Annotated in this window: 58 protein-coding genes, 1 tRNA gene and 1 pseudogene (1 of these 60 cut by a window edge); 29 read left to right on the forward strand and 31 right to left on the reverse strand. The window is 55.7% G+C overall.

Annotated elements, in window-relative coordinates; all coding sequences use genetic code 11:
- A protein-coding gene (locus BXY66_RS17980; RefSeq protein ID WP_243694430.1) for a choice-of-anchor L domain-containing protein crosses the window boundary here: on the reverse strand, positions 1-1,367 show its 5' portion. The gene continues 202 nt to the left of window position 1, outside the view; 1,367 of the gene's 1,569 nt are visible here — the first part of the coding sequence; the start codon lies at positions 1,365-1,367; the stop codon falls past the left edge of the window.
- Between the two features lie 302 nt (positions 1,368-1,669).
- Between BXY66_RS17980 and dapE the strand changes: the two genes are divergently transcribed.
- Both dapE and BXY66_RS17990 read left to right on the forward strand, forming a co-directional pair.
- Complete coding sequence (gene dapE / locus BXY66_RS17985; protein ID WP_132861785.1) at positions 1,670-2,815, forward strand: succinyl-diaminopimelate desuccinylase; 1,146 nt, start codon at positions 1,670-1,672, stop codon at positions 2,813-2,815.
- Between the two features lie 34 nt (positions 2,816-2,849).
- On the forward strand, positions 2,850-3,410 hold the full coding sequence (locus BXY66_RS17990) for a TIGR04282 family arsenosugar biosynthesis glycosyltransferase (protein ID WP_132861858.1): 561 nt from the start codon (positions 2,850-2,852) through the stop codon (positions 3,408-3,410).
- Positions 3,411-3,417: 7 nt separating this feature from the next.
- Here BXY66_RS17990 and BXY66_RS17995 read toward each other — a convergent pair whose 3' ends face one another.
- The 3 genes from BXY66_RS17995 to BXY66_RS18005 form a co-directional block, all read right to left on the reverse strand.
- The gene (locus tag BXY66_RS17995; RefSeq protein WP_132861786.1) at positions 3,418-3,960 is read right to left on the reverse strand and encodes an NADPH-dependent FMN reductase; all 543 of its coding nucleotides are present in this window, start codon (positions 3,958-3,960) and stop codon (positions 3,418-3,420) included.
- 92 nt (positions 3,961-4,052) lie between these two features.
- On the reverse strand, positions 4,053-4,700 hold the full coding sequence (locus BXY66_RS18000; protein ID WP_132861787.1) for a YiaD family glycine zipper/OmpA-like lipoprotein: 648 nt from the start codon (positions 4,698-4,700) through the stop codon (positions 4,053-4,055).
- A 123-nt stretch (positions 4,701-4,823) separates the two neighbouring features.
- The gene (locus BXY66_RS18005) at positions 4,824-5,681 is read right to left on the reverse strand and encodes a bifunctional helix-turn-helix domain-containing protein/methylated-DNA--[protein]-cysteine S-methyltransferase (protein WP_132861788.1); all 858 of its coding nucleotides are present in this window, start codon (positions 5,679-5,681) and stop codon (positions 4,824-4,826) included.
- Between the two features lie 140 nt (positions 5,682-5,821).
- Here BXY66_RS18005 and BXY66_RS18010 point away from each other — a divergent pair, with 140 nt between their 5' ends.
- The 5 genes from BXY66_RS18010 (at position 5,822) to BXY66_RS18030 (ending at position 9,784) form a co-directional block, all read left to right on the forward strand.
- Complete coding sequence (locus tag BXY66_RS18010) at positions 5,822-6,367, forward strand: TetR/AcrR family transcriptional regulator (RefSeq protein ID WP_132861789.1); 546 nt, start codon at positions 5,822-5,824, stop codon at positions 6,365-6,367.
- Positions 6,364-7,212 carry a sterol desaturase family protein gene (locus BXY66_RS18015; RefSeq protein WP_132861790.1) on the forward strand — a complete coding sequence of 283 codons (849 nt, stop codon included), beginning with the start codon at positions 6,364-6,366 and terminating at the stop codon, positions 7,210-7,212. The genes BXY66_RS18010 and BXY66_RS18015 overlap by 4 nt, the downstream gene beginning before the upstream one ends.
- Before the next feature lie 100 nt (positions 7,213-7,312).
- Positions 7,313-8,089 carry an ion transporter gene (locus BXY66_RS18020; RefSeq protein ID WP_132861791.1) on the forward strand — a complete coding sequence of 259 codons (777 nt, stop codon included), beginning with the start codon at positions 7,313-7,315 and terminating at the stop codon, positions 8,087-8,089.
- A gap of 67 nt (positions 8,090-8,156) precedes the next feature.
- On the forward strand, positions 8,157-8,801 hold the full coding sequence (nth, locus tag BXY66_RS18025) for an endonuclease III (protein ID WP_132861792.1): 645 nt from the start codon (positions 8,157-8,159) through the stop codon (positions 8,799-8,801).
- Complete coding sequence (locus tag BXY66_RS18030; protein ID WP_132861793.1) at positions 8,798-9,784, forward strand: adenosine kinase; 987 nt, start codon at positions 8,798-8,800, stop codon at positions 9,782-9,784. Before nth ends, BXY66_RS18030 begins: the two co-directional genes overlap by 4 nt.
- Before the next feature lie 67 nt (positions 9,785-9,851).
- Here BXY66_RS18030 and BXY66_RS18035 read toward each other — a convergent pair whose 3' ends face one another.
- Positions 9,852-11,429 carry a DUF5928 domain-containing protein gene (locus BXY66_RS18035; protein WP_132861794.1) on the reverse strand — a complete coding sequence of 526 codons (1,578 nt, stop codon included), beginning with the start codon at positions 11,427-11,429 and terminating at the stop codon, positions 9,852-9,854.
- 148 nt (positions 11,430-11,577) lie between these two features.
- On the opposite strand from BXY66_RS18035, the gene BXY66_RS18040 reads away from it, so the two are divergent.
- From BXY66_RS18040 to BXY66_RS18050, 3 genes are all read left to right on the forward strand, one after another.
- Positions 11,578-12,396: a sulfotransferase family protein gene (locus tag BXY66_RS18040; RefSeq protein ID WP_132861795.1), complete on the forward strand. Its 819-nt coding sequence runs from the start codon at positions 11,578-11,580 to the stop codon at positions 12,394-12,396.
- A gap of 110 nt (positions 12,397-12,506) precedes the next feature.
- Complete coding sequence (locus tag BXY66_RS18045) at positions 12,507-13,235, forward strand: SDR family NAD(P)-dependent oxidoreductase (protein WP_132861796.1); 729 nt, start codon at positions 12,507-12,509, stop codon at positions 13,233-13,235.
- A complete protein-coding gene (locus BXY66_RS18050; RefSeq protein WP_132861797.1) occupies positions 13,232-13,966 on the forward strand; it encodes an SDR family NAD(P)-dependent oxidoreductase in 735 nt (244 codons plus the stop codon). The genes BXY66_RS18045 and BXY66_RS18050 overlap by 4 nt, the downstream gene beginning before the upstream one ends.
- Positions 13,967-14,051: 85 nt before the next feature.
- On the opposite strand, the gene BXY66_RS18055 is transcribed toward BXY66_RS18050, so the two are convergent.
- The 8 genes from BXY66_RS18055 to BXY66_RS18090 all read right to left on the reverse strand — a co-directional run bounded on the left by BXY66_RS18055 (position 14,052) and on the right by BXY66_RS18090 (position 23,124).
- On the reverse strand, positions 14,052-15,206 hold the full coding sequence (locus BXY66_RS18055) for an ABC transporter substrate-binding protein (RefSeq protein ID WP_132861798.1): 1,155 nt from the start codon (positions 15,204-15,206) through the stop codon (positions 14,052-14,054).
- Between the two features lie 47 nt (positions 15,207-15,253).
- Positions 15,254-17,137: an AMP-dependent synthetase/ligase gene (locus tag BXY66_RS18060; RefSeq protein ID WP_132861799.1), complete on the reverse strand. Its 1,884-nt coding sequence runs from the start codon at positions 17,135-17,137 to the stop codon at positions 15,254-15,256.
- A gap of 22 nt (positions 17,138-17,159) precedes the next feature.
- Positions 17,160-17,933: an ABC transporter ATP-binding protein gene (locus tag BXY66_RS18065; RefSeq protein WP_132861800.1), complete on the reverse strand. Its 774-nt coding sequence runs from the start codon at positions 17,931-17,933 to the stop codon at positions 17,160-17,162.
- Complete coding sequence (locus BXY66_RS18070) at positions 17,933-18,703, reverse strand: ABC transporter ATP-binding protein (protein ID WP_132861801.1); 771 nt, start codon at positions 18,701-18,703, stop codon at positions 17,933-17,935. The genes BXY66_RS18065 and BXY66_RS18070 overlap by 1 nt, the downstream gene beginning before the upstream one ends.
- On the reverse strand, positions 18,700-19,785 hold the full coding sequence (locus BXY66_RS18075) for a branched-chain amino acid ABC transporter permease (protein ID WP_132861802.1): 1,086 nt from the start codon (positions 19,783-19,785) through the stop codon (positions 18,700-18,702). The genes BXY66_RS18070 and BXY66_RS18075 overlap by 4 nt, the downstream gene beginning before the upstream one ends.
- 5 nt (positions 19,786-19,790) lie before the next feature.
- A complete protein-coding gene (locus BXY66_RS18080) occupies positions 19,791-20,666 on the reverse strand; it encodes a branched-chain amino acid ABC transporter permease (RefSeq protein ID WP_132861803.1) in 876 nt (291 codons plus the stop codon).
- A gap of 150 nt (positions 20,667-20,816) precedes the next feature.
- Positions 20,817-21,932: an acyl-CoA dehydrogenase family protein gene (locus tag BXY66_RS18085; RefSeq protein ID WP_132861804.1), complete on the reverse strand. Its 1,116-nt coding sequence runs from the start codon at positions 21,930-21,932 to the stop codon at positions 20,817-20,819.
- A gap of 10 nt (positions 21,933-21,942) precedes the next feature.
- Positions 21,943-23,124 carry an acyl-CoA dehydrogenase family protein gene (locus tag BXY66_RS18090; protein ID WP_132861805.1) on the reverse strand — a complete coding sequence of 394 codons (1,182 nt, stop codon included), beginning with the start codon at positions 23,122-23,124 and terminating at the stop codon, positions 21,943-21,945.
- Between the two features lie 195 nt (positions 23,125-23,319).
- Here BXY66_RS18090 and BXY66_RS18095 point away from each other — a divergent pair, with 195 nt between their 5' ends.
- A complete protein-coding gene (locus BXY66_RS18095; RefSeq protein WP_165929239.1) occupies positions 23,320-23,916 on the forward strand; it encodes a TetR/AcrR family transcriptional regulator in 597 nt (198 codons plus the stop codon).
- Positions 23,917-23,993: 77 nt separating this feature from the next.
- Positions 23,994-24,467 (forward strand): DUF1203 domain-containing protein, encoded by a 474-nt coding sequence (locus BXY66_RS18100; RefSeq protein ID WP_132861807.1) that lies wholly within the window; start codon positions 23,994-23,996, stop codon positions 24,465-24,467.
- Between the two features lie 13 nt (positions 24,468-24,480).
- Here BXY66_RS18100 and BXY66_RS18105 read toward each other — a convergent pair whose 3' ends face one another.
- The gene (locus BXY66_RS18105) at positions 24,481-25,413 is read right to left on the reverse strand and encodes an ABC transporter ATP-binding protein (protein ID WP_132861808.1); all 933 of its coding nucleotides are present in this window, start codon (positions 25,411-25,413) and stop codon (positions 24,481-24,483) included.
- Positions 25,414-25,519: 106 nt separating this feature from the next.
- On the opposite strand from BXY66_RS18105, the gene BXY66_RS18110 reads away from it, so the two are divergent.
- Positions 25,520-25,702: a zinc-finger domain-containing protein gene (locus BXY66_RS18110; RefSeq protein WP_132861809.1), complete on the forward strand. Its 183-nt coding sequence runs from the start codon at positions 25,520-25,522 to the stop codon at positions 25,700-25,702.
- 15 nt (positions 25,703-25,717) lie between these two features.
- Here the strand turns inward: BXY66_RS18110 and BXY66_RS18115 are convergent, their stop codons facing one another.
- Both BXY66_RS18115 and BXY66_RS18120 read right to left on the reverse strand, forming a co-directional pair.
- Positions 25,718-26,944 carry a tetratricopeptide repeat protein gene (locus BXY66_RS18115; RefSeq protein WP_132861810.1) on the reverse strand — a complete coding sequence of 409 codons (1,227 nt, stop codon included), beginning with the start codon at positions 26,942-26,944 and terminating at the stop codon, positions 25,718-25,720.
- A gap of 97 nt (positions 26,945-27,041) precedes the next feature.
- Positions 27,042-27,701, reverse strand: coding sequence for a histidine phosphatase family protein (locus tag BXY66_RS18120; protein WP_132861811.1), 660 nt, complete (start codon positions 27,699-27,701; stop codon positions 27,042-27,044).
- Between the two features lie 176 nt (positions 27,702-27,877).
- Between BXY66_RS18120 and BXY66_RS18125 the strand changes: the two genes are divergently transcribed.
- Positions 27,878-29,077, forward strand: a complete 1,200-nt coding sequence (locus BXY66_RS18125; protein ID WP_165929240.1) for a hydantoinase/carbamoylase family amidase — start codon at positions 27,878-27,880, stop codon at positions 29,075-29,077.
- Here BXY66_RS18125 and BXY66_RS18130 read toward each other — a convergent pair.
- Together BXY66_RS18130 and BXY66_RS18135 are read right to left on the reverse strand one after the other, a co-directional pair.
- Positions 29,074-29,301 carry a WGR domain-containing protein gene (locus BXY66_RS18130; protein WP_132861813.1) on the reverse strand — a complete coding sequence of 76 codons (228 nt, stop codon included), beginning with the start codon at positions 29,299-29,301 and terminating at the stop codon, positions 29,074-29,076. The genes BXY66_RS18125 and BXY66_RS18130 overlap by 4 nt on opposite strands.
- Before the next feature lie 72 nt (positions 29,302-29,373).
- The gene (locus BXY66_RS18135; protein ID WP_132861814.1) at positions 29,374-29,655 is read right to left on the reverse strand and encodes a DUF1330 domain-containing protein; all 282 of its coding nucleotides are present in this window, start codon (positions 29,653-29,655) and stop codon (positions 29,374-29,376) included.
- Positions 29,656-29,751: 96 nt separating this feature from the next.
- On the opposite strand from BXY66_RS18135, the gene BXY66_RS18140 reads away from it, so the two are divergent.
- On the forward strand, positions 29,752-30,624 hold the full coding sequence (locus BXY66_RS18140) for a LysR family transcriptional regulator (RefSeq protein WP_243694431.1): 873 nt from the start codon (positions 29,752-29,754) through the stop codon (positions 30,622-30,624).
- A gap of 3 nt (positions 30,625-30,627) precedes the next feature.
- Here BXY66_RS18140 and BXY66_RS18145 read toward each other — a convergent pair whose 3' ends face one another.
- The 4 genes from BXY66_RS18145 to BXY66_RS18160 form a co-directional block, all read right to left on the reverse strand.
- A complete protein-coding gene (locus BXY66_RS18145; protein WP_132861815.1) occupies positions 30,628-30,984 on the reverse strand; it encodes a nuclear transport factor 2 family protein in 357 nt (118 codons plus the stop codon).
- A 78-nt stretch (positions 30,985-31,062) separates the two neighbouring features.
- Positions 31,063-31,461 (reverse strand): MAPEG family protein, encoded by a 399-nt coding sequence (locus BXY66_RS18150; RefSeq protein ID WP_132861816.1) that lies wholly within the window; start codon positions 31,459-31,461, stop codon positions 31,063-31,065.
- Positions 31,462-31,595: 134 nt separating this feature from the next.
- The gene (locus tag BXY66_RS18155; RefSeq protein ID WP_132861817.1) at positions 31,596-32,306 is read right to left on the reverse strand and encodes a response regulator transcription factor; all 711 of its coding nucleotides are present in this window, start codon (positions 32,304-32,306) and stop codon (positions 31,596-31,598) included.
- 7 nt (positions 32,307-32,313) lie between these two features.
- Positions 32,314-34,227, reverse strand: coding sequence for a hybrid sensor histidine kinase/response regulator (locus BXY66_RS18160; protein ID WP_132861818.1), 1,914 nt, complete (start codon positions 34,225-34,227; stop codon positions 32,314-32,316).
- 197 nt (positions 34,228-34,424) lie between these two features.
- Here BXY66_RS18160 and BXY66_RS18165 point away from each other — a divergent pair, with 197 nt between their 5' ends.
- The 9 genes from BXY66_RS18165 to BXY66_RS18205 all read left to right on the forward strand — a co-directional run bounded on the left by BXY66_RS18165 (position 34,425) and on the right by BXY66_RS18205 (position 43,637).
- Positions 34,425-36,395, forward strand: coding sequence for an AMP-binding protein (locus BXY66_RS18165; protein ID WP_132861819.1), 1,971 nt, complete (start codon positions 34,425-34,427; stop codon positions 36,393-36,395).
- Entirely contained in the window at positions 36,392-37,207 is an 816-nt protein-coding gene (locus BXY66_RS18170; RefSeq protein WP_132861820.1) for an ABC transporter ATP-binding protein, read from the forward strand. Before BXY66_RS18165 ends, BXY66_RS18170 begins: the two co-directional genes overlap by 4 nt.
- Before the next feature lie 41 nt (positions 37,208-37,248).
- Positions 37,249-38,253, forward strand: coding sequence for a branched-chain amino acid ABC transporter permease (locus BXY66_RS18175; RefSeq protein ID WP_132861821.1), 1,005 nt, complete (start codon positions 37,249-37,251; stop codon positions 38,251-38,253).
- Between the two features lie 5 nt (positions 38,254-38,258).
- Complete coding sequence (locus BXY66_RS18180; RefSeq protein WP_132861822.1) at positions 38,259-38,516, forward strand: hypothetical protein; 258 nt, start codon at positions 38,259-38,261, stop codon at positions 38,514-38,516.
- Positions 38,516-39,592 carry a branched-chain amino acid ABC transporter permease gene (locus BXY66_RS18185; protein ID WP_132861823.1) on the forward strand — a complete coding sequence of 359 codons (1,077 nt, stop codon included), beginning with the start codon at positions 38,516-38,518 and terminating at the stop codon, positions 39,590-39,592. The genes BXY66_RS18180 and BXY66_RS18185 overlap by 1 nt, the downstream gene beginning before the upstream one ends.
- Positions 39,593-39,671: 79 nt before the next feature.
- Positions 39,672-40,955, forward strand: coding sequence for an ABC transporter substrate-binding protein (locus tag BXY66_RS18190; RefSeq protein WP_132861824.1), 1,284 nt, complete (start codon positions 39,672-39,674; stop codon positions 40,953-40,955).
- A 75-nt stretch (positions 40,956-41,030) separates the two neighbouring features.
- Positions 41,031-41,846 carry an ABC transporter ATP-binding protein gene (locus BXY66_RS18195; RefSeq protein WP_132861825.1) on the forward strand — a complete coding sequence of 272 codons (816 nt, stop codon included), beginning with the start codon at positions 41,031-41,033 and terminating at the stop codon, positions 41,844-41,846.
- A 137-nt stretch (positions 41,847-41,983) separates the two neighbouring features.
- Complete coding sequence (locus tag BXY66_RS18200; protein WP_132861826.1) at positions 41,984-43,204, forward strand: phenylacetate--CoA ligase family protein; 1,221 nt, start codon at positions 41,984-41,986, stop codon at positions 43,202-43,204.
- A 139-nt stretch (positions 43,205-43,343) separates the two neighbouring features.
- The gene (locus BXY66_RS18205; protein WP_132861827.1) at positions 43,344-43,637 is read left to right on the forward strand and encodes a hypothetical protein; all 294 of its coding nucleotides are present in this window, start codon (positions 43,344-43,346) and stop codon (positions 43,635-43,637) included.
- Positions 43,638-43,648: 11 nt separating this feature from the next.
- Here the strand turns inward: BXY66_RS18205 and BXY66_RS20765 are convergent.
- The 3 genes and pseudogenes from BXY66_RS20765 to BXY66_RS20530 all read right to left on the reverse strand — a co-directional run bounded on the left by BXY66_RS20765 (position 43,649) and on the right by BXY66_RS20530 (position 45,431).
- Positions 43,649-44,730 (reverse strand): annotated as a pseudogene (locus BXY66_RS20765) (GSCFA domain-containing protein).
- Positions 44,727-45,221: a hypothetical protein gene (locus BXY66_RS18220; RefSeq protein ID WP_132861829.1), complete on the reverse strand. Its 495-nt coding sequence runs from the start codon at positions 45,219-45,221 to the stop codon at positions 44,727-44,729. Before BXY66_RS18220 ends, BXY66_RS20765 begins: the two are co-directional and overlap by 4 nt.
- 48 nt (positions 45,222-45,269) lie before the next feature.
- Positions 45,270-45,431: a hypothetical protein gene (locus BXY66_RS20530; RefSeq protein ID WP_165929242.1), complete on the reverse strand. Its 162-nt coding sequence runs from the start codon at positions 45,429-45,431 to the stop codon at positions 45,270-45,272.
- A gap of 190 nt (positions 45,432-45,621) precedes the next feature.
- Between BXY66_RS20530 and BXY66_RS18225 the strand changes: the two genes are divergently transcribed.
- Complete coding sequence (locus BXY66_RS18225; RefSeq protein ID WP_132861830.1) at positions 45,622-45,921, forward strand: hypothetical protein; 300 nt, start codon at positions 45,622-45,624, stop codon at positions 45,919-45,921.
- A gap of 372 nt (positions 45,922-46,293) precedes the next feature.
- Here the strand turns inward: BXY66_RS18225 and ykgO are convergent, their stop codons facing one another.
- Together ykgO and BXY66_RS18235 are read right to left on the reverse strand one after the other, a co-directional pair.
- A complete protein-coding gene (ykgO, locus tag BXY66_RS18230; protein WP_054004448.1) occupies positions 46,294-46,419 on the reverse strand; it encodes a type B 50S ribosomal protein L36 in 126 nt (41 codons plus the stop codon).
- Between the two features lie 79 nt (positions 46,420-46,498).
- Positions 46,499-46,573 (reverse strand) — tRNA-Val (locus BXY66_RS18235).
- 148 nt (positions 46,574-46,721) lie between these two features.
- Between BXY66_RS18235 and BXY66_RS18240 the strand changes: the two genes are divergently transcribed.
- Together BXY66_RS18240 and BXY66_RS18245 are read left to right on the forward strand one after the other, a co-directional pair.
- Positions 46,722-47,585: an N-formylglutamate amidohydrolase gene (locus BXY66_RS18240; protein WP_132861831.1), complete on the forward strand. Its 864-nt coding sequence runs from the start codon at positions 46,722-46,724 to the stop codon at positions 47,583-47,585.
- Positions 47,586-47,667: 82 nt separating this feature from the next.
- The gene (locus BXY66_RS18245) at positions 47,668-48,618 is read left to right on the forward strand and encodes a cation efflux transmembrane domain-containing protein (protein ID WP_132861832.1); all 951 of its coding nucleotides are present in this window, start codon (positions 47,668-47,670) and stop codon (positions 48,616-48,618) included.
- A 13-nt stretch (positions 48,619-48,631) separates the two neighbouring features.
- Here BXY66_RS18245 and BXY66_RS18250 read toward each other — a convergent pair whose 3' ends face one another.
- Positions 48,632-49,885, reverse strand: coding sequence for a DNA polymerase IV (locus BXY66_RS18250; RefSeq protein ID WP_132861833.1), 1,254 nt, complete (start codon positions 49,883-49,885; stop codon positions 48,632-48,634).
- A 25-nt stretch (positions 49,886-49,910) separates the two neighbouring features.
- Here BXY66_RS18250 and BXY66_RS18255 point away from each other — a divergent pair, with 25 nt between their 5' ends.
- Positions 49,911-50,339, forward strand: a complete 429-nt coding sequence (locus tag BXY66_RS18255) for an NUDIX hydrolase (RefSeq protein WP_132861834.1) — start codon at positions 49,911-49,913, stop codon at positions 50,337-50,339.
- On the opposite strand, the gene pyrF is transcribed toward BXY66_RS18255, so the two are convergent.
- From pyrF to BXY66_RS18270, 3 genes are all read right to left on the reverse strand, one after another.
- Entirely contained in the window at positions 50,340-51,059 is a 720-nt protein-coding gene (pyrF, locus tag BXY66_RS18260; protein WP_132861835.1) for an orotidine-5'-phosphate decarboxylase, read from the reverse strand. It abuts the gene before it with no gap.
- Positions 51,060-51,130: 71 nt separating this feature from the next.
- Positions 51,131-51,832: a methyltransferase gene (locus BXY66_RS18265; RefSeq protein ID WP_132861836.1), complete on the reverse strand. Its 702-nt coding sequence runs from the start codon at positions 51,830-51,832 to the stop codon at positions 51,131-51,133.
- Between the two features lie 43 nt (positions 51,833-51,875).
- On the reverse strand, positions 51,876-52,139 hold the full coding sequence (locus BXY66_RS18270) for a hypothetical protein (RefSeq protein ID WP_132861837.1): 264 nt from the start codon (positions 52,137-52,139) through the stop codon (positions 51,876-51,878).
- A 254-nt stretch (positions 52,140-52,393) separates the two neighbouring features.
- Between BXY66_RS18270 and clpB the strand changes: the two genes are divergently transcribed.
- Positions 52,394-55,009: an ATP-dependent chaperone ClpB gene (clpB, locus tag BXY66_RS18275; protein ID WP_132861838.1), complete on the forward strand. Its 2,616-nt coding sequence runs from the start codon at positions 52,394-52,396 to the stop codon at positions 55,007-55,009.
- Positions 55,010-55,309 lie beyond the last annotated feature (300 nt).

Below are 55,309 nucleotides of genomic sequence, written 5' to 3' on the forward strand. Positions count from 1 at the left end.
ACGATCTGGTGGTCGTCAAAAAGCAAGTGATGGTATTCCACTGTACCACCTTCGAGTTGGCGGATCGTTTTGCCGTTCACGAGGTCTCGGGCTTTGATCAGCACTTCTTCTTCGCCGAACAGTAACTCGGACCATGCGCCGCTGATGAGGACGCGGTGTAGTGGTGACAGAGTCAGGGCCCGGTGATCGCCAAAAGTGCCTTCGTCAATCAGGATCGGAGCGAACTTGCCTCGGGCATCAACCGTGCGCGACCCGTGCCAGCGCACAGGCTGAGGGCCATTGTCCATCGTTTCGACGAGGTCATCTACGGCGATATGTTCGACTGGCACTTCGCCAAATGGCGTCAGGATGAAGGTTCCTGCTGCAAAACAGGGTGCCTGGTTGATCGTGATAAAGCCGGTGTCGGTCGTGCCAGTCGAGCTTTCGACCTGATAGGTGAGGTTGACGGTTTCTTCATCGCTGTCGCCTTCGACGGTCACGGTGCCGTCGGAGTTCAGTGTGATGATCTGGCCGCTGCCAAGCGTGATCGGAACCCCAACCACAGCTGTCTGTCCGGCGATGTGGGTTATTGTGAGGGTGCCGCCGGTGGTATTGGTGTCGTTTGCCAGTAGGTTGACGGTTTTGGTTCCGTCAGGAGCAACGTTCACCGTATCGGTGTTGGCGATCAGGCTGGTTTGCAAAGAGTCCGCTGCAATCAGCAGGCTACTGTCGTAGCTGCTGTCAGACACGTCGGCGATTATGATTTGCAGGGTGTTTATGTCGTTGGCGTTGACCGGAATGGTCAACGTCATGGTCATGGTGAAGCCGTCCATTTCGGTGTTGTAGGCATCACCGGTGTTGTCGATGAACAGGCTTTCGTTTTCGCCGCCGTTAATGTTTCCGGGGTCAACATCTCCGTTGCCGATTTCCATCGGCACAAAGACCCCATTGATCGAAACTGCCACAAAATCCTGATAGATCGAGTTCACGTATTCCGGGTATTCTTCGGATGCGAACACGAACTGCATGGTGAGCGTATCACCTGTCGGAATGAACTCCACCTCGAGCATCGCAGCGTCATAGGTATTCGCACCGGCAAGCGCGTTCAGGGTCGGGTCGTTGTCGACTCCGTTCATGTTTGAGGACTGGTTGGTGTCCTGGTTGTATTCCCCGTTACGGTTGGTGAAATTGCGCGCGTTGCCGGTCGATAGAATTACGCCGCTGTCTCCCGGCGTGACACCGGGCGAGATCGTATCGCCATTGGTATAAACGCCGGACGCATTATTGTCGCCGGTGTAAGTGGCGCTTTCGATACTTACACCTTCGCCAAAGATGGTTTGTGCCATCTCTTCCGCGGTCGCGCCGCGGTCAACTGGTAGTCTAGGCATACCGCTCTGCCCTTGATCTCTGCCTCGTCGAGGACAGGACCAAACAGCGCGCGCATCACTTTGCGTGATACGACTCCAATACATCGCGCACCGTTTTCGGCGTCTTAGATGCGGGCCCTTGGGGCGGGAACTGCTGGTGACCTGCCTCGGTCATTTGTTATTGCGACCAATAAACATCAAATTTTTCGGTCTGTTAAGGGGTTTATCGGGTTGCGGTAAGTCTTGCTGATGCTTTTGTGGCTTTCAGGCCCACTCTGCCTGTGCGAAACCCTGTTTAGCCAATTTTTCGACAAGAGGATGCTATGTCCGAAACCGATGCCGCCCAACTCACCGCCGATTTGATCCGTTGCCCATCGGTGACACCGACCGAAGGTGGTGCACTGGTCCTTCTGGAGAACTTGTTGTCTGACGCTGGATTTGAATGCACGCGTGTCGATCGCGGGGAAGTTTCCAACCTTTTTGCCCGCTGGGGTACCAAGGGCCACGACAGGACTTTCGGCTTCAACGGCCACACCGATGTGGTGCCTGTTGGTGACGAAGCAGCATGGTCGGCTGACCCGTTTGGCGCCGAAGTGCGGGACGGGATCATGTTTGGACGAGGTGCAACGGATATGAAGTCTGGTGTCGCGGCCTTTGCGGCAGCTGCCGTTGACTTTGTGACCAACACCCCTCCGGACGGCGCCATCGTTCTGACCATTACTGGTGACGAAGAGGGCGATGCGATCGACGGTACTACCGCTTTGCTGGACTACCTGGATTCCGAAGGCGAGAAGATGTCCGTTTGTCTGGTCGGTGAACCGACTTGCCCGAACGAGATGGGTGAAATGATGAAGATCGGCCGTCGTGGTTCGCTTACGGCCTATTTCAAATTTTCGGGGAAACAGGGGCATTCGGCCTATCCACATCGCGCCAACAACCCATTGCCGGCTATGGCACGTTTGATGGATGTAATGTCATCCCACACATTGGACGAAGGTACCGAGCACTTTGATGCCTCCACGCTTGCTGTTGTGACAATGGACACGGGCAATCCAGCGACAAATGTGATTCCGGCTGAGTGCAAAGCCACCCTGAACATCCGGTACAACGACACGCATTCAGGTGCTTCATTGACTGCATGGATGCAGGGATTGGTCGACGCAGTCGCGGCGGACACAGGTATCACGATTGATATGGACGTGAAGATCTCTGGAGAGAGCTTCATAACACCGCCCGGCCCGTTGTCCGAGTTGGTTGCCGCCGCTGTCTATGCAGAAACAGGTCGAACTCCTGAGCTGTCAACATCTGGCGGAACATCCGACGCGCGCTTCGTTCAGCATCATTGTCCTGTGGTTGAATTCGGGCTTGTGGGCAAAACAATGCACCAGGTTGATGAAAACGTTCCTGTGGCGCAGATTCACCAGCTCAAAGGCATCTACACACGGATTTTGCGTGACTATTTCGCCTGAACTTGATCCGCGCTGGCGACGTCGGCTCGTCGTAATGGTCAAGGAACCGCATCCGGGGCGGGTCAAGACCCGCCTTGGGCGCGACATCGGTTTGACAGCAGCCGCGTGGTGGTTCCGACACCAATCTGCGAGCCTTATTCGGCGACTTCGAGATCCGAGATGGGAATTAACACTGGCGGTATCGCCGGATGTCGAGGGACTAGAGTCCCGCGTTTGGCCGCAGGATGTGCCACGTGTGCCGCAAGGAACCGGCAACCTGGGGGATCGCATGGGCCGTATTTTGCGCCACATGCCCGTTGGGCCGGTGTGTATTATCGGCGCTGATATTCCCGGCATCACGCGAGGGCACATCGCCGCCGCATTTCAGAGTCTTGGTGACAACGAGGCGACGTTTGGCCCCGCGCCTGATGGTGGTTATTGGCTCGTTGGCCTGAAGCGCGTGAACCCACCTCCGCCCTCGTTGTTCGCGGGGGTTCGATGGTCCACCAAGCATGCGCTTTCGGATTCGCGTGCAACCTTGAAGGGATATCGAGTGGCGACTCTGGCTGCGCTGGCTGATGTAGACACCGCGACGGACTTGCCGCCGCGAGGCTAGGACAAAATCACTCGGCGGAAACGTCTGCTTTCAATGCGTCCATCAGGTTGGAAACTGAAGACGCATAGCGTTCGCTAACAAAGTGCCCGTTTTCGTCAAAAGCGTTCCCACTGTCGGCAATACCGACTTCCGGAGCCAGCGCGATGCGGGGCCGGAATGCTACAAGACAGGTGCGCAGCATGGTTTGTGCGCGGACACCACCAGCGCGGCCTGCCGCGGCACTCATGAGCGCAACCGGCTTTCCGACCATCGGTTTTTCGGAGTGCCTGCTGATCCAATCCAGAGCGTTTTTCAAAACACCAGTTATCGCGCCGTTATACTCCGGGGTGGAAATAAGAACCGCATCTGCGGCAGCGATTTGCGACACTAGTGTGTCTACAGCGGGTGGAATTCCGTCTTCATCCTCAAAATCACCGTCATACAGCGGCAGGTTCAGGTCGGCTTCAACAAAGCGATCAGCGCCGTAAAGCCGCGCAGCCTCACGCAGGAGGGCAGAGTTTGTGGAGCCAGCGCGCAGAGCGCCGGAGATGCCAAGTAGAGTATGGGGCATGAGTTGTCCTGTTCGTCGCTTTGTCAGTGATAGGTAATGAAAAAGGCGCCGCTGACAAGCGACGCCTTCCTAAATTTCCGATCCGGAGCGGGTTATGCCGCATTTGGCAGGATCACGATCTCCACGCGCCGGTTCTGATGTCGGCCAGCTTCGTCGAGGTTCGACGCAATTGGCTGGTCCTCGCCGCGGCCAATGGATTCGATGCGACCAAAAGGCACGCCGCCGGTCATCAACACATCCGCGACCGCATTGGCGCGGCGTTGCGAGAGGCCTTGGTTGTGCGCGGCAGTTCCGGTGTTGTCGGTGTGGCCAAGGACCTGCACGGTGGTGTCCGGGTAATCGTTCAGGCTGCTTGCAACCTTATAGAGGTCGTCCTCAAGGCTGGCGCTTACCGTGGCGCTGTCAACGTCAAACAGGATGTCCTGTGGCATCGTCAGGATCAGGCGGTCGCCGGTGTTTTCGATACGAACGTCGCTGTCGAGTTGTTTGCGCAGTTCGGCTTCCTGCTTGGCCAAACTGTTGCCGATCAATGCACCAGCGCCTGCGCCAACTGCTGCGCCGATCAGCGGGTCGTTTTTAGTGGCGGCAGAAAGGCCGGCTCCGAGGATGCCACCGATGATGGCACCACTTGCGGCCTTGTTGGTGGTGTTTCCGTCGCCGGAGGTGACGTACGCCGGATCTGTACATGCGGTCAGGGCCACAAGTGAAACGGAACACAGAGTCAGAGTGATTTTCTTCATGTCGATGCCTCAAAAATTGAGCCGGTATGCTCCGGCTTTGTCATATTTATAAGGCAACGTGCGCGTGGCCCCAAGCGTTCCGAGCATCAGATCGGCGAAAAAGTGCCGAATTTTTCTGTCAATTCACGCACCCGCGCGCGCAGATTCATAGGCAAGCAGCGCGCGTTTAACAGGGAGTCCCCAATGGTAGCCACCTAGACCTCCTGATTTGCGCATTGCGCGGTGGCAGGGGATCAACCAGCTTACTGGATTTCGACCAACGGCTGTTCCAACTGCGCGTACGGCGCGGGGATTGCCAATTGCGCGGGCGATTTCGGAATAGGTCGTGACTTCGCCAGAAGGAATACGCATTAGCGCCTCCCAGACCTTGATCTGCAAGCTGGTGCCGATCATGTAAACCGGCACCTTATCAAGGTCACCGGACTCTGCCTGAAATGCAGCCAAGACCCACGGGCGCAGAAACATCGGGTCTTCGACAAAATTTGCCCTCGGCCAACGCGAGGCCAAATCTTCCATGGTCGCCTCTTCTCCGAGTTCTGAAGCAAAGCCGATGGCGCAAAGACCTTTGTCCGTTCCCATCACCAGTGCGAGACCAAAGGGGCTGTCAAACCATCCCCAGAAGATCGTCAACCCGTCTCCCTGCCGGGCGTATTCTCCGGGGCTCATAGACTCCCACCGCAAGAACAGGTCATGAAGCCGGCCCGATCCGGAAAGACCCACGGATCCGGCAGTTTCGAGCGTGGTGAAGTGTTCTCGAAGAAGCGCTTTGGCATGCCCGAGCGTGAGATACTGTTGGAATTTCTTCGGACTTACACCGCTCCATTTTGTGAAAAGCCGCTGGAAGTGCGCTGGACTCATGCCCATTTGAGCCGCCAGATCGTCCAGCGACAATACTTCGCCGCCTTTGGCGCTGTGCGCATCTATCAGTTCGATTGCGCGGCGCATGACGTTGTAGTGATAGCCTTCGCTCATGTCGTTCATGGCACGTCTCCTTTGGTAGCAAACTACGCCGAGGCCTTGCGTCTATCGACCCGAAACGTGCGGAATTTTCAGAATATACATTGAAGTCTCAAATGAGACACCTATGTCTCATTCGGTGAGAAACCTGATTGGAGGGTTTGATGATTGAAAAGACGATAGAGGCCATTCTAGAGGCCGCGTTTTCTGTTTTTGAGGAAACGCCCACAGCAACTTTGGCAGATGTTGCCGCGAGAGCTGGTGTGGGTCGAGCAACTCTGCACCGTCATTTCAGCGGTCGCGAGGAGCTGATGTCGGCCTTGGCTGTTCAGGCAATGCGCGATCTGGACAAGGTTTTTGAGGAGGCCACGACAGAAGCGGAATCCTATACGGATGCCTTGCGCCTTGGGTTGGCAGCGATGATCCCGCTGGCCAGCCGGGCGCACTTTCTGGAAGACTGGACGTCGGCTGAAACCCCGGAACTGATCGCCGAGGCTGACCGGCAGAAAGCTGAAATGATCCATGCGATTGATCAAGCCAAATCCGAAGGAGGGTTTGCGCCCGAAGTTCCCAGCGCATGGATCGCTGAAAGTTTTGACGCTCTTCTTTACGCTGCCTGGGAGATGGTCAAAGCAGATGAAGCGACAGCAAAACAGGCCGCCGATTTGGCGTGGCGCACACTGACAAACGGAGTAGGAGGCACAAAATGAATCCGGAAGCATTCATCGGACTTGCAGAAGAAATCGATGGCGTTTTCTTTCTGATTGGTGCCGCCATTCTACTGATCGAAATCGCAGAAGCTTGGTTCAAAGGTTCTCTCAAGGGCAAAACACTTCTTGAGATGATCGCTAGTGCGAGCACACAAATTCCCTACCTCTTGCTTGAAGTGACGCTGATGACCGCAGCTTACGCAGCGCTTTATGTGGTTAGCTTCGAACTTGTGCCCTGGTCGATTCCCACGGCCTGGCCTTGGTTGCTGGTAGCGCTGTTGGTGGCGGATTTCACTTATTACTGGGAACATAGGATCGCCCATCAGGTGCGGCTCCTTTGGACCCAGCATGCAGTGCATCACTCAAGTCGCGACTACAATATCGTGACGGCAGTCCGGTTCGGGCCTCTGGAAAGCGTTTGGTCGCTCATCATGCATGTACCGATGGTGCTGGTCGGTTTCAGTCCGGATGTGGTGCTTGGCTCGATTATTGTGGTGCTTGCCTATCAGACTTGGCTCCACACCGAACTGATCGGCAAATTGGGTCCAGTGGAGTGGATTCTGAATACGCCAAGCCATCATCGTGTTCATCACGGATGTGACGCAAAGTACTTGGACAAGAACTATGCTGGCATCCTCATCATCTGGGACCGCATGTTCGGCAGTTTTCAGGTTGAGGAAGAGCGCCCGCGCTATGGATTGACCACAGATTTCGATAGTCAAAATCCGGTCAAGGTCTGGTTCAGTGAAATACCGGGTCTGGTGCGTGACATTCGGAACGCCAAAGATGGCAAAGAACTGCGGGGGCGTTTGTTTGGCCCTCCCGGGTGGAAGCCGGACGCCTGAGTATTCACAAAATCCTCAGGGGGCGCGTCTTGCGAACAGGCGCGCCCTTTTTATATGAAAGCGCACGGAACAGTGCATGTCGCAGCAACAGGAAAAATTCATGAGCCTACGGGACAAACTAGGGGCGTTCATTGATCGCCCTGCATTTCGCAATGCCATCCTTGGCGTGATCCTGTTCAACGCGATTATTCTGGGACTGGAAACTTCGAAGCCTCTGATGGCTTCCATAGGACCAGTTCTGATTTTTCTCGACACACTGTGTCTCGCAATTTTTGTACTCGAAATCTTAGCCAAGCTTTTTGTGCAGCGCGCGAGGTTTTTCCGTGACGGCTGGAACCTGTTCGATTTTGTGATCGTTGGCATCGCTCTGGTGCCGGCAGCTCAGGGGCTTGCAGTATTGCGTGCGCTGAGAATTCTTCGCCTATTGCGGGTGGTTTCAGTTGCACCCTCTTTGCGACGTGTGATCGAAGGTCTTTTGAACGCGTTGCCCGGCATGGGGTCCGTGTTTCTGTTGATGGCCCTCGTTTTCTACATCGGTGCTGTCATGGCCACGAAGCTGTTTGGAACAGCGTTCCCCGACTGGTTTGGTACGCTGGGCAAGTCCGGCTATTCGCTCTTCCAGATCATGACGTTGGAAAGCTGGTCAATGGGTATCGTGCGCCCGGTCATGGAAGTCTTCCCGTTTGCCTGGATGTTCTTTGTGCCGTTTATCTTGCTGACGACATTCGTCGTTCTGAATCTTGTTGTCGGTCTTGTCGTTAACTCGATGCAAGATGCCCACCATGTCGAAGCGGAAGAAGAGACCGGCAATTATCGTGACGAGGTACTTACGCGCCTCGATAAGATTGAGGGAATGCTCAAAGACCAGAGCAAATAACGGTCCTCGCCTTTGGTCATGGGAACCATTGGTTGCGTGAAGGGGCTGCGCGTGGTTAGAACCTGCCATGGCAAAGCAACTTGATTACCACACGATCCGGGAAATTTTCACCCGGTTTGAGGCAGCAGAAGCCGAACCAAAGGGCGAACTGGACCATGTCAACGTTTACACGTTGGTGGTGGCCGTTGCCTTGTCGGCACAAGCGACGGATGCGGGCGTAAACCGAGCCACCAAAGACCTTTTCAAGGTTGCCGACACGCCGCAGAAGATGCTGGACCTTGGCGAAGAGCAGTTGATCGAGCACATCAAAACGATTGGGCTGTTCAGAAACAAAGCCAAAAACGTGATGAAGCTTTCGAAAATCCTAGTGGACCAATACGGCGGTGAGGTTCCGAACTCCCGTGCGGCCCTCGAAAGTTTACCTGGAGTAGGCCGCAAAACAGCCAACGTTGTATTGAATATGTGGTGGCGCTATCCAGCGCAGGCCGTCGACACCCATATCTATCGGTTTGGAAACCGCTCGGGTGTTTGCCCTGGCAAGGATGTTGTCGCTGTAGAACGCGCGATTGAAGACAACATTCCGGTAGACTTCCAGTTGCACGCGCATCATTGGATGATTTTGCACGGCCGCTATGTATGTAAGGCGCGCAAGCCGATGTGCGGTAACTGCCTAATTCGCGATCTCTGTCAGTTCGAGGACAAGAACCTATGAAACAATATCAGGTTGTCGGTATCGGCAACGCAATCGTCGACGTAATCAGCCAATCTGATGACAGCTTTCTGGATCTGATGGGGATTCAGAAAGGCATCATGCAGCTTGTCGAAAAAGAACGCGGCGAAATGCTCTACGGTGCCATGACCAACCGCACGCAGGCGCCGGGTGGCTCCGTGGCAAACACATTGGCGGGTCTTGGGGCGCTCGGATTGACCACGGCTTTTATCGGTCGGGTACATGATGATGCTCTCGGCCAGTTTTACGCAAATGAAATGCAGGCGGACGGCACGGATTTCGTGAACCCTCCGGTGGCAGGAGGCGATCTCCCGACGTCGCGTTCCATGATTTTCGTCAGCCCGGACGGAGAGCGTTCCATGAACACCTATCTCGGGATTTCCTCCGAGGTTGGGCCTGACGATGTTTCGGACGACGTTGCCGGACAGGCACAACTGCTGTTCCTTGAAGGGTATCTCTATGACAAGCCCAAGGGCAAAGAGGCCTTTGAGCGCGCCGCCAAACTGTGCCGAGATGGGGGTGGTAAGGCCGGCATCGCGCTTTCGGACCCTTTCTGTGTAGAGCGGCACCGAGACGACTTCCGCCGATTGGTCAAGGAACTCGACTTTGTGATCGGCAACGAACATGAGTGGTCTTCACTCTATCAGACTGACCTCAGCTCTGCCCTTGAGCAAGCTGCGCAGGACGCTGGAATGGTGGTTTGCACGCGATCGGGCAAGGACGTCGTATTGCTTTCCGGTGATGAAGAGGCAACCGTTGCCGTGAACGAAATTGTTCCGGTAGATGCGACGGGCGCGGGCGATCAGTTCGCTTGCGGGTTCCTTTATGGCGTTGCGACTGGCCAAAGCTTGGAAGTTTCTGGCCGGATGGGCTGCATTGCTGCTGCAGAGGTGATCAGCCACTACGGCGCGCGCCCCGAGATCGACGTCAAAGAACTTTTCCGCAAGGAAGGTCTATTGGGCTGACCGGAAATCCGGCACCCCCACCTTAAGGGGGTGCCGATTTTCTTCTGGGGCTGACGGATCTGACGGATCAGTCAGCGAACAGGTAATCCGTCCGTGCGATCCGTTCGGCCACGTCTTCAGGCACGTGCAGGAATTGTGCGATGGCGGGTACATAGTCTTCAATCTCGTCCGACTGTCGCATGATGTTCAGGTTTTCGAATTCCGCATCACGGATACGGTCGCTTTCGTTCACAATGTCACGCCGAATAGTCGGAAGCAGTCGCTCGAGCGTGTCTTGTGGGGTCTGCTCCCCTGCAAGACCGATCCGCATGGAGTGTCCAGTCAGATATTCGTCGGTGAATTCGCACTGAATTTCGAGCATTCTGGTGGTCGACCGATCGCCAAAGAAATCCTGCATAAGGTCCATTGCTGATGGGTCAAGGCACACAACCAAACGGTTTGTGTCATAATAATCAAACAGCATCCGCATCAAAGCTCTGCGGTGGCGCGTACGTTTGCCCAATGTCGATTGGATGCCCCCGAGATCGGGGAGGGGTGTGCCTTCTTCGTTGAAAAGATAGGCAATTGTCGGGATGTCGGTTTCCTGACCGATTTTTTCCAGCAAACGCTTGGCTACGTGCCACTTCTTGCACACAAGAAGCATCAATTCGCGATCCCGACCCAAGGAGCTTTCAGTCTCCCAGAAACGGCTCGCAAACCGCTTTCCAACGCGGCCACGCCCGGTGAGGAATTTGAACAGGCTTGGACCTTCTGCCGAGATCTGAAAGTCCACACCCGTTTCGGCATAGAGCGCTCCGAGCCGTTCTTTGAGTTCTATAGCCTCAGGACTGATCTTTCGCGCGAACAGGTAGTCCTGCGTCAGCAACAGATCGTAGTGGTCGTTGTAAAAGGTGAGCGGCATACCATAGTCACTGAACATCAGAAAAGTCAGGGTGCGCGTACGGATTTCTGTTGCGGGCACCAAATGGCGGACGATCGTCTGGAAGAAGGTTTCGTCCGGAATCCATGTTGTTCGGAAGAACCGCATGACGTCTTTGCGCTGTTTGGTGAAGTGCAGAACGGCTTCAATCGTCTGGCGGCGCAAGCACCACCACTGGCTGCCGATCATAACTTGAATGTCGGCGGGAATTTCGCGGGTCAATCCAAGCCGGCGTTGCAGCTTGAAGGATGTGTAGAACCGCCACTTTTGTGTCCGCTCATTGAAGAAATGGCGGTAAATCAGCCGCTCTCCCTTCATGCCCGTCTTGATCCAGTCGCTTTCGAAGTAGTCGAAGCTCTCGATGAAATCGACGTCGTTGTCGTCCAGAAACTTATGAATGTATTCCGACGACTTGATCACCATGCAGTCGCCGGAGACCATGTAAAAATGGGTCGCGCGAGGAAATTTCTCGACGGCGGTTTCCACCGCATACAGCGTGGCTTCGACCAGCGACCATTCTCCCCAGCCGCATTTGATGCGTTTGTGGGCGAAGGCGACGTTGGGGTTTTTCCCAAGTGCAGTGGTGATCTGCTTGTAGTGTTCCGGATTGGCGCGGGCGTCGAAGTGGATCGAGATATAGTCGCCTGTTGCGGTCAGGCTTTCGGCCTGCTTGATGATCGCCTCAGGGTCCTTGTGGCACAGCAAAATATACGCAATTCGTGCCATAAACCTACGTGATCCCCACTTTGACGATAGTGTTTTATCCATTTAAAGATAAAGAAGCTTTGAATAAACAGGCTTTGTTGGGATTTTTTTTAGTTCTGACAGTCAACTACCGACGGTAAGAACCGCGGCATGGCAGGAGGCGAGTGATATGGGTTTTCCGGGAACTTGGATGACAGAGAGCGAGAGCGTGGTCTATCGCGTGGTGCCAAAATGCGCCTGTTCAACCATCGGCCAGATCATGTTCTATTCGGATCATGGCCAGTTCTTTGACGGCGATATCCATGACGCTAAAGGGGGTATGCACAAGTGGGCGCTGGAAGATAGCCACCAGCCGATCATCGACAACGTGCGTGATCACAAATCCTACGCGTTCACCTGTGTCCGTAACCCCTACACCCGTATTTTGTCGTCCTTCTTTGACAAGATTTGCGGTATCCAGCGGAACGGCAAGCGTTACCGGGGCAACCTCGTCCCGATGTTGATTCAGAAATACGGGATCGAAGTGGGCGGTGATGATGGCAAACAGGATTTCGACCAGATCCAGAGTTTCCGTCGGTTTCTTCTGTTCGCGCGGGATACCATTCGGTGGCGCCGCCCTATGGACCCGGACATCCATTGGTCGGCCATGTCAGGCCACATTTCCACGTTCATCGTGAACGGTGGTCATTACGACCGGATTTTCTGGACCGAGCAATTCAACGAAGGCATGCAGGGTGTGCTGGACAACATCGAAACGCCTCATGCGGTCGATCTCACCTCGATCCCGCGGTTCAATGAAAGCGAAGGGCACGGCCCCAAGCGGGCTCACCCTGTCGAGGACTATTTCGACGATCTTTCGATGCATCTCGTTTACGAAATCTACAAACGGGATTTTCAGTTGTTCAAATACGATTTTGAAAACCCTGGAAACAAGATGCCAATCGGCGAGATTGATCTGGATGAAGTGCACGCCAAGCTCGGCGACTAACTAACAGGGCCGTTCTGTCTGGACTGTCGTGAAACGGCTTTTCCGGCGTCGATTTCTGCACAGTTGATCCTGACATCACGGCTAAGCTTCTCCTGAAGGGAGAGGCTATTATGGCGAGTTTTCGAGGAAAAACAGCGCTGGTAACCGGCGCGGCAGGAGGGATCGGCCGCTCTATCGTGGCGCGACTTCAGGCAGAAGGCACGACTGTCATGGGGGTCGACCTCAGCGCGGCTGAAGCGGATCATAATGTAACTGGCGATTTGATGTGTGGCGACTTTTGCAATGGCCTACCTGAACACGCCGTCACCACGATGGGACGCCTTGATTTTCTTGTGAACAACGCGGGTATCATCACACGTGGGAAGATCACCGAGGCGACGGATGAGGATTTCGCACGCTCGATGGCGATCAATGTTGAGGCACCCTTTCGACTTTGTCGCGCAGCAATACCTTTGATGGCTGATGCAGGTGGGGGAGCAATTGTGAATGTCGCATCGTGCTGGGGCGTGCATCCTGGCCCCAATCACCCGATTTACGTGAGTTCCAAGGCAGCAGTGGCCTCTTTGACTCAATGCCTTGGTATGGATCATGCGCATCAAGGCATCAGAGTGAATGCGGTTTGCCCGAATGAGGTTAACACGCCAATGATCCGCACCGGGTTTGCGACTCGCGGCCTCGATCCGGAAAAAGCCATAGAAGACCTCAACGCCTCGGTGCCTTTAGGAAGGATCGCAGAGCCCGATGACATTGCGGATGTCGTCCTGTTTCTGGTCAGCGATCAGGCAAGGTATATGTGTGGTGCTTTGCTCGAGGTGAACGGAGGAAAGCCGGTTCAATGACGCGTTGGAAGGACAAGGTAGCTCTGGTCACTGGCGGGCGCAGCGGAATTGGCGCGGCGATTGCGGCTTGTTTGGCGGAAAAGGGTGTTCGGGTTTTTACCGCACAGCGTGGAAAAGACGCCGTGAACGAAGCGATTGAGGCGGATTTTCTACGTCCTCAGGAGCCTGAGCACGTGATCGGCGAAGTCATACGGCGGGCAGGGCGTTTGGACATGCTCGTAAACAACGCCGGTTTGATGCGCGAAGGCACAGCGTTGGAGACGTCGGTGGAGGATTGGACCGACACTCTTCAGCTCAATCTGACTGCGCCCTTTATGCTTATCAAACATGCCTTGCCGCATTTGATCGAGGCCAAAGGCGGGATCGTGAATATCGGTTCGATCGAAGGTCTGGGATCTAATCCCCGGCATCCCGCGTACTGTGCGTCCAAAGGCGGCATCCATGCTCTGACCCGCGCAATTGCAGTGGATCACGGGGCAGACGATGTGCGGTGCAATGCCATTGCTCCGGGATGGATCGACACCGAACTCAACACAGCGTTCGTTGAAAGCCTTGGGGATCCTGCCGCGTTTCGAGCCGAGATAGGGTCCCTTCATCCGGTTGGTCGCACAGGAAAACCGGAAGAAATCGGGGCGCTTGCGCGCTGGCTGTTGTCGGATGAGGCCGCCTTTGTCACAGGGCAGGTCTGGACTGTTGATGGTGGGCGAATGAGCAAACTGAGTTTGCCATAGGAAAACTCAAATTTCCGAGAGTAGGCATAACAAGAAAGGCGGGCTCGAGAGCCCGCCTTATGGATAGATAGTTGCAATGCGAAGCTTACTGGCGCGACACCAGTTTCCAGCCGCCGTTTTCCACAACGGAGATTGTCACTTCGTCCACACCCTGGTGGTCGCCGGGGCCATATTTGACCTGTGCATCGGACAGCTCGTCATAGTAGTCGAGCGTTTCCATTGCCGCCTGGAAGCTTTCATGGGTCAGATCGGGACCCGCTGCTTCAAGAGCGCGTACGACGGTGTCGGCTGCGGAATACCCCAGCATTGCAAAGCCGGAGGCAGGCTGGTCGTACTTGGCTTTGTAGTCCGCGATGAACTTGCCCGGAACTGGGTCACCTGCGCGGGAGTAGAGGTCTACCCAGCCAGCAGATGCATAAAGACCATCGGTCACACCGCCCGGAACCATTGCAACCGGCTCAAGGAAGCCTGCAGAGGTGTTCAGGAACTTCACATCTGTCCAGCCAAGCTTCTTGGCGGTGCCAACTACTGTGATACCCTGACGGACACCCAGCGCCATCGTGATCACGTCACAACCAGCAGACTTCAGCTTGGTCAAGGAACCGACAAAGTCCAGTTCGTCCGGCTTGTGTGTGGTCTCGCCACCAAGGGTCAGACCCAGAGAAGCGGTGACATCTTTGGTCGACTCGGCGATTTCCTTGCCGAAGTCGGACGGGATGTACATTGTGCAGATCTCTTTCGCGTCGAACTCGCTTGCGAGATACTTCACGCCAACCTGAACCTGATCCCAGTAGCTAGAGAAACCGATGAACTTGTTGTCGATCGGATCTTGCAGCATCTGGCGCGCAGCAGACAGCGGGCCAATGTTCGGGATGCCTTTTGGATCCAGCAGTTTGAAGCCTGCGATGTTCATCGGTGTGCCAAGCGACAGAACCATGCCAAATACTTTGTCGCGGTTCAGCAATTTGTTGTAGCCCTGCATGGCGCGCGGGATCTGGTAGCCGTTGTCCTCCACAACGAACTTGATCTGGCGGCCGTGCACGCCACCTGCGGCGTTCACTTCGTCAAAGCGCATGTTGGCACCGTTCACGGCGGGCACACCCACCGCGGCAAAGATGCCGGACAGATCGTTCACCGAGCCGAACACCACCTCGGTGTCGGTCACACCTTGCGTTTCCGCAAAGGCCTGAGACGAAAGCGCCATGGCGCCTGCCGCAACTGCGGTCGTCAGTTTTTTCATGTTTTCCTCCCGTTGGTTAAGTGGTCTTGAGCCACAATAAATTCAGCTTAGTACATTTCCTCGATAAGTCCCGCGTGTTTCTTCTCCACGAAGCTACGTTTCAGCTTCATGGTCGCGGTAAGTTCTTCGTCTTCCGCCGTCAGCAGAACGTTAATCAGGCGGAAATCCTTGATCTGTTCCACACGGGCAAAGTCTTTGTTGACCTCATCAACCTCCTTTTTGATGAGATCGACCACCTCCTGCGCTGCACAGAGCGAAGCGAAGTCGGAGAAGGGCACTTTGAGGTCCTGCGCATATTTCTCAACGTTTTCCTGATCAATCATGATCAGACAGGTGAGGTATTTACGCGCGTCACCAATCACCACAGCGTCAGAGATGTAGTGACTGAACTTCAAACGGCTTTCGATTTCCGCCGGAGTAATGTTTTTACCGCCGGCGGTGATGATGATGTCCTTGAGGCGGCCGGTAATCGAGACAAAGCCGTCTGTGTCAACCTTGCCGACGTCGCCAGTCCGAAGCCAGCCATCATCGGTGAAGGTTTCGGCGGTCTTTTCGTTGTTGCGCCAGTAGCCTTGAAAATTGTTCAGGCCAAAGGTCTGGATTTCACCATCTTCGGCAATCCGCACCTGAAAACCGGGTACAGCTTTTCCTACCGTGCCGATCTTGTTGTCATCTGGCAGGTTAATCGAGGCCAAACCCGCGTTTTCAGTCATGCCATAGCCTTCGAGAAGCTGGACACCAATGGCCCAATACCACCGGATCAGATCCGGCGAAATCGGGGCTGCGCCGGTACCGCCACGGCGCATCTTATCCATACCAAGCATGCGTCGAAGGTTGCGCAGAACAAGGAAATCCCAGATCGCAAAGTTGATCTTGGTCCCCATCGGCACGGGCTTGCGTTCCAGCAGATAGTCGGCGCGCTTGAGGCCCGCTTTGACAGCAAGTTTGAAACAAAGACGCCCAATCGGAGTGGCTTCTTGTGACAGGACCAGAACACGGGAATAAATCTTTTCCCAAACGCGAGGCACAGCGGTGAAGTGTGCCGGCGAGACTTCCTGCAAGTTGTCAAAGACGGTTTCGGTGCTCTCCGCGAAGTTCACGGTCGCCTTGCCGGCGATCGGAAAATAGGCCGACACATTGCGCTCAAGAATGTGACACAGCGGCAGAAAGCAGAGCTGTTCGTCATCATCGAAAGTAGGCAAGGCATGTGCGCCGGACACACAGCCGGAAATCACGTTTTCTTGGCTCAGCATCGCGCCTTTCGGCATTCCTGTGGTGCCGGACGTGTAGATTAATAGGCCCGTGTCGCCCGGCTCTGCCTTTGCAATTTCTTCCTCGAAGAAACCATGGTTCTCGGCTTCGAAAGCTTTGCCAGTGTCATAGAGTTCGTCGATGAACACGCATTTCTCGTGACGCAGGTCATGCAGACCGTCTTCATCGAGAATAATGACCTTTACGACATGCTCTGCCTGGTCTTCAATTTCGAGAAACTTGTCGAGCTGCTCGTCATTCTCAACGAACAGGAAACGGCTGCCACTATCGCGTAGCAGGTATTCCAACTGGCTGGCTGAGTCGGTTGTGTAAACACCGGAGGCGATCCCGCCAACGCATTGGATGCCCATATCGGCGTAAAGCCATTCCTTCCGGTCCTCAGACAGGATTGAGACGACCTCGCCTCGCTCCATGCCCAAAGCTCGAAGGCCAAGGCCAATCCACTTCGCGTGGTTCCAATAGTCTTTCCACGTATAGCTTTGCCAGATGCCAAGATCTTTTTCGCGATGCGCGGTGCGCTCGCCCAACTGTTCGCAGCGTTTCTGAAAGAGCGAAACCATTGTATCGCAACCATCAACCAGCGCAGGGCGTTGGCCCGGCGTGGCTGAAACGACAACGCCGTTGATCTCGATCTGGTCGGTATTTGTGTGCACGTTCATTGCATCTCCTCCCTGCGTCCGATCAACGCCAAGTCTTCTTGCGTTTCCAGCGGCGCTCGCCGCGCGCGCCTTCTTCCTGATGACCAAGATAGAAGGACTTAATATCCTCACTTTCCATCAGGCGATCAGCCGTATCGTCCATTACGATACGGCCGACTTCCATCACGTAGCCGACATCGGCGAGTTCCAACGCCACCTTGGCATTCTGCTCCACCAACATCATGGTCACGCCTTCATCTTTGTTAAGGCGTTTGAGGATCGCGAAGATCTCCTGAACAAGAAGTGGGGATAGGCCAAGGGACGGTTCATCGAGCAGCATGATCTTCGGGCGCAACATCAGGCCACGACCAATCGCGAGCATCTGCTGCTGACCACCTGACAGCGTGCCGGCCTCCTGATTGCGGCGCTCGGCCAAAATCGGGAAGTAGTCGAACACCATCTCCCGGTCTTTCTCGATTTCGGCTTTGTCGGACCGTGTGTATGCCCCCAACGACAGGTTTTCATCTACTGTCAGAAGTGGAAAGACCTCGCGGCCTTCGGGCACATGAACGATTCCCTCGCCAACGACCCTGTGCGGTTCCATCCCCTGAATTTCGCGACCTTCAAAAATCACCTGACCTTTTTCCGGATCCATAATGCCAGAGATGGTTTTTAGGAGTGTGGACTTTCCGGCGCCATTGGCTCCGAGCACAGTCACCACCTGGCCCTTTTCAACCTTCAAAGACACGCCACGGATTGCCATGATAGGTCCGTAGAAGCTTTCGATGTTTTTGATATCAAGTACGGTTTCGGCCATTATGCTGCTCCCGCACCAAGATAGGCTTCGATCACGGCAGGATCGGATTGAACCTGTGCCGGCGTACCTTCGGCCAGTTTGGCCCCGTCTGCGAGTGCAAGCACGCGGTCGGAAACGCCGCTTACCAGCCCCATATCATGTTCCACCATCAATACGGTGATCCCCATCTGTTTGCGGATGTCGTCAATCCACCACCGCATGTCTTGTGTTTCTTCTACCGAAAGTCCGGAAGCCGGTTCGTCCAGCAACAGCAGGCGCGGACCAGAGGCCAGCGCGCGGCCAAGTTCGACAACTTTGCGCACACCGTAAGGCAAGCCCGCGATCATTTTGTCGCGATAGGGTTGCAAGTCGAGGAAATCGATGACTTCTTCGACCGCTTCTCGGTGATGCTTCTCTTCGCGCCGCGCTTTGGAGGTGAACAGCATTTCCTGCAACAAGTTGGTCTGGCGATGGCGATGCCGGCCGACCAGAAGGTTTTGCAGCACCGTCGCATGGTCAAACAGCTCGATGTTCTGGAAGGTACGGGCAATTCCGAGATCGGCCACCGAGTCCGCCTTTAGGTCCAGTAGGTTGTTGCCGTCGAACGAAATCGAGCCGGCATAAGGATCGTAGAACCGTGAGATCAGGTTGAACACGGTGGATTTGCCTGCCCCGTTCGGTCCGACGATGGCGTAAACTTCGCCTTCCTCCACCGAAAAAGTCAGGTCATTTACGGCCACGACGCCACCAAACTTGAGCGTCGCGTTTTTGATTTCCAGCAGGTTGCTCATCTCAGGCGCTCCGTCTTCAAGTAGCTCTTCTGGCGCTTAAACATGTCCTTGCGCGCAAAGGGGAACAGTTCGAACCAAATGCGGATTTTCATCCAGCGGCCGTAAATGCCCATTGGTTCAAACAGGATGAAGAGGATCAGGATCATACCGAACACGCCGGTTTCCAGACCGGGAATGGCGACGCCGCCGCCAATGACGGTTTCTTTGGCGATCGATAGGAACTGCGGCAGGAAGGCCACCACCACTGCGCCGAAGAACGCGCCGTGGATGGAGCCAAGGCCGCCGATTACAATCATCATCAGAAGTGTGATGGAGATAACGATGTTGAACGTTTCGTTGTTGAACGCGCCCGAATAGAAGCCCATCAAAGCGCCTGCCAAACCGGTAATGGCGCAGGAAATGCCAAACGAGATTGCCTTGGTCTTAGCGATGTGAACACCCATTGCTGTGGCTGAGACTTCACTGTCACGGACGGCAGCGAAAGCTCGTCCAAGTGGCGAGCGCAGTATGTTGCGATAGGCCAGCGTGCAGAGGATCGTCACGGCCAGCACCAGCCAATAGAAACGATCCGGTGTCGTCCAGCGTTCGATCTCGATGCCGAAGATGTTGATCATGGGGGCAAACTTGCCTGAAACGCCGTCAGTAATCGGCTCCATAAGGACGATGATGTCATCCGCGAGGATCGACAGGGCAATTGTCGCAATTGCCAAGTAGATGCCGTGCAGACGTATTGCGGGGATGGCAATGATGGTACCCACAACACCGGTCAAGAAACCTGCAGCGGGGAAAGCGATCAGGAAGGGCCATCCTTGCTCCATGAAGATTACGCAAGAGTAACATCCAAGCGCCAGGAAAGCCGCATGACCAAGAGAGGCTTGCCCAGTTTGGCCGGTTAGCATCATCAGGCCAAGACCTGCGATTGCCCAGATCAGGACGTTTGTGACCTCACCCAGATAAAAATCATCAATCAGCCAAGGCAACACGACCGCGATAAAAATCAGGCTCGCGTAGACGAAGAAGCTCCACCAGTCCGGAAACAACCGGATGTCGTGCTCATAAGATGTTTTGAAGTGTATACGCATGAGCCTCAGACCTTCTTGGTGCGGACCTGGCTGAACAGGCCGTGCGGACGGAAGACAAGCACGAAGAGCAAGAGCGCGTAGGGTGCGATCTGGCTGTATCCGGCAGGGAAATAGTAGGAGGCGAAAGGTTCGATTACTCCAACGATCAGGCCGCCCATAAGTGCGCCCGGGAGCGATCCGAAGCCACCGATCACCGCAGCTGCAAAGGCCTTGATGCCAAGAAGACCAGCGTTCGGATCAATCGCACCCTTGGAAGCAAAGAGGATGCCGGCAACAGCAGCAACTGCGCCAGACAGACCCCAGATCATGCCCTGCACCCGCTTTACCGGGATGCCCATAAAATAAGCCGCCATCTGGTTCTGCGACGCCGCTTGCATCGCAAGACCCAGTTTTGTGCGTTGGAAGAACTGGTAGAGGAAGAAGGTCAGCAGAACGGTCACGACGATAACTGCAACATCCGCGCGGCCAAGCACCAGGCCACCAATGTTGATGTCCCCGATGGCCAGCGGGCTTTCCAGCGTTTGCGGCTCGTGCGTCCAGATTAGACCTGCAACGAAGCGGATCACAAAGCCCAGCGCGATGGTCAGGATCACCACTGCGGTTTGGCTTTGACCAAACAGATGACGCAGAACAAAGAAATCCAGCAGGTAGCCCAGCACCGCCATAATGGCGATTGCAAGCGGAGCTGCGACCCAGAACGGCAGTCCCATGTAGTGAGCATTCGTTAGGCCCAAAGTGATAAAGGCGCCAAGCATCATAAAGTCGCCTTGGGCGAAATTCACTTGCTCAGTCGCCTTGTAAATCAGCACGAAGCCAAGCGCGATCAGGCCATAAACACAGCCGTTCGCAAGCCCGCTGACGAGCAGTTGCAAAACTTCCAATTTTTCCTCCCATTGCCGGTTTTCCGGCATTTATTGACGGTCAGTGTTCCGACCTGCCCCCCTTGCGTCAAGCGCGGCGGCCCCTCCATTGGCCGTCGCGCCGTTACGTCACGTGATATTGCCGTTTACGTTTCCGTAAACGGCAATTTGTCAGAGTCCGCGGTGCCTCAGCAGCCACTCAGTATGATGTCCTGCATCGCCCAAGAATTCAGCAAGTGCCCGATCGCGCTTCATAAACAGTCCAAGATCCATTTCGTCTGTCATGCCAATTCCGCCGTGCATCTGCACGCCTTCCTCGGTTGCCTGACGCCCAACACGAGCAGCCTTTGCCTTGGCGGCGCGGGTCAATGCGTCCGCGTCTTCGCGACCTTGGTCCAGTGCGACAAGCGCCTCAGCCACGAGCGACGACGTTTGCTCGAGTTCGCAATAGAGGTCCGCAGCGCGATGCTGCAACGTCTGGAACATGCCAATCAACACTCCGAATTGTTTGCGTGTCCGCAGGTACTCGAATGTCTGTTCCGCTGCGGCTTTGGCCACACCAAGCTGTTCCGCAGCCGCGACCGCCCGACCCGCTTGAAGGGCTGCGTTCAGTGCTTCTTCTGCTGACTCGCCTTCAGCGATTACCGACTCCAGCGGAACTTTCACGTCGTCCAGAGAGACAACCGCGGCATTGCGGTGATCCAGCATGACTTGAGACGTCACCGACACGCCCGCAATTTGCGGATCAACCAGGGCCAAGACCAGTGAATCTCCGTCTTTGGCAACGACGATCAGGCGGTCAGCTTCGACACCGTCCACCACAAAAGACTTGCGACCATTCAACGTAAAGCCATCTGCCCCTTTCGAGGCCGTTGTCGCGATGCTCTTCGGGCGATGCTTGGCGCCTTCCTCCAGGGCCAAAGCAATCACGGCTTCGCCACCCGCGATGCGCGGTCCCCATTGTGCAAGCGCCTCACCGCCAGCATGACGGAGAAGGGTCGCCGACAGTACAGCCGTTGAAATGAAAGGACCCGCGGTCAGGTTCTTGCCCATTTCCTCGGCGATCAGTCCTGCCGCGCGAAAGCCAAAATCGGCGCCTTCTACCTCTTCAGGCAGGACAATTCCCATCCAACCCATTTCTGCCATCTCACCCAGGATCGCTTTGTCGTATCCGAGAGTAGATCCGCTATCCCGCAGCGCTCGAAAGGTCGTAATTGGGTGTGATTTTGCGAGCAAACCGGAGGCGCTTTCGGCCACCATGCCCATATCTTCGTTCAGAATTTCCATGACGCTTCCTTCACCCGGGCATCTTGAGAATGGCTTTGGACAGGATCGACAACATCACTTCGGATGTGCCGCCTTCGATGCTGTTGGCTTTGGAGCGCAACCAGTCTTTCGCAGCCTGACCTGCGTCGTTGGATGCGCCTTCCCAGACCAGATCGTTGGCTCCACCGGCGCCGACGCGTAGCGATTGGCGACGCTTGTTGAGCTCTGTTCCAAGATATTTTAGTTCAGCCGACCGCGCACCCAGTTCGTTGCCGGCGCGCATGTAGGCGCGCGTCATCGCGACATGGGCATCAAAAGCCATTTCGTCGACAAGAAAGGCACCCAGTTCGGCCCTCATCATCGGGTCATCCAGCCGCCCACTTTCGTCGAGGCCGATTGCCTCTACCGCATCCGATACCAAATCTGATTTCGCAAAAATTGCAGAATCCGAGCCGCCAATCATCTCGCGTTCGTGGGTCAGAAGGTACTTGGCAATCGTCCAACCTTGACCGCGCTCGCCGACGATTTGTTCCGAAGGTACTTTGACCGCATCAAAGAATGTCTCGCAGAAAGGAGAGGCGCCGGAGATCAGTTTGATCGGTTTGGTGCTAACTCCTTCGCTTTCCATGTCAAACAAAAGGAAAGAGATGCCAGTGTGTTTCTTTTCATCCGGTTCGGTACGCACCAGGCAGAAGATCCAGTCAGCCTTGTCTGCATAAGACGTCCAGATTTTTTGACCCGTGACCTCGAAGTGGTCGCCCTTGTCTTCGCCTTTGGTCTGAAGGCTCGCGAGGTCGGATCCGGCTCCCGGTTCGGAGTAGCCCTGACACCAGCGAATCTCGCCGCGTGCGATCTGTGGCAAATAGTGACGTTTCTGTTCTTCGGAACCGAACTGCAGTAGCGCGGGGCCCAGCATCCATATCCCGAAGCTTTGCAGCGGCGGGCGGGCGTTGATGCGGCGCATTTCTTCGGCGAGCACTTTTTGTTCAGGGCCGCTCAGGCCACCTCCGCCATACTCCTTGGGCCACGCGGGCACTGTCCAGCCGCGTTCCGCGTTTGCTTGAAGCCATTGCTTCTGCGCAGGCGAACTGAACTCGAACTTACGTCCGCCCCAGCAAATGTCGTCTTCACCCATTGGTTCGCGCATCTCCGGCGGGCAATTCTTTTCCAGCCACGCACGCGTCTCTTCCCGGAACTGTTCCAGGTCCGTCATCTTGATTTTCCTCCCTGCCGCAATACCCGTCGCAAGGCATTGGCGTTGCATGACTGATGGAAACATACTACTGAGTATGCTGTCAACGAAGGCCACCCCCACGACGTCGCGTCAGCCGATGCGTCTCACCCAAGGGAAGGTGGCGAGGGGAAGAAGCGAATGACTGCGGCGACCGCGGGTGCGGACAAAAAACCCATGAGCAAATCCAAGGCTGAAATCCTGGATGCGGCTGCAGAAGTGTTCATGAAACTCGGGGCGGATACGGCCTCGATCGACGACGTTGCGCGCCACCTTGGAGCTACTAAAGGACGGATTTATCACCATTTTCCGTCCAAAGGCGTGCTGCTGGCCGAAGTATGTCTGCGGGCTGCCGATTTTGTTCACGAGGTCGTCGGGCCAGCGGTAGATGCTTCGGCGACACCAGAAGCGAATCTGCGTAGAATGATCGCGCTTCATATTCCGGAAATCCTGCGGACTTTGCCGTATCACAAAGTCATCATTCAGTCGTACGTCGGCATGAACCAGAAATCCACGACAGCGCTGGAACGGGAGTTGTTTGACCGGATTCGAGTCGAACGCCGTCAGTACGAAGACATCTTTCGGAACATTCTGAAGGCTGGCATTGAGGATGGAAGCTTTCGTGAGCAAAATTTGTCAATCGCTCTTCAATCCGTGCTTTTGCTGATCAACGCGCCAGTGTTCTGGTACAAACCGCGCAAGAACGAGCCAACCAACTTTGTCGCTGACCTGACAGATCAATTGGCTGACATGGCTGTTTCTGCGCTGCGCTGAACTGATTACGCAGGTTTCGGGTCGAGAGGCCGCACTTGCTCTGACTATCTGTTGTCACACATCAGATGGAGAAGCCCATGTTACAATATATTCCAATGCCCACCGAAGAAGTGCGTTCCCTTCAAAGAGGAGACCCGGATGCCTACGGACGCACTCCTGAGCATCAGGTGTCGGATGGCGAAGGCGCACCATGTCGCCATTGCTTGAAAAACATTCCCAAAGGAGCCGGTATGCTGGTTGTGGCGCACTGCCCGTTCCCCGAAAAACAACCTTACGCCGAAACTGGCCCGATTTTTCTCTGTGCCGATGAATGCGAAGCGCCGACCGACAGGTCCAGCGTGCCCGATGTGTTGGCAAGCTCCGCAAGCTACCTCGTCAAGGGCTACTCCTCGGACGATCGTATCGTTTACGGCACCGGCGCAATAGTCGCCTCAGAACGTGTAGATTCAGCGGCGCGAGAAATATTGGAACATACAGGCGTCGCTTATGTTCATGCGAGATCGGCGAGCAACAACTGTTATTTGCTTCGCATAGAGGACAGCCAGAAATAGAGGTTGGAGTTCTCTAGGATCTTGCTGTCAACTTCAGGAACACATCCTCAAGGTCAGCCTGCTCTGTTTTCACGTCAGCAATGGCGATACCAGCTTCGTGTACAGCGCGCAGCACGTCTTCGGCGCTTGTGGCGCGGGCATGATAGGTTAGTGCCAATGCGCCGTTGTCACGCAGGCTGACGTCAACTCCATCGAGCTCCGGTAAACGCTCCGACTTGGCGACCGGGTCTATGACCATGCACTTGCTGTCGATCTGCCCAAGAAGGTTCGCGGTGCTGTCCTGTGTGACCAGTTCGCCGTGGTTGATGATCGCAATTTCGTCGCACATCTCTTCCGCTTCTTCGAGGTAGTGCGTCGTTAGAATGATTGTCATTCCGCGCTCTGCGTTGAGCTTGCGGATATTTGTCCAGAGCATTTGGCGCAGTTCGATATCAACCCCTGCTGTCGGTTCATCAAGGACAAGGATTTGGGGGTGATGCACCAGTGCTTTGCCCAAGAGAAGACGCCTACGCATACCTCCAGACAAAGTCCGCGCGTAGGCTTCTGCCTTGTCGGACAAGCCAACCATCGCGAGAATTTCATCGCTGCGTCTCTGTGCCTTTGGCACGCCATAAAGCCCGGCTTGCACTTCCAATGCCGCGCGCGGCGTAAAAAATGGATCGAGATTTAGCTCCTGAGGCATGACCCCAATCGCCGCGCGGCTTTGGCGCGGATTTTCATCCTGATCAAAGCCCCAAATGCGGACTGAGCCTTCAGTTTTGGTCACGAGGCCGGCCATGATGTTGATCATCGTGGATTTTCCGGCTCCGTTGGGCCCCAAAAGTCCAAAGATTGACCCTGATGGAATGGTCAGGTCGACGCCTTTCAGGGCATGTTTCTCAGGCTCGTTGCGCCCGCCGCGGTAGGTCTTTTTCAGTCCGTTGATTTCGATCGCATTACGGGTCATGGCTGCTCTTGCTCCTCGCTGCGCAATCCCTATTATCGCTGCCTGACCAAAGCCGCCAGACCCTAGAGCCTTGCGGTACCAAGACTTTGCCAAGGAAACCCCAGATATGACCATCGAGGCACCGGAGACCAAAATCGTGGATAGCTATCGCATTTCCTGTGATGGCGGCGAAGGCGCGCTGGGTCATCCGCGCGTTTGGTTGCAGATTCCCAACGAACACGGCTGGGTCGAATGTCCGTATTGCGACGCCAAGTACGTGCACAAGGATTTTGCCGATAAGGTCGAGTAAGCTTGGCAGGGACGCCTAGTCGATACCCAGTTCTTCTTTGGCCGCCTGATTGCCTTGCTCGGCAGCGCGACGCAGAAACTTCAGGTATTGTTTTGGATCGGCGCCCACCAGAGTACCGTCGCGGTAAATTTCGGCTAGCGCCATGCTTGCCCCGCCACGACCCGCATTTGAAGCTTCTTCTAGAAAGTATAGGGCTTCGATGTTGACGCGACCGGGCACTTTTTCAGCCATGATCTCTTTGCCCAGCAACTCTTGAGCTTGCGGGTATCCTTCGTAGGCTGCAGAACTCAAAAGCGAATAAGCCTCTTCGGTCTTGCTGATGTTGTCAGCATGTTCGTTGATGTAGAATCGCGCAAGATTGTACTTGCCGACGATGCTTCCACGCAGGTGCGACATCCGGAAGAACTTCTCGGCCTGACCCAGGTCTTTGTCGGTATAGTCGCCGTCCCAGTAGAGGATTGCCAGATGGTTGAGCGCCATCGGGTGACCGTAGTTTTCTCCGGCCTCAAAAAGAACGCGAAACGCCTCGGGGTCTCCTGCCTTGTCGAGCGCCCGACCAAGTTGATACAGCATCTGAATGCGTTCTTGTCCGTTAGAATGCGCCACCGCCTCTCGACAGGACGCAACTGCTACGTCCGCATAAAGGTCCCCCCACTTAACCCCTTCTTCCACCATCCGTCGTTCGTCCCACGGATGAGCAGCCTGTTGATCGCAATCCGATTTTGACTGACCTGCAGAATGCCGTCTGTCGTCTTCAAGCGCTGCACGAAACGGGCCTAGTTTGTTGACCAGTTGTGAGATGGCCTTTCTCGAGCCCTTCAGCGGAAAAGCATACCTGCCGGAACCCGCAGCGATCCTGAGTTCGTTGCCGGACATGAGCAATTCCAGTTCGGCATCTTCGAGCCAGAAGAACAACATGTCGTGTCCTTCAATCGGGGAGGGATCCACCGATCTTTTCGCACCCGGAATCTCTCTGGAAAACACCTCGCCTTTTTTCAGAACTTCAAATTTGACTTGTCCGTCCTGATCAAACGGCCAGATGGAAATCGCAAGCATCCAACGGTTCGCCTGAAGGTCCAAAGCGACGCCGGCGACGTGGCCCTGCTTGTTTATTCGCGCAAGATCAGAACCCTCGTCTGCTCCGGTGGATTGGGCTGAAATGAACTCCCATTCCGATGCTGTCACCGGTGCCGAAGCGACGGCAAAAACGACTGCAAGAGCCAAGAGCAAACGTTTAATCATATCCCCTCCCACCGCGCGCTTGGTGTTAAAAGTCTTTGATCGCACGGTTGTGCGCCCATTTAAACGCAGACGAGGTGGAAAAAGCAAATATGCGGGATCAGAGATGTGTCTGGGCGAATTGCCGTTCTGGCGCCTCAAGGTGGGAAATCATGTTGAACTGAACCAGCAGCGGTTCGCTCAAGACCATCTGCCAGCGATGTACCGACGTATTCTGGATCGCCAGACACATGCGCGCCCATCCATTCACGTCAAGAGCAAGGGTTTGTCTCAAAACGGTTCCGATTAAACCGCCAGAGGTCACCACGAGCGCGCGGCCCTGACCCTCGGCAATTTCAGCCATTGCGTCGCGCACCCTTGCCGCAAAAGCGGCATGTGTTTCCGGCACACCTTCGATTTCGCCGCGCTCCCATGCCCCCAGAACGGTTGGAAGGTGGCGCACGAAGCCCTCGCGTTCTGTAGGCACTTCCAGACCATGCTGCTCCTCCATCAACTGGCTGAGCGTAAAGTAGGCAAACTCATTTAGGCGTGGATCCTCGACAATCTCAGCATGATCCTGCGCCCGCATGCCCATGGCAGTTTCGCGGTGCCGCCGCATTGCCCCCGTATAGACACGCTGAAATCGGTCACCCGTCGCTTGCATATGTTCGCCAAGCCAGGCGGCTTGCTGATGCCCCAACTCGGACAAGCGGTCATAGCTTACTTCGTCGCGCGCTTCTGTGTTGGCCTGTCCGTGGCGGACCAGTGTGATGTGCGGCATTGGTGGCTCCCTTCGCTTGGAACCTTGAGTAAGCCACGTGCGAAGTTTGCGAAAGGGGGGATGACGCAAGGGCGGATTTTCGCGCGAAGTATTCCGAAAATGGGGCAATTGGAGACTTGCGATTGCGGGTGTCCTCAGCGTCGTTATGGTGTCGGCGAAAGTGCTTGGAGGCTGTGATGAAAATCAATCCGGATCGCTTTTTGAAAGACCTGCACACGTTGCGTTCCTTCGGTGCGTCAGGCGTTGGCAAGGGCGTTGTGAGACCTGCGTTCTCTGCTGCTGACATTGCATCGAGGGAATGGTTGCTGGCTCAATTCGAAGCTGCGGGGCTAACGCCTCATGTCGACCCAGTCGGCTCTGTTTGGGGGCTGGCGGAGGCACCCTCGCTCCTTTTGGGATCGCACTCCGATAGCCAACCAGAAGGCGGCTGGCTTGATGGCGCGTTGGGTGTCATAGCGGGACTGGAAGTCGCGCGCGCCGCCAAGGAAGCGGGCGGTCCCTCCGTGTCCGTCGTATCCTTTCAGGACGAAGAAGGACGGTTCGGCGGCACCACCGCAAGCTCTATCTGGGCGGGCGGTGTTTCGCTCGAGGAGGCCGACAAATTTGCGGATTTCGAAGGCGTTACCTTCGCCGAGGCGCGCAAGTCCATGGCGCACCTCGCCGGTGACTTTGTGGATCACAGCCAATTCACAGGCTTCATTGAAATGCATATCGAGCAAGGGCCTTGGCTGGATCAGGCCCGCGAGGCCATCGGTGTTGTCACGGACATTGTCGGCATTCGCGATCTCAATGTTACATTCGACGGTGACCAGAACCACGCAGGAACTACGCCGATGCATTTCAGGCGCGATGCAGTTCAAGGCATGGTCGCGGCGATAAGCCAGATCAATACGGCTTTTGCACCCGTTGTCTCCGAGAGTACCGTTTGGACCAATGGTCATATCACGCCGCATCCCAATGCCAGCTCCATCGTACCTGGTCAGGTGCGTTTTTCCATGCAGTGGCGGGACCGCGACACCGTTCGTCTGGATCAAATGGAGAGAATTATTCGCGATACCGTTGAGGCGGTCGCCAACGCCCGTGGATTAGGATTTAAGATCAGCGACTATTGGGCCTTGGAGCCCGTTTCTATGGATGAGAGGCTTAGGAGGGCCTTGGCGGATTCTGCAGAGATCACGGCCCCGGGCAAATGGCGTGCCATGCCATCTGGCGCGTTGCACGATGCTACATGTGTGTCCGCACTGATGCCTGTGGCGATGTTGTTTGTTCCGTCCATTAATGGGATCAGTCACGCGTTTTCCGAAGACACAAAAGAGAACGATTTGGTGACGGGTCTGACGGTCCTGTCGCGGGCCGTGGAACGACTGACGAACTAGTCTCGGGCGTATCCGCGACGCAAGGCACGGCGGCGATACCTGTCGGCCGCATTGGAGGCTTCGCGCAGGTTGCCAAAAATGTTGACGCAGCTTGCTCCCTTTCCGCCGGACACACCCCATTCTCGCATTACGGAAACCTCCTCAAAGAGGTTCATCGCGATTTCTACGCGGTAGTAGCGCGGGCGGGTTTTCAGAGATGGCTTATAAAGGATGCAGATGGCCATGAGAGAATCCTATCGCGCCGTGAATCACGGCGCAATAGGGACTGTTTTCTGGATTTGGAACGCCGGGACTGGTCAGGTTAGTAGTACGATGTCCGATCCCCCCGCGGACCGACGCAAATCATGCACTTCAGCCAGGTCTGGATCATTGATCCATCCGAGCGCACTGTCCTTGTCCGGAAAGGACAGAATTGCGGCCACATCTGGCAAATCGGGCGTGCCGTCTATTGGTATGGCGGAGCCGCTGCCCTGTTCAACTTTGCCGCCGTGACGAGCAAGTGCGTCGCCTGCCTTTTCCCGATACTGCGCAAGCGCGTCCGGATTCGTCACAGTCAGCTTTGCATAGGCATATATCATTCTCTTCTCCCATTGAATTCACACCATTAAACTAGCGATGCGCTTCCGTTGCGAAAACGCGTGGAAATGCAGCAAAGACATGCAACAATGCATGTCATGGATATAGATTGGGATGATCTGCGCACCGTTTTGCATTTGGTCCGAGGCGGCTCTTTGGCGGCAGCCGGTGTAACGCTGGGCATAAACTATACTACCGTGGCGCGCCGCATTGCTCGCATCGAGGCGACCCTTGATGTGATCCTTTTTGAGCGGCTTGCTGATGGTTACCGACCTACCAAAGCGGCGTTACAGGTTGCCGAACACGCCGCCGCGATGGAGGCGCGAGAACTCGATATGTTGCGGGAACTTCAAGGTCAGGATCAGCGTTTATCAGGCAAACTGGTCTTGACCGCTCCGCAATTGATGATCGGTCCGTTTGTCGCGCCGGTGATCCAACGCTTCGTACGAGAACATCCTGACGTAAGCGTTGAGTTGAAGGCCAGTAACGAGCTTGCGGATTTGACCCGTCGCGAGGCCGATCTCGCAGTCAGAATTAGCAATGAACCCGGCGACACTCTGACCGGTCTTCGGATTGCACCGCAAGAGACAGCGAGCTTTGCCGCTCCTGTCTGGGCCGAGCGAATGGCCGCAGGTTGCGAGGCACCCATAGATTGGATTGTCTACGAGCAGTACACGAAAGTCCCCAAAGCCGCTTTGGCGAAGTTTCCAAACAGTAGAGTTGTCCTGACATGCAATGACATGGCGGCCATGATTGGAGCCGCCGTGTCAGGTTTAGGTGTAGTGCGGATGCCAATGTTTCTGGGGCGGCATACTCAAGGGCTGGTCCAGGTTCCCGCCCTCGAACCACAAACCTACATGGATATCTGGCTTGTCGGTCATCCCGATGTTTGGCGTTCAGCCAAAGTCAGCGCGTTTCGCGAGATGTTGGTACCGGAGTTCAAGTCGCGTCGGGACGAGTTTGTTGCTTAACCACTATTCAATCGGCAACCCGTTTAGGCGGAGGAATGACAACTTGTCCCAGTACCCGCGTTGAAAGGTGATAAACCCGTCCACGACGGTAAAGAACCCACAGCCGCGCAAGCCGATCGGGTCGCTCCATTCCAGCGCAGCCACGTCGCCAGCATCATGTATCGCCTCCACGATGCACACCATCTTGGTGGCCGCGAATTCGATCTCGAACATGCGCCGGATATTGTCGCGCCCAACTACGGGTTCTTGTGTCACCTGATGATTGGTGGCGTCGTTTGCGTACAAGGCGGCAATGCCGTCAACATCCGCATCATTGAACCTTTGCACCCAGAGTTCCACGGTTTTCTTTGCTGTTCTCAAGAGCTTGTCCTGTCAAAAAAATTCCCCGCAGCCGATGGTCTGGTCTGCGGGGAAGGCGGGAGTGATCCGTGAGATTTCTTAGGTGACACCCAGCACATGTAGCGCCATGAGTCCCATCGCGCTGACCGCAACCACAAAGGCCAACGTTCGCAGCACGATGATGCCAAACAGATAGATGATGTAATGTGCGACCAGACCATAGAAAAAGATCATCGCTAACGTGCCGGCATAAACATCATCCGGTGCCCGCATAATCGCCATAAGGGCAAGCACAGCAAAGGGGAGGAAGGCCTCTATGGCCACTTTGTGAGCGCGCTTGGCGCGTTGTGCCCATTGCGATTGCGGAATGGCATCTGGGCTCGGGTTGGCAAGGGCTCCCATAAGGCCCCGCACCAGCACCCTGTCGATGATATACGGGGCCCAAGCCAATCCGACCCAAAGGGCGGTCAGAGCGGTGTAATGCTCAAGCTCGGTCATATCATCAACCTTTCAAACGCAGGCCAAATAGGCCCGCAACGCCACTTAACAATGAAAGCAGTGTAGCCTATTTAGTGCGAGAAATCTACGTTCCGCGTATATGCAGGGTTATGTGCTAGATATTGTGGGAAAAATCAGCGCCAACTGACATCGCCTAGGAAGATATAACCCGCGCCATAAATGGTCTTGATAAGGCGTGGATTTTTGGGGTCTTCGCGCAGCTTCGTGCGTAGCCTCGAAATGCGAACATCCATTGCACGATCAAAGCTCTCGCCTGCTGCTCCCCCCAAAATTTCTTGCATCTGCGTGCGACTGATGAGCCTTTTCGGGCTGTCCAGAAACAGGCGCAGAACTTCTCCTTCGGCATGTGAAAAGGTGGTTTCTTCCCCGTTTTCGTCTTCGAGAACGTAGCGGTCGAAATACGCTGTCCAGCCGTTGAAAACAGCAGTGTTCGCGGGGCCTGAAGCCTGGGCTGAGACCCGATCTTTTCGAAGCCGAACCCGCACGCGCGCCACCACCTCAGTGGGATCGAAAGGTTTGATGATGTAATCATCTGCGCCGAGTTCCAATCCCGTGATCCTGTCCTGCACCTGAGCCCTGCCAGAGATGATAATCACCGCGGCGCCGACCTCGAGTGCCAATCGATGCACCAGTGTCAGACCGTCTTTGTCCGGCAGGCCAAGGTCCACAAGGCAAACATCTGGCGTCGTCGTTTTCAGCATCGCTTCGAATTCAGTCGCCCGCGAAAACCCCATCGTCCGGAAACCTGCATCTTCCAGCGCGTCTGCAAGGATGCGGCGGATTTCGGGTTCATCGTCCAGAATTGTAACAAGCGGAGCGGTCATCGGGGTCTCATTTCGGGTGCAGGAATTGGTCGAGCTGGTCGCCGGTGAAGGGTTTTGACAATACCGGTGCGCGGGATGCGCCTTCGATATAGAGCGGGTCGCTCACCGGCAAGGACGTCATGAGGTAAGCCGGTATTGCGTCGTTTCTCAGGCTTTTTACAAGATCAACACCTGTAGCTTCGCCTTCCAGCGAAATGTCCGAGAGTACCAGGGTGATGTCGGGCACCTGCTCAAGCAGAATGCGGGCCTCTTCCACACTCGCGGCTTCAATGACTGTGTGCTGCATGTCGGTCAGCATGTCACGGATTAGCCCGCGCAAATCCGGATTGTCCTCGACCAGGAGCGCCAGACCCGGCGTTGTGTTCTGCATGGCGCGCCGCAGTGGAAGCCGCAGTCGCACCTGTCCGCCCGTATCAGTGTTGCCAAGCTTGATGTGGCCGCCAACCAGTTTGGTCATGTCATAGACCATTGCGAGCCCCAAGCCGCTGCCTTCTGCTCCCTTGGTCGTAAAGAACGGATCAAGCGCCCGCATCAACGCCTCTTCGCCAAACCCCGTCCCGGTGTCTCTCACGGTAAACTGGACCCAAGTGTCCTGCACCAATTCGGCAATCAGAAGTATTGTACCCTCGCCACCACATGCATCACGCGCATTGAGCAACAGGTTGACCAGACTATCCTGCAACATCGCGGGGTCCAACATGACAGTGTCATCCGGGATGCCGTTTTCGATGATCAAGGTCACACTGCCGGCAAGCGTCGGGCGGGCGAGGGTTTCCAGATCTGCCAAGAACTTGCGCATATTGGTCGGCTCAAGGCGTGGAACGCGAGGACCGGTGATATTGGCCAGCTGGTCCAAAAGCGTGCCACCGCGCCGCGCTGCACCGAGCGTCGCCTCAACCAATTCAGGAGCCTCCCCGGGAAGCTGCATTTTTGAAAGTTTGCCTTGGGTGCCGAGAATGATCGTCAAAAGATTTGAAAAATCATGCGCCAATCCGCTGGTCATTTGAGCCGCAATCTCGCGTCTGCGTGTTTGCTGCAATGCCACGCGGGCCTGTGTTTCTTCGGTCACGTCCATAGAAAGCACATAAACACCGCGGCTTTCTCTGGTGTTGTCGTCCGGCGTAAAGGCCACGCGAATGCGTCTGGTTGAAGGGTGCTCGTTAAATTCAAAAACCGAAGCCTTGCCGTTAAAGGCACGGTCCATATGAGGTTCGATCGCATTGAATGCACTTTGTCCCAGCGCATCGCGCGCGTGCATTCCGACAATGTCTGAGGGCCTTCCCGGGATCACCGCGCTGAGGCGGCGGTTGGAGTAGGTATAGATTCGGTCCGGACCCAGATGGGCAATGTGCGCCGGCATCATTTCCGCAGTAAGACGCATGCGCGCTTCGCTTTCGGTCAATTGCCGTTTGACCTCTTCCAGCGTTTGTACGGTGGCTTCCAATTCTCGGTTCGTTGCGCTGAGTTCTTCGGCGTGCTGCAAAAGCTGGTCCGACAGTTCTTCGGAACGCGACCGGAGCAGCGCTTCCTGACGCTTTGTCGATGTTATGTCAGTGTAGACCGCCACCCAACCGCCCTGCGGCAGGGGGGACCCTTCGACACTTACCCATCGCCCGTCCGCCCGCTGACGCTCAAAATAATGCGGCTCAAACGCGAGGGCACGTTCAACCCGCTCGGCGATGAAATCCTCGACCTCGCCTTCCGGAATTTGACCGTATTCACCGTTTTCTATTAAAAACCGGATTGTATCCGAAAATGCCGCCCCGGGCTGTATCAAGGCTCTGGGAATAGAGAACATTTCCCTAAATCGAGCATTTGCGACAACCAGCTTCAGATCGCTGTCATAGATCGACAGCGCCTGCTTGATGAGGTTCAGACCGGCAGCAGTCATATCCTGAATTTTGCGGGCCGAGGGCTGCATAAAGACGTCCTTTCCCTTCTACCGCTAACACCCGTTTTGAGGGTCGCAAAGGGTGAAATGCGCGTTGTTACAATTCGTAAGGATTGGGAAATGTTCAGGAAAAAGTTGACCGCGAGTTTCAAATTCGCACCTTGGAAGGTGAAGAATCGTTTCGGCGGTTTCGGCCTGCACGTGCAGGCGAATGGGAGGAATACATTTTGGCACAGTCGTCACAGGCGACCGGCGGACTCGCATCCGTTCCGGCGCTCTTGCAGCGTAACGCCACTCTGTATGCGGACAAGGACGCATACAGAGAGAAAGAGTTCGGCATCTGGCAGCGCTGGACTTGGGCAGAGACAGAAAAAGAAATCGAGGCGCTGGCGCTTGGTTTGATCAACCTTGGCGTTCAGGAAGGTGACTTTGTTGCCATCATTGGACGCAATCGCCCCTATTTCTATTGGTCCATGGTCGCCGCGCAATCCGTTGGCGCCGTGCCCGTGCCGGTCTATCAGGACAGCGCAGCCGAAGAGATGGAATACATCCTTGGTCACTGTGGCGCCAAGTATGCCATCGTGGAAGACCAGGAGCAGGTCGACAAGATCATCGAGATTCAGGAACACCTGCATCAGTTCAAGCACATGATCTACATTGATCCGCGTGGCCTTCGGAAATACGACCATCACGCTCTGCACGAATTTAGCCATATCCAGAATCAGGGTCGCGCGGCTTATGACGAATGGATCACAGACCTTAAGGAGCGTCGCGAGAAGCTGACTTATGACAGCACCTGTGTGATGCTTTATACCTCCGGCACCACCGGTAAACCCAAAGGCGTGGTGCTTTCCAACCGCAACGTGATTGAAAGCGCCAAAAACAGTTCCGAGTTCGATAACCTGACTGCTGGCGAGGAAATCCTCGCATATCTGCCCATGGCGTGGGTTGGCGATTTTATCTTCTCGATCGGTCAAGCCTATTGGACTGGATTCTGTGTGAATTGTCCTGAATCCGCGGACACCATGATGACCGATCTTCGCGAGATCGGCCCGACGTACTACTTCGCGCCTCCGCGGGTGTTCGAAACACAACTCACGAACGTGATGATAAGGATGGAGGATGCTGGACCACTCAAACGCCGGATGTTCCACCACTTTATGGATCACGCCAAGAAAGTCGGTCCGTCCATTCTCGACGGAAAGCCTGTCAGCGGTATGGACCGCCTGAAGTATAGGCTCGGTGAATTTCTGGTGTACGGGCCGCTCAAGGATACGCTCGGCTTCGGCCGTGTGCGTGTGGGTTACACCGCGGGCGAAGCGATTGGACCGGAGATTTTCGAATTCTATCGTTCCCTCGGCATTAACCTGAAACAGCTTTACGGTCAGACCGAAGCCACGGTGTTTATCACCGCTCAGCCGGATGGTGAGGTGCGCGCGGATACCGTGGGTGTGCCAAGCCCAGATGTGGAAATCAAAATCGACGACAACGGCGAAATCCACTACCGCTCGCCGGGTACTTTTGTTGAGTACTACAACAATCCGGAATCCACGGCGTCCACCAAAGATGCCGAGGGTTGGGTGGCGACCGGTGATGCGGGCTTCTTTGAGGAAGATTCCGGTCATCTGCGGATCATCGACCGCGCCAAAGATGTTGGCAAAATGGCCGATGGGTCCATGTTCGCCCCGAAATATGTGGAGAACAAACTCAAGTTCTACCCCGACATTCTTGAGGCCGTGCTGTTTGGTAACGGCAGGGACCACTGCGTCGCCTTCATCAACATCGACTTGACGGCGGTGGGCAACTGGGCGGAACGCAACAACATCGCATATGCGTCTTACCAGGAACTCGCAGGCCACCCGAAGGTGCTCGACAGCATTCAGCAACACGTTGAAACCGTGAACAAATCGGTTGCAGTCGACCCCATGCTGGCAGGCTGTCAGATCCACCGCTTCCTCGTGCTGCACAAGGAACTGGATGCGGATGACGGCGAAATGACCCGGACCCGCAAGGTGCGCCGCGTGATTGTGGCCGACAAGTTCAAAGACCTCGTGGATGCGCTATATGACGGCTCTGCACAGGTCTCGACCGAAACCGAAGTGACCTATGAAGACGGCCGCAAAGGCTCAATCAAGGCCACGCTTGAGCTGCGCGACGCCGCAGTCGTCTCAACCGCAGCAAAGGTAGCCGCAGAATGAGCACGCAGGAAAGCTACGTCACGGATGACGGCCGCACCATCGGCCCGACCGTGATGGAAATGAAAAATATTACGCTGCGCTTTGGCGGAGTGAAGGCGATCACCGATATTTCCTTCGACATCCGCGAAGGCGAGATCCGCGCGATCATCGGCCCGAACGGGGCCGGTAAGTCCTCGATGCTGAACGTCATCTCTGGTTTTTACATCCCGCAGGAAGGCGAAGTCTGGTACAAAGGCACAAAACGCCCGCAGATGAAGCCTTACGAAGTGGCGCAACAGGGTATCGCCCGAACCTTCCAGAACATTGCTTTGTTCGAGGGCATGACCGTACTCGACAACGTGATGACGGGGCGGCTTCGTCAGATGAAAGCCGGGCTTCTCAGTCAAGCCATCTGGAAAGGCAAAGCTGAACAGGAAGAAGTTGAAAACCGCGAAGTCGTCGAAAAAATCATCGACTTCCTCGAAATTCAACACATTCGCAAAACACCAGTCGGACGTCTTCCTTATGGTCTGAAGAAACGCGTTGAGCTCGCCCGTGCGCTGGCTGCTGAACCGTCTATCCTTCTTCTGGATGAACCGATGGCCGGAATGAACGTCGAAGAAAAAGAGGACATGTCCCGCTTTATCCTCGATATGAATGACGAGTTTGGCACAACCATTGCGCTGATCGAGCACGACATGGGCGTCGTGATGGATCTTTCCGACCGTGTCGTGGTCATGGACTACGGCAAAAAGATCGGTGACGGGACACCAGACGAAGTGCGCAACAACCAGGCGGTGATCGACGCCTACCTGGGGGTGGCTCATGACTAATCAAATCTCTGAAATCACGATGAATACCGGAGGCGTGCAGCATGCCTGAACAACTCGCATTTGCGATGGAGGTCTTTCTCAACGGCCTGATGGCGGGCGTGCTTTATGCGCTCGTGGCTCTGGGTTTCGTTTTGATTTACAAGGCTTCCGGGATCTTTAACTTTGCCCAAGGTGTCATGGCGCTTTTCGCCGCGATGACGCTCGTCGGCATCCAGAACGGACAGGTGCCGTTCGCTCACCTGATCAACGCACTGTTTGGAACCCACGTGCACCATTTCGGATGGAATGTGCCGTCGGTCTTCGCCCTGATCTTTACCGTAGCGGTTATGATTTTGCTGGCATGGGCTGTCCAACGCTTCGTCTTCCGACACCTCGTCGGCCAAGAGCCGATTATTCTCTTTATGGCGACCATCGGTCTGGCGTATTTTCTTGAGGGATTTGCGGACCTGATGTGGAACTCTGAAATCAAGAAACTTGATTTCTGTCTGACCGCAAACACCTGCTTGCCGCAGGGTATCAACATCGCGATTGATGACTTTACCTTCAACGCGTTCGGTTATGGCTTCTTCATCGATAACCTGGACATCACGGCAACGATCGTGGCGATCGTTCTGGTGGCTGCGCTGATCGCTTTCAGTCAGTACACGAAACAGGGCCGCGCCATGCGCGCCGTGGCGGACGATCACCAGGCAGCACTGTCCGTTGGCATCTCCCTGAACTTCATCTGGGTACTGGTCTGGTCGCTCGCTGGCTTCGTGGCACTGGTTGCCGGCATCATGTGGGGCGCAAAATCAGGCGTGCAGTTTTCTCTTTCGCTGATCGCACTCAAGGCCCTGCCGGTCTTGATGCTAGGCGGCTTCACCTCGATCCCGGGCGCCATCGTTGGCGGTCTGATCATCGGTGTGGGTGAGAAGCTTTTCGAATTCTGGGTCGGCCCGCTGGTGGGTGGCGCTACCGAGAATTGGTTCGCCTATGTGCTCGCTCTCGTCTTCCTCGTCTTCCGGCCACAAGGCCTGTTCGGCGAAAAGATCATCGAAAGGGTATGACACAGATGCCCAAGCTGATCGCCATACTAAACGTCGTCGCATGGTCAGGCTTCTGGGCCTTCGGGTTCCTTGCCCTGACCTCGGATCCCGCAAACGGTCAACAGATGACGACCGCGGCGATTCTTGCGGCATTTGGTGCAGCAGCGGGCATCTGGGCTTACTTCCAACTGGTGCGTCACTCTGAAAGCACCGGCTATGCGAAACAACGGAACCGGGCGGACCGGTCCCACCTTGAAAAAGAATACAACGAGGAGACCGCCTGATGTTCTATCGTGAAGCTGGCGATTTCAAAACGTCCTACGCCGCCGACAACCAAACGTTTCCGATCAAGATCGACCGTCGCGGATATTTTGTCGCCCTGGCATTCGCCTTCTGCGTGGTGCCGTTCATCATCAACGACTATTGGGCAAACGCGATTTTCCTGCCGTTCCTGATCTATTCGATCGCGGCCATCGGCCTGAATATTCTCGTAGGCTATTGCGGACAGGTGTCGCTTGGCACCGGTGGTTTCATGGCAGTCGGTGCTTACGCCTGCTACAAGCTCATGACGGCGATGCCGGAAGTGAATATCTTTTTCCACATCATCATTTCGGGCGGGATAACAGCCTTTGTCTGCGTGCTGTTTGGTCTACCGAGTCTGCGCATCAAGGGTTTCTACCTGGCCGTTGCGACATTGGCGGCACAGTTCTTTCTTGTCTGGCTCTTCAATCGTGTGCCGTGGTTCTACAACTATTCTGCATCCGGTCAGATCAACGCGCCGGAACGCACCGTGTTTGGCGTGCCAGTCACCGGCCCTAACACCGAAGCGTGGGCAACGTATCTTTTCTGCCTCGTGTTCCTGGTTCTGAGCGCATTGATCGCCCGCAACCTGACCCGCGGTATGGCGGGGCGCAAATGGATGGCGATCCGCGATATGGATATCGCCGCGGAAATCATCGGCGTGAACCCACTCAAAGCCAAGATTTCGGCCTTTGCGGTTTCCGGCTTCTTCGTTGGCATCTCCGGTGCACTTTTCTTCGCGCTATACCTAGGCGCCGTCGAGGTGGGCGAAGTCTTCGGCATCAACAAATCGTTCCTCGTGCTCTTTATGATCATCATCGGTGGTCTGGGCTCGATCTTCGGCTCTTTCGCTGGCGCGGCCTTCCTCGTGTTGCTGCCCGTAGTGCTCAAAGTGGTCGGAGTAGACTGGCTGGGTTGGCCCACCGACATCGTGGCCCATCTTCAGCTCGTGATCGTTGGCGGCCTGATCATCATGTTCCTGATACTGGAACCCCATGGTCTGGCTCAGCTCTGGCGCGTGGCGAAACAGAAACTGCGGTTGTGGCCCTTCCCGCACTAAGGCGGGGCCAGAACCAACCATTCCGGGGCGGGGAGGCCTCGGCAACCAACATCGGAATAAACCAAGGGAGGAAAACCCGATGAAGATGAAACTAGCAACCATGGCCGTGACCGCCGTAATGGCAGCCGCACCGGTAATGGCGGACCTCGTGTTCCCGTCGCTGAGCTATCGCACCGGTCCTTACGCTGCTGGCGGTATCCCGTTTGCGGATGGCTATGCCGACTACTTCACACTGCTCAACGAGCGTGATGGCGGTATCGGTGGTGTTCCGACCCGTCTGTTGGAATGTGAAACCGGCTACAACACCGAAAAAGGCGTTGAGTGTTACGAGTCCACCAAAGGCGAAGGCGCTCTGGTGTATCAACCGCTGTCCACCGGCATCACCTATCAGTTGATTCCGAAAACCACTGCGGACAACATCCCGATGCACACCATGGGTTATGGCCGTACCTCTGCTGCAAACGGCAAGGTCTTCAGCCACACCTTCAACTATCCGGGCACCTACTGGAACGGCGCATCCGGTGCGATCAACTACCTGCTGGCGGAAAACGGCGGTGACCTGAACGGCCACAAAATCGCTCTGGTTTACCACAACTCCGCATACGGCAAGGAACCGATCCGCACGCTGGAAGAGCTGCAAAAGAAGCACGGTTTCGAACTGAGCCTGCTTCCTGTTGACCACCCCGGTCAGGAGCAAAAGTCCCAGTGGCTGCAGATCCGCCGCGAAAAGCCTGACACAGTTCTGATGTGGGGCTGGGGCGTGATGAACCAGGTTGCCATTCAGGAAGCTGCAAACATCCGCTTCCCGATGGAAAACTTCATCGGCATCTGGTGGTCCGGTGCAGAGCATGACGTTCTGTCTGCTGGCGACAAGGCAAACGGCTATAAGGCGCTGACCTTCCACAACGTTGGCCGCGACTTCCCGATCTTTGCTGACATCCAGAAGCACGTTGTCGACACCGGCAAGGCAGCTGGCGCAGGCGACCAGATCGGCAACGTTCTCTACAACCGCGGTATGTATGCAGCGATGCTTGCAGCCGAAGCTGTAAAGACCGCTCAGGAAATCCACGGCACCGCAGACATCACTCCGGCGATGATGCGTGACGGTATGGAAGCACTGGAGATCACCGAAGACAAAATGGCTGCTCTGGGTATGCCGAATTTCGGTCCGTCCTTCTCCGTTTCCTGTGACAACCACGGTGGCCCCGGCCTCGTTGGTGTGACCCAGTGGGACGCAGCCAGCCAGACTTGGTCCCTGATCTCTGACTTTGCGGAAACCGACATGGAAGTGATCGGCAAGCTGATCGAAGAAGATTCGGGTGCCTACGCTTCTGAAAACAACATCGAAGCGCGCTGCAACTAAGCGCTTCTAAAAAGATTGCTCCGGCCGGCTGCGTCGGCCGGGGCTCAGCTTCAAACGAAATGAAAGACAACGCACATGCTTGACGCTGGTCGCACCGAAGAGACACTTCTTGAGGTCAACAACATCGAAGTGATCTACAACCACGTGATCCTCGTGCTCAAAGGCGTGAGCCTGAGCGTACCCAAGGGCGGTATCACCGCACTTCTGGGCGGCAACGGCGCGGGCAAAACCACGACGCTCAAGGCGATTTCGAACTTGCTGCACTCTGAACGCGGCGAGGTCACCAAAGGTACGATCACATATCGCAATGAGCCCGTGGCCGATCTCGACCCGGCTGCTCTTGTTAAAAAGGGTGTGATCCAGGTGATGGAAGGCCGTCACTGTTTTGAGCACCTGACCGTCGAGGAAAACCTCCTGACTGGCGCCTACACGCGCGGTGGAGACATCGCGGCGGATCTGGAAATGGTGTACACCTATTTCCCTCGCCTCAAGGAACGCCGTAAATCGCAGGCTGGCTATACTTCTGGCGGTGAACAGCAGATGGTCGCGATTGGTCGCGCTCTGATGAGCAAACCCGAGTGCATTCTTCTTGATGAACCCTCGATGGGTCTCGCGCCTCAGCTGGTGGAAGAGATATTCGGAATCGTCAAGGATTTGAACGAAAAGGAAGGCGCGACCTTCTTGCTTGCAGAGCAAAACACAAACGTCGCCCTGCGTTTTGCACACTACGGCTACATTCTTGAATCCGGCCGCGTCGTGATGGACGGCCCTGCCGCAGAACTGCGCGAAAACCCGGACGTGAAAGAATTCTACCTCGGCATGTCCGAAGAAGGCCGCAAATCCTTCCGTGATGTGCGCTCTTATCGCCGCCGCAAGCGTTGGCTGAGCTGATGTTTCGGGCGCGAATTTCCGCCCCGACCCCGCCCAACCAGGGCTTTCGAAATTCCCGTTCCGCGCGCAGTTCACAGGCGCGGTGCGTCCTCCATTTGCCGCGTGAAACCGGCCTGTGACACACAAAGGATGGCATCATGAGCCGCTTTTTTGACGAGTTGGAAACCCGTAGCGAAGATCAGCGTTCAGCAGATCTGTCAGACGCTCTGCCGCGCCAGATGTCCCGTGCAAAGGCGTTGCCGGGTTTCGCTGACGCATTGGCTGACATTGACCCAGCATCGATCGCCTCAATAGAAGCGCTCGCTTCCTTGCCGGTTCTGCGCAAATCCGAACTGGGTGCCGCGCAAAAGGCAAATGGTCCGCTGGGCGGATTCGCCGATCTGAGCAACCCCAATCTCGTTCATGTCTTTCAGTCACCTGGGCCGATTTACGAACCTGGCGGACAATCATCGGACTGGTTCCGTTTTGGGCGAGTGCTTCATGCCGTTGGAATTGGCTCTGACGATATCGTCCAGAACTGTTTCAGCTATCACCTGACGCCCGCCGGCATGATGTTTGAAAGCGGCGCGCGCGCAGTGGGTGCCAAAGTGCTGCCAGCAGGTGTTGGTCAGACTGAAATGCAGGTGCGTGCTGCGGCCGACATTGGCACAACCGCCTATGCAGGAACTCCGGACTATCTCAAAGTTATCCTCGATAAAGCGGAGGAAATGGGAGAAAAGCTGGCGATCTCCAAGGCTACCGTGGGTGGCGGGGCGCTGTTTCCGTCTCTTCGCAAGGAATACGCGGACCGTGGCATCACTTGCCTGCAGGGTTATGGCACCGCCGATCTCGGCTCGATCGCCTACGAATCCGATGCCATGGAAGGCATGATCATCGACGAAGGTGTGATCGTGGAAATTGTCACCCCCGGCACCGGCACGCCCGTTGCGCCGGGTGAGGTGGGCGAAGTGGTCGTGACCACGCTCAACCCCGATTACCCGCTTGTCCGTTTTGCCACCGGCGACCTCTCCGCCGTCCTTCCCGGGCAAAGCCCTTGCGGGCGGACCAACATGCGCATCAAAGGTTGGATGGGCCGCGCCGATCAGACCGCAAAGATCAAAGGCATGTTTGTCCGCCCCGAGCAGGTCGCTGCGCTGGTGGCGAAACACGACGAAATATCAAAAGCGCGGGTCATCGCCACCCGCTCTGGAGAGATGGACGTAATGACCGTTCAGATCGAATCTCCCGCGGGTGATGCTGATGCATACGGAGCCTCTGTTGCTGATGCTCTGAAACTCAAGGGCAAGGTCGAAATTGTCGCCCCGGGTAGCCTGCCCAAAGACGGTATCGTCATAGAAGACCTGCGCAAATACGACTGACAACCTCTCCGTTGCGCTATGCGGTGCATGAGCCGCATAGCGACTTTACCCGCCCAGACTGGGCGGGTTTTTTCTGTTTGGACGAAGCAATAAAGCCTGCGCTAAACTATAGGCGACCCCCTCATCAAGGAGATGCCGAATGCCTCGACTTTTGCTGGTGTCCTTGTTTGCACTTGTCGCAACTCAGCCACCTCTTGCCGCGCAACAGGAGCGCCTGATCCCGCTCGTTGACGGGCGCACGTGCTGGACGGAAACCTCCAACCGCTGCTTCCGTTACAATGCAAACCGTCGCGTGGCGACCAGGGCGGGGTTCGGCAATGTGCGCGTTCCCGCCGACTTAGAGGCAAAACCCGGCTTTATCACAGAAAGCGGTTTTGTCGCCATCGAACGCGCGATCAATAAACAAACGGGAGGACAGGTTTACGGTCGATGAGGCGGTAAGCTTTATTGATTGTCGATTCCCGCTTCGTCACAAAAGGCTTCCAGCGCCTCATTTATGCGTTCGCTGCGAAGGTCTGGCTTTCGCTGGTGGCTATTCAGTTGTTGCCCTGTGCTCGGATTCTGGTCGCTTACGGAAGCAAAGTGTTTGAGGAAGAGCCGCATCACATGCTGAACTCCGGCAGGTCTGACTTCTCGTGCATCCTCAGCAAAGTACCGCCCGCGAGTATGGGGGCTGGTGATGATGTCGTAGGAGGGAAAATAGACACAGTTCGGCAGGTCACGGACGCATTTTTCCGCAGCGATTCTCAGGACAGCTTTCGACCAGTTTGTTGACACAAGCACATGGCGCGGCTCGTACGTTGCATTGAGAGGAACCGGCGACACCGTCAAAATATTTTCACATCCGGTCGTATCGTCCGAATAGCTTTCAGGGTTTCCAGAAGGTCTTCGAAGACCTCTTCTTCATCAAAGTTTTTGAACTCAACAGAGTCGGGATCAAATTCCCCGCCCGATACGCCTGGCGCAAGGGGGAACGCTGCACCATCTCGACGGTCGATCCATGCTTCTGTGAGCCCAAGTGTAAAAACAAAGACATCCATTTCCTCTAAGGCTTTACGAACCGCAGCAAGATGGACTTGTCGGTCGACCTCAAGTTCTCGAGCACTCAAGAAGCCACCGGGTTGAATGTTCGGACGAAAAGGGTCAACCACACCGTCTCCTGAAGTGTGGCTCCATGACGTTGCCACAGGAACAAACTTCCCGTAGGCACGATCAATCAACTGTCGCAGTTGGCGCGCCGTATAAACGTTTCCATAGCGCGCAGCAAAGACACCGTAGTTGTGTTTGTTCGCAATCGGCGGAGGGAAAATGGCATGCGCCCGTTCAGTAACGTGGTGTCTAAATCCTGCGCGTCTCAAGGCACGCCCGACGTGCTGCGCGAAGCAACTGCCGGCGGTCACAACACGATCAGTTTTCGAAATTTGAAATGGTGGTTTGCTAACCGGATCCAAACTTCTCCAGTCGGAAATCCCAGGCTCGCGCTTCCAGAATTGGGCGTCCGGCTTGCCAACGTAGGGGTGTGTCATCGCGTAGCCTCAACCTGTGTTAAAATGACGTCGAGCATTGCATCCCCGAAGTCCTGATTGGCGTGGGTGGGATCGTGTTGCGTGAATGCATCCCTAAGAAATCCGTCAGCCCGTACCAAGGATTCATGAATGTCGATAAAGTCAGCGTTGTTTCTGTCTGCAGCACATTTCAGAATCTTCGTCTGAATTTTGTACATCAAAAGTCGGAGCTCAGACGGCGCCAAATCGTCTTGAGTGAAGTCTGCGTTTTTGCCGAAGTCCATTTTTTCAATCTCGTAGGTCTCCGCCGACGGTGGCACGTTCACGTAGAAACGCCGAGAGTCTGGAAACGCTTCGAAAATATGGGCAATCAACTCAATATCTGAATTCTGTTCAATAAAGTCTTCCATCATTTTGTAGGGAACAAAATGCCGAGCTGCATCCGGATCCGGCACCGAACCAGAAACGCTTTCTCCAATTGAAAAGGGTACCTGGTGCTCGATCAAGCTCAATCGGTTGTATTGATTGCCTCGTACACAAAGACACACGGCTTCGGGTTGTTATTGCGCTGCCTTGGCGCCTAACTGTGCGAGGATTGCCTCGTTTGTGTCGCCTCCTGCGATATGCCGAATATTAATAATTTCGACCTGATCCTGATCACTGCGCGCCACAGCTCGGTGCATGCTAGCTACATGGCTGTGCCCGATAATTAAAAGCTTCATGAGCGCTCCCTTGCTGGCGAAAGAGCCGTACAATCTCACCACATGCACAATCAGCCCATATTCCAGTTCACTTGTCACGCTCGCAAATCCTGAAGGTGCGATGCACCACTTCTCGACTGACCGCAAAATTGTGTTTGGACCATCGTTCGATTGCAGGCGTATTATGGCACTATCTCAATAGGAGCTTATTATGGTTCGCTACATAATCGCGGGTCTTTTTTTGATTGTTGCTGCCCCGCTCACCTCGGCACCGACACCTGCAATGGCGCAGTCCGAACGCCTGATTCCGCTCGTCGACGGCCGCACTTGCTGGAAAGAAGGATCGCGTCGTTGCTTCCGCTATTCAACAAACAGTCGTCGAGCGCATCGAGCAGGTTTCCGGTCGATCTACGTTCCACCTCAAGCAGAGGCCAAGCCGGGTTACATCACGGAAAGTACGTTTATCGAGATCGAACGGACGATCAACAAACAGACCGGCGGCAACCGTTAGGCTTGAGGCAGCGTCACTGAAAGTGTTGCGGTGCAATATTGATGTGGGCATTCCGGTTCCCGCGACAGGCAGTTTACTTGCTTCAAACCTGGGTGGAGTTCAGATGAGCAATTGGTCCTGATTGTTCGAACCGATTCCAAAAATCACAATGACTTCTACAAGCGGCCGGTTGCAGATTTTGACCTGGCCGCAACTGTTGGACGTAAAACCAGAAAACGAAAATTCTTTCTTAGTAGGAAGCCCGCGGGTGGAGCGCGAGAAAATCCAAGTGTCTACTGGAGTGTAGAGTTGTCGGTTGCAAAAACAAAAAAACCGCCCCACGGGGCGGTTCTTCAGCGCTGTGATCGTAGGCGGGCCAAAAGGCCCGAACCATCAGCCCTGACGTGCTTTGAAGCGACGCTGGGTCTTGTTGATCACATAAACACGGCCCTTGCGGCGCACAATGCGGCAGTCGCGGTGCCGGTTCTTGAGCGAACGGAGCGAGTTCTTGACTTTCATAGTCCTTCTCCTCTTATCGCGGCGCGGCGTGCGCCTCTGGGTTGCGGGTGCTTCGACCTCGGTCAAAGCGGTGAATTCATGGTGGGCGATACTGGGATCGAACCAGTGACCCCTTCGATGTCAACGAAGTGCTCTACCGCTGAGCTAATCGCCCGATCCGACACAAATTCCACACCCCCCAACAAAAGGGGGCGCGGGGATTCCGCGCCGGTAGCGGGGTCTATAAAAGGAGTCGGCGGGGGGATCAAGGCCTTTCGGCCCATATATTTTTCAGCCTATATTTTTCTGTGACAGGAGACGCAATGCAAAACCCCTCTTTCACAGTTCAGATGCCCGAAGTGCGCAACTCGGCGGTCGTCTTTGCTTCTCCACACAGTGGAAGCAGCTATCCGGACTGGTTCGTAAAGGCGTCGCTTCTGGACAGCCACACAATCCGGTCTTCCGAAGATGCCTTTGTGGATCAGTTGTTTGATTGTGTTCCGCATTTTGGGGCCCCTTTGCTAAAGGCACATGCGCCGCGCGCGTTTCTGGATCTGAACAGGTCTCAAGATGAACTGGATCCGGCGCTGATCGAAGGGGTGCGGAAGATCGGGCACAACCCGCGTGTCGCGTCTGGGCTGGGCGTGATTCCGCGCGTCGTGGCCAATGGGCGACCGATCTACTATGGCAAGATGACACGTGCAGAGGCTCATCAACGGATCGAAACCTACTGGCGGCCATATCATCTTGCACTCCAGAACCTGCTGACCGAGTCGCGCACGAGTTTTGGCCGTGCAATTCTGGTGGATTGCCATTCGATGCCGCGTGAGGCTGTCACCTCCGGCCTGCGTCCGGGATCGCGCCGCCCGGAAATCGTCATAGGCGACCGGTTTGGCGCAGCTGCACATACAGAAATCGTTGATGAAGTCGCCGCCGCCTTCGAGGATGAGGGATTTGCCGTGGCTCGCAACTCCCCGTTTGCTGGCGCCTATGTCACGCAAACCTATGGCCGACCGGCGCGTGGTCAGCACGCAGTTCAAATTGAAATCGACCGGTCTCTTTATATGGATGAGGCCAAGATCACGCCGCACGAGGGATTTGGTGTGCTCAAGGCGCGGCTTGCCAAGGTGGTGCGGAAGATTGCGGATATTGGCCGTTTGGAGCGAGAACCCTTGGCTGCGGAGTAGTCGTCTCTTCAAACTGGCTTGCCATGATTGAAGACGTTCCTAAATCTGGCACAAGGTAACAAAGGTGACCAAGGAGACGGGAATGGACAAGGCGCAAATCAAGCAAATTGAGGCACGCACCCTGGTTATCGCGATGTGTGGCAGCGTCTTCATGGGCGTCGCGGGCGTCGCCGCTGCCGTACTTTCAAACTCCACCGCGATCCTGATGGATGGCATGTTCTCTCTGATCGGTTTCACATCCGCTCTGATCGGTCGCAAAATCAGTCTCAACGCTGGCGCCGCGCCCGACCGATTTCGCCCGCTCGGCTACGCTGCGGACGAGGCGGTTTTCGTAACCTTCCGGTCGTTGTCGCTGATCGGCCTGATTCTTTTCGCGGCCGGATCTGCAGGGATGAATATTGCTAACTATCTCTCTGGTGAGCCTGTCGCCGAGTTGCACTACGCACCCATGTTCGTCTACTTCGTCGTTGTTGGGGCGACGTGTTTTGGACTTTGGGCCCTTCATCACAGGACGTGGAAGAGAACAGGCAAAAACAGCGAAATCCTGCGCCTTGAATCCAAAGCAGCGGCCGTGGATGGCGCGCTTACATTTGGCACATTTGCCGGTCTCGGAATCATCTTCCTTCTCGGAGACGGTGTCTTAGCGCCTATCGCACCCATCGGCGACAGCATTGTGGTTATTGTTTTATGTGCAGGATCAATCTGGCAAATCTGGCGGGAAATGTTGGGCGGGGTTGGCGAGCTTCTCGGCGTCACAGCGCGACCAGATGTGATTGCCAAGGTGCGTCGTGCAATCCGTGACAGAATGGAGGCTGCGCCGGGTGAGATGACGGACCTGTCCGTGGTGAAACTCGGGCGGACCTATCTTGTCAGTGTTTACTGCAATCCCAGACAAGCCATCACCGCACAGGAAATCGACGCTTTGAACATTGCGCTGATTGCTGATGTCAAAAAGGTGCTTCCCAATTCTGATGTGATGCTTTGTATCTCCGAGTTTCCGCGCAGCTGGCCGGACGGCATGGTGCCTGACTGATTCCAAGAAGGCATCACCGCATCGAGCGACCCTTCAGGATGGCGTCAGAGCCGAACCGCTTGCGAATTTCGTCGGTCGCCCGCTCGGCTTTCGCCCGTTGCTCTGCCCTCGGATCCAGCAAGTCGCCAGACAGGTCGGCCTGTTCTGATGGTACGAGGTCGGCAAGCCCTACGCCCAAAAGACGATAAGGGCCTTCATCACCCACCTGATCAAATAGTCCCCTCGCTGTCCGGTAAAGTGTGTCCGCCATCTGTGTCGCATCGCGAAGGCTCACGCGACGGCTGATCGAACTGTGGTTCGCCCGCTTGAGTTTAAGCGTCACTACACGTCCGGCGAGGTCCTTGGCCTTGGCTCTGTCTGAAACTTTTTCGGCCATTCGCCAAATATGCCCGTCCAGAACATCCGTGTTGGCCGTATCCTCGAAAAAGGTGGTTTCGTTGCTGATGCTCTTCATTGGTGTGCTTGATGAAACCCGACGTTTGTCCATCCCTCTGGCGAGGTGCCACAATCGGTAGCCCATATTGCCGAACCGCGCGATAAGGTCTTCCTGCTCCCAGCGAAGCAGGTCGGTAAACGTCCTGATCCCTGCGCGTTCGAGACTTTCTTGCGCGACGGGGCCGATCCCCCAAATCAACCGAACAGGCTTATCGCGCAAGAAGTCCTCTGTTTCTGCGGCGCCGATCACGGAAAACCCGCGTGGCTTGTCCAGATCGCTGGCGACCTTTGCCAAGAACTTGTTGTGACTCAGCCCGATGGAACCCGTGATCCCCAGTTCATCCTTCATGCGCTTCACCAATTGGGCCAGCATGACCGCAGGGGGTACACCATGCAGGCGCTCGGTTCCCGTTAAGTCCATAAAGGCTTCATCCAGTGACAACGGTTCGATCACAGGCGTCATTTCGTCCATCATCTTGCGGATGTCGCGACTAATTTCGGCGTACACCGACATGCGCGGTTTGATGACCACCGCGTCAGGGCATAGTTTAAGGGCCTGAAACATTGGCATCGCAGACCGAACGCCTCGAATTCTCGCCACATAGCAGGCTGTGGAAACCACCCCTCTTTTTCCGCCACCGATTATGACGGGTTTATCGATCAGCTCAGGGTTATCTCTCTTCTCGACACTGGCGTAAAATGCATCACAATCCATATGTGCAATGGAGAGAGAAAAAAGCTCGGGGTGACTGGTAACGCGCATGCTGCCGCAGGCCGGACAGCGTGGTCCGGTTTCCAAAGTCTTAAGACAGTCGCGGCAGAGTGACGGCATCGGAGCGATCTTTGGTGATTGAGCAATGAGTATAACAGCTGCGGCCTGGACCGACAGATCGTTTCGCGGAACAAAGCTCATGCTGTTTGCGGGCGGAAAGCTCGTCACTCTGCTGCGCGACAACAACCCGTCCATCCCGTGGCCAAATTATTGGGATTTTCCCGGTGGTGGACGAGAAGGCGGCGAAAACGCAGTAGAATGTACACTGCGGGAAACCCGTGAAGAAGTGGGTATTGAACTGACCCCGTCGGCGCTTGAGTGGGCGAAGCTTTACCATCGCGAGAATCACTTCACATGGTTTTTCGCTGCAACGCTGCCGGCGGCAAGCATCTCGGCCATCCATCTGGGAGAAGAAGGACAAAGTTGGCGATTGATGACGCCTCGAGAATACCTGACGCATTCTCGCGGCATCCCCCATTTCCAAACCCGGCTGGCGGACTATCTGGCTGCCTGATCAGCGGTTGGGTTGTTTTGCCTGTACCGAAGACATCTCCGCCACAATAGCTTGCGCAGCAGCGCGGGGGTCCGGAGATCTCCACACCGGACGACCGACTACAATATGGTCCACGCCGTCGGCTACAGCGTTGGCGGGTGTCGCGACGCGTTTCTGATCGCCAAGATCGGCTCCGGCAGGGCGCACCCCGGGGGTCACAATCAAACGTCCTTCACTCTCTGGCAGCGCACGAATCAAAGCAGCCTCTTGCGGCGAGGCGATAACGCCGTCTGCACCAGCATTGAATGCATTGCCCGCACGTTCGATCACCAGATCTTTTACATCGCCGTCCTTTATCAGGCATCCGTCCAGATCGTTGCGGTCCAACGACGTCAGAATGGTCACACCCAAAATCTTCAGGTTGCTACCCGCTGCGCCTTCTTTGGCGGCTTTCACCACATGCGGATCGCCATGCACGGTAAGGAAATCCAGGTCAAACTGGGCCAGTCCACGAACTGCGGCTTCGACTGTCGCGCCAATATCGAAGAGCTTCATATCAAGGAAGATTTTCTTCCCGTGTTCATCCTTCAACTCATTGGCCAAAGCCAGCCCACCACCTGTCAGCATCCCGAGGCCAATTTTGTAGAAAGACACCGCATCGCCAATCGTTTCGGCCAGCTTCAATCCCTCCAGGGCGTTGGGTACATCTAAGGCGACGATCAGGCGGTCATCTGCGGTCATTGGAAAACTCCGTTGCTGGCGCTGGGGAAACTTGACGGTTCAATACTGTCGGCAAGTCTCGCTCGCAACCCTCAGCGGTTTCCATACAGCCACTCCATGTCGGGCTTCTCGGTGCAATACCAGTGAACCCAGATATAGCAATGTTGGAAAAAGGCCACGACCAGAGCGTTCCAGCTGTCGAACACCAGTGCAATCCCCCACATACCGAGAAACGCGAGGCCGTACATTGCGTTGCTGGTGAACTTGAACGCGCCTTCGCTGACCATTGGCATCCTGACAATTTCATCCCGGAAGTGGTCACCTCCGACTGCGCGGCGAATTGTGAAATACTTGAATACGGAATGCATGACCCACCCAGCAAGACCGATGAACGCCACGCCAACCAACCATTCGGCCCATCGAGGTTCGTTCAAGGAAGTATCGTCGGCCCACCCAGTCAGGATCACGGTTACCGGTCTGGCGACAAGCAGCGGTAGAAAAATTCGCGTCCAGATTTCGAGGTCCCGCTCTCCCAAAATGCGCGACAACAGTGCTCGATGAAGTTGCAGCCGAAATACAAAGGCTACGACGACTTGATGAACAATCGCCAGAATGATGGAAATCTTGGCCCATTGTGGAGCCGTGAGCCAAAGTAAGCGCGGACCCTCGTCCGCAGGGCTCAAAAGCGCGAATGCGCCAACGGTTAGCAACAAGGCCAGCCCCAGATGCTGTGGCTGGCCCTCGATAATGTCACGCCAATCGGAACGCGCTCGGATAGTGGAAAGCGATGTCATACCGACAGTCTCGACTGGCAGACCGAGACTGTCCAGTCCCTCGCTATTGGGCCGCTTCGGGCATCAGCCCCGGAGCAAACGAAAGTTCTTCTCTACCTGTACGGATTTCCGGCATGCGGCTGATCTGGCGCAGAGCTTCGCGGATAAGGGCCAGTCGCCCCTCACCTTCGCGGCGTTCAGCTGCCGCCGGTACCTGGCACAACAGTCTTACGTCCCGCAATTCGCTGCTCAAAGAAACAACAGCCGACAACTCGCCAAGAGTCTGACGATACGTCGGGTTGGAAATATGAATGTCGGTCACATGCATAGTGTGGCCTCCTTATAGTGTACTGCGTCACTGGCTACTGTGTCTCTGAAATGGGGCGAAATTGGACGGCAGTTAAGGTTTCTTTAAGCCTTTCATTCCCCTCAACCGTTGGGAGAAATGGCCGAATGCCATATTCTCGCCCCCAATTCTTGAAACCGCGCATGTGTCCTCCCACATCGGATGTGAGGCCCAAAATGGGACGCGCCGCCAAGCGGGCGTTCCGACATCAGGGCGCTTGGAAAAAGGAGAAAACCATGGACTTGAGCAAGTTCACGGAGCGGTCTCGCGGCTTCGTTCAGGCAGCGCAGACAATCGCGATGCGGGAAAGCCACCAGCGGCTGACCCCTGAACACCTATTGAAGGCTTTGATGGATGACGACCAGGGTCTGGCCGCCAATCTGATTAACCGTTCCGGCGGTGACGCCGTCCGGGTCAGGGAAGCCGTAGACGCAGCAGTCACCAAACTACCACAGGTGTCCGGCGACACCGGTCAACCATATCTCGACAGCGCCACCGGAAAGGTTTTGGGCGAGGCCGAAACGCTGGCAAAGAAGGCCGGTGACAGCTTCGTCCCCGTAGAACGCGTTCTCATGGCGCTCGTGATGGTCAAATCCAAAGCCAAAGACGCGCTCGAAGCAGGCAAAGTAACTGCCCAAGCGCTGAATGCGGCGATCAACGACATTCGCAAGGGTCGAACGGCTGACAGTGCGTCGGCCGAAGAAGGCTACGACGCACTTAAAAAATATGCTCAGGACCTGACTGAGCGCGCCGCCGAAGGCAAGATCGACCCCATTATTGGCAGGGACGACGAAATTCGCCGCGCCATGCAGGTACTCAGCCGCCGAACCAAGAACAATCCCGTAATGATCGGCGAGCCGGGCGTGGGTAAAACCGCCATCGCCGAAGGTATGGCCCTGCGCATTGTGAACGGGGATGTGCCGGAAAGCCTGCGCAACAAAAAGCTTCTTGCGCTGGACATGGGCGCATTGATTGCGGGCGCGAAATACCGCGGCGAGTTCGAGGAACGCCTCAAAGCCGTTTTGACCGAAGTCACCGAAGCAGCAGGCGAAATTATCCTGTTCATCGACGAGATGCATACGCTCGTTGGCGCCGGCAAAACCGACGGCGCAATGGATGCGGCCAACCTGATCAAGCCGGCGCTTGCACGCGGAGAGTTGCACTGTATCGGTGCGACCACGCTGGATGAGTACCGTAAGTACGTCGAAAAGGACGCCGCCCTTGCGCGCCGCTTCCAGCCGGTCATGGTCGAAGAACCGACGGTTGAGGACACCATCTCGATCTTGCGCGGCATCAAGGAGAAGTATGAGCTTCATCACGGGGTCCGGATATCCGACTCCGCGTTGGTTGCCGCCTCAACGCTAAGCCACCGCTACATCACCGACCGCTTCTTGCCGGACAAGGCCATCGACCTCGTGGACGAGGCCGCCTCTCGACTGCGCATGGAAGTGGACAGCAAGCCCGAAGAACTTGACGCGCTCGACCGCCAGATCCTGCAGTTGCAGATCGAAGAAGAGGCGCTGAAACTTGAGGACGATGCTGCGTCTGTGGATCGCTTGGAAACCCTGCAAAAGGACCTGGCAGACTTGCAGGAAAAATCCGCCGAGATGACCGCCAAGTGGCAAGCTGGCCGAGACAAGCTGGCATCAGCGCGCGACCTCAAGGAGGCGCTCGATCAAGCTCGCGCTGATCTTGACATCGCCAAACGCGAAGGCAACCTCGCCCGAGCAGGCGAACTGTCGTATGGCGTGATCCCCGAGCTTGAGAAAAAGCTGGAGGATGCTGAAGCGGCTGAAGGCGAAATGACTGTTGAAGAAGCGGTTCGCCCGGAACAGATCGCGCAAGTGGTCGAGCGCTGGACAGGAATCCCGACGTCCAAGATGCTCGAAGGCGAACGTGAAAAGCTCCTGCGCATGGAGGACGATCTGCATCGTCGGGTAATTGGCCAGAACTCCGCAGTCAAAGCGCTGTCCAATGCCGTGCGCCGTGCGCGGGCAGGTCTCAATGACGAGAACCGTCCACTGGGCAGCTTCCTGTTTCTAGGTCCGACCGGGGTCGGTAAGACCGAGTTGACCAAGGCCGTGGCGGAGTTTCTGTTTGACGACGACAACGCCATGGTGCGTATCGACATGTCCGAGTTCATGGAGAAGCATGCCGTCGCACGTTTGATCGGCGCGCCTCCCGGTTACGTCGGTTATGACGAGGGCGGTGTCTTGACCGAAGCCGTGCGCCGTCGCCCCTATCAGGTGGTGCTCTTTGACGAAGTTGAAAAGGCCCATCCGGACGTTTTCAACGTGCTCCTTCAGGTGCTCGATGACGGGGTTTTGACCGATGGTCAGGGTCGCACTGTCGACTTCAAGCAAACGTTGATCATCCTGACGTCGAACCTTGGCGCACAAGCCCTGAGCCAGTTGCCGGAAGGTGCTGACGCTTCGGACGCGCGTCGCGATGTGATGGATGCGGTGCGGGCGCACTTCCGTCCGGAGTTCCTGAATCGTCTGGACGAAACGATCATTTTTGATCGCCTCGCGCGGGCCGATATGGATGGCATCGTCGAGATTCAACTGGCGCGCCTCAAGAAGCGCCTCGAGGGTCGCAAGATCGGTATCGAGCTTGATGACGCCGCGCAGAAATGGCTGGCGGATGAGGGTTACGACCCGGTTTTTGGCGCACGACCGCTCAAGCGAGTGATACAGCGCGCACTACAAAACCCGCTGGCTGAGGCGCTTCTTGCCGGAGAAATCAAAGACGGCGACACGGTTCCCGTAACCGCCGGAGCCGAAGGCCTCCTGATTGGCGATCGCGTGGGATCATCCGAAAACCCAAAACCGGATGATGCGGTTGTTCACTGAGTCAATCAGATGAACGTTAAAAAGATAAAGGCGGCGACGACAGTTGCCGCCATTTCTGACTCGGGTTGTCAGAGCAAAGGCGAAACACTAACAGATTGAATGTCGGCTTTTTAGTTTTGAAAGTGAACAAATTTAGCGACCGAATTTCTGGCGGCGGACCTTGGCTTACAACTCCCGAATTTAGCAAAAAATAGCGCAAACTCAAAAAGTTAACGCAAGTCTGCGTTGCAAGATTGACGTTTGAAGCGTGGCGCACGCAGCGCTATCTTTTCACTCGGCAAGCCAGTGTTTGTGGCCCGG

It is taken from the genome of Shimia isoporae, from assembly GCF_004346865.1.
Lineage (GTDB): Bacteria > Pseudomonadota > Alphaproteobacteria > Rhodobacterales > Rhodobacteraceae > Shimia > Shimia isoporae.

Coding starts and splice junctions, on each gene's coding strand:
- BXY66_RS18240 (WP_132861831.1), top strand. CDS start 46,722: ATGCAAAACCCCTCTTTCACAGTTCAGATGCCCGAAGTGCGCAACTCG.
- BXY66_RS18040 (WP_132861795.1), top strand. CDS start 11,578: ATGGGTTTTCCGGGAACTTGGATGACAGAGAGCGAGAGCGTGGTCTAT.
- BXY66_RS18000 (WP_132861787.1), bottom strand. CDS start 4,700: ATGAAGAAAATCACTCTGACTCTGTGTTCCGTTTCACTTGTGGCCCTG.
- nth (WP_132861792.1), top strand. CDS start 8,157: ATGGCAAAGCAACTTGATTACCACACGATCCGGGAAATTTTCACCCGG.
- BXY66_RS17995 (WP_132861786.1), bottom strand. CDS start 3,960: ATGCCCCATACTCTACTTGGCATCTCCGGCGCTCTGCGCGCTGGCTCC.
- BXY66_RS18010 (WP_132861789.1), top strand. CDS start 5,822: ATGATTGAAAAGACGATAGAGGCCATTCTAGAGGCCGCGTTTTCTGTT.
- BXY66_RS18005 (WP_132861788.1), bottom strand. CDS start 5,681: ATGAACGACATGAGCGAAGGCTATCACTACAACGTCATGCGCCGCGCA.
- BXY66_RS18120 (WP_132861811.1), bottom strand. CDS start 27,701: ATGCCGCACATCACACTGGTCCGCCACGGACAGGCCAACACAGAAGCG.
- BXY66_RS18190 (WP_132861824.1), top strand. CDS start 39,672: ATGAAGATGAAACTAGCAACCATGGCCGTGACCGCCGTAATGGCAGCC.
- BXY66_RS18170 (WP_132861820.1), top strand. CDS start 36,392: ATGAGCACGCAGGAAAGCTACGTCACGGATGACGGCCGCACCATCGGC.
- BXY66_RS18055 (WP_132861798.1), bottom strand. CDS start 15,206: ATGAAAAAACTGACGACCGCAGTTGCGGCAGGCGCCATGGCGCTTTCG.
- BXY66_RS18110 (WP_132861809.1), top strand. CDS start 25,520: ATGACCATCGAGGCACCGGAGACCAAAATCGTGGATAGCTATCGCATT.
- BXY66_RS18255 (WP_132861834.1), top strand. CDS start 49,911: ATGAGTATAACAGCTGCGGCCTGGACCGACAGATCGTTTCGCGGAACA.
- BXY66_RS18065 (WP_132861800.1), bottom strand. CDS start 17,933: ATGGCCGAAACCGTACTTGATATCAAAAACATCGAAAGCTTCTACGGA.
- BXY66_RS18245 (WP_132861832.1), top strand. CDS start 47,668: ATGGACAAGGCGCAAATCAAGCAAATTGAGGCACGCACCCTGGTTATC.
- ykgO (WP_054004448.1), bottom strand. CDS start 46,419: ATGAAAGTCAAGAACTCGCTCCGTTCGCTCAAGAACCGGCACCGCGAC.
- BXY66_RS18130 (WP_132861813.1), bottom strand. CDS start 29,301: ATGGCCATCTGCATCCTTTATAAGCCATCTCTGAAAACCCGCCCGCGC.
- clpB (WP_132861838.1), top strand. CDS start 52,394: ATGGACTTGAGCAAGTTCACGGAGCGGTCTCGCGGCTTCGTTCAGGCA.
- BXY66_RS18075 (WP_132861802.1), bottom strand. CDS start 19,785: ATGCGTATACACTTCAAAACATCTTATGAGCACGACATCCGGTTGTTT.
- BXY66_RS18090 (WP_132861805.1), bottom strand. CDS start 23,124: ATGACGGACCTGGAACAGTTCCGGGAAGAGACGCGTGCGTGGCTGGAA.
- BXY66_RS17990 (WP_132861858.1), top strand. CDS start 2,850: ATGGTCAAGGAACCGCATCCGGGGCGGGTCAAGACCCGCCTTGGGCGC.
- BXY66_RS18105 (WP_132861808.1), bottom strand. CDS start 25,413: ATGACCCGTAATGCGATCGAAATCAACGGACTGAAAAAGACCTACCGC.
- BXY66_RS18020 (WP_132861791.1), top strand. CDS start 7,313: ATGAGCCTACGGGACAAACTAGGGGCGTTCATTGATCGCCCTGCATTT.
- BXY66_RS18135 (WP_132861814.1), bottom strand. CDS start 29,655: ATGATATATGCCTATGCAAAGCTGACTGTGACGAATCCGGACGCGCTT.
- pyrF (WP_132861835.1), bottom strand. CDS start 51,059: ATGACCGCAGATGACCGCCTGATCGTCGCCTTAGATGTACCCAACGCC.
- BXY66_RS18045 (WP_132861796.1), top strand. CDS start 12,507: ATGGCGAGTTTTCGAGGAAAAACAGCGCTGGTAACCGGCGCGGCAGGA.
- BXY66_RS18225 (WP_132861830.1), top strand. CDS start 45,622: ATGGTTCGCTACATAATCGCGGGTCTTTTTTTGATTGTTGCTGCCCCG.
- BXY66_RS18085 (WP_132861804.1), bottom strand. CDS start 21,932: ATGGAAATTCTGAACGAAGATATGGGCATGGTGGCCGAAAGCGCCTCC.
- BXY66_RS20530 (WP_165929242.1), bottom strand. CDS start 45,431: ATGAAGCTTTTAATTATCGGGCACAGCCATGTAGCTAGCATGCACCGA.
- BXY66_RS18100 (WP_132861807.1), top strand. CDS start 23,994: ATGTTACAATATATTCCAATGCCCACCGAAGAAGTGCGTTCCCTTCAA.
- BXY66_RS18175 (WP_132861821.1), top strand. CDS start 37,249: ATGCCTGAACAACTCGCATTTGCGATGGAGGTCTTTCTCAACGGCCTG.
- BXY66_RS18160 (WP_132861818.1), bottom strand. CDS start 34,227: ATGCAGCCCTCGGCCCGCAAAATTCAGGATATGACTGCTGCCGGTCTG.
- BXY66_RS18185 (WP_132861823.1), top strand. CDS start 38,516: ATGTTCTATCGTGAAGCTGGCGATTTCAAAACGTCCTACGCCGCCGAC.
- BXY66_RS18070 (WP_132861801.1), bottom strand. CDS start 18,703: ATGAGCAACCTGCTGGAAATCAAAAACGCGACGCTCAAGTTTGGTGGC.
- BXY66_RS18030 (WP_132861793.1), top strand. CDS start 8,798: ATGAAACAATATCAGGTTGTCGGTATCGGCAACGCAATCGTCGACGTA.
- BXY66_RS18200 (WP_132861826.1), top strand. CDS start 41,984: ATGAGCCGCTTTTTTGACGAGTTGGAAACCCGTAGCGAAGATCAGCGT.
- BXY66_RS18155 (WP_132861817.1), bottom strand. CDS start 32,306: ATGACCGCTCCGCTTGTTACAATTCTGGACGATGAACCCGAAATCCGC.
- BXY66_RS18150 (WP_132861816.1), bottom strand. CDS start 31,461: ATGACCGAGCTTGAGCATTACACCGCTCTGACCGCCCTTTGGGTCGGA.
- BXY66_RS18140 (WP_243694431.1), top strand. CDS start 29,752: ATGGATATAGATTGGGATGATCTGCGCACCGTTTTGCATTTGGTCCGA.
- dapE (WP_132861785.1), top strand. CDS start 1,670: ATGTCCGAAACCGATGCCGCCCAACTCACCGCCGATTTGATCCGTTGC.
- BXY66_RS18250 (WP_132861833.1), bottom strand. CDS start 49,885: ATGCCGTCACTCTGCCGCGACTGTCTTAAGACTTTGGAAACCGGACCA.
- BXY66_RS18265 (WP_132861836.1), bottom strand. CDS start 51,832: ATGACATCGCTTTCCACTATCCGAGCGCGTTCCGATTGGCGTGACATT.
- BXY66_RS18270 (WP_132861837.1), bottom strand. CDS start 52,139: ATGCATGTGACCGACATTCATATTTCCAACCCGACGTATCGTCAGACT.
- BXY66_RS18195 (WP_132861825.1), top strand. CDS start 41,031: ATGCTTGACGCTGGTCGCACCGAAGAGACACTTCTTGAGGTCAACAAC.
- BXY66_RS18115 (WP_132861810.1), bottom strand. CDS start 26,944: ATGATTAAACGTTTGCTCTTGGCTCTTGCAGTCGTTTTTGCCGTCGCT.
- BXY66_RS18060 (WP_132861799.1), bottom strand. CDS start 17,137: ATGAACGTGCACACAAATACCGACCAGATCGAGATCAACGGCGTTGTC.
- BXY66_RS18035 (WP_132861794.1), bottom strand. CDS start 11,429: ATGGCACGAATTGCGTATATTTTGCTGTGCCACAAGGACCCTGAGGCG.
- BXY66_RS18015 (WP_132861790.1), top strand. CDS start 6,364: ATGAATCCGGAAGCATTCATCGGACTTGCAGAAGAAATCGATGGCGTT.
- BXY66_RS18180 (WP_132861822.1), top strand. CDS start 38,259: ATGCCCAAGCTGATCGCCATACTAAACGTCGTCGCATGGTCAGGCTTC.
- BXY66_RS18205 (WP_132861827.1), top strand. CDS start 43,344: ATGCCTCGACTTTTGCTGGTGTCCTTGTTTGCACTTGTCGCAACTCAG.
- BXY66_RS18125 (WP_165929240.1), top strand. CDS start 27,878: ATGAAAATCAATCCGGATCGCTTTTTGAAAGACCTGCACACGTTGCGT.
- BXY66_RS18095 (WP_165929239.1), top strand. CDS start 23,320: ATGAGCAAATCCAAGGCTGAAATCCTGGATGCGGCTGCAGAAGTGTTC.
- BXY66_RS18050 (WP_132861797.1), top strand. CDS start 13,232: ATGACGCGTTGGAAGGACAAGGTAGCTCTGGTCACTGGCGGGCGCAGC.